The sequence below is a fragment of the Sphaerisporangium sp. NPDC051011 genome, from assembly GCF_040653595.1.
Classification (GTDB): domain Bacteria; phylum Actinomycetota; class Actinomycetes; order Streptosporangiales; family Streptosporangiaceae; genus Sphaerisporangium.
In genome coordinates, this window is record NZ_JBFAGG010000006.1 from 314,157 (window position 1) to 369,874 (window position 55,718).

Here is a 55,718-nt window from a genome sequence, read left to right on the forward strand (position 1 = left end):
GACGTCGGGCTGCTCGGCTCGCCGTGCTTCGAAATCCCGCGCTCGGTGCAGCGCGACACCCGCTTCGACCGCCTGAAGACCGGCGAGGAGTTCCGCCGCCGCCTGGCGGCCAAGAACCGGCACAACGCCGTCACCGTCGGCCTGTTCCTGCTCGTGCGGTGGGGGTACGTCTTCGGCGCCACGCTGATCGCCATGGCGGCCACGAGCCTGTACGGCCGCTTCGGCCCGGCCGTGATCGCCGCGGACGTGCTGTGCACGCTGGCGTTCACCGGCATCTTCCTCGTGCTGGTGGAGCGCGCCTCGACCGGGTTCCGGGCGCTGCGGCCGGAGTTCTGCTCGATCTACCAGCCGTACTACTGGTGGCACGAGCGGTTCTGGAAGCTCAGCGGCACGACCCTGCTGGACGTGTACAACGGCACGCCGTTCAAGAACCTGCTCTGGCGGCTGCTCGGGGTGCGCCTCGGGCCTCGTGTGTTCGACGACGGGTGCCACATGCCGGAACGGACCCTGGTGACGGTGGGCGGCGACTGCACGTTGTCGGAGGGGGCGCTGATCCAGGCGCACTCGCTGGAGGACGGCACCTTCAAGTCCGGATATATCGTGATCGGCGGTGGATGCACGATCGGCATCAAGGCCCTCGTCCACTACGGCGTGACCATGGGCGAGGGCGCGACCCTCGACGCCGACTCGTTCCTCATGAAAGGCGAGGAACTGGCCGCCGGCGCCCGCTGGCGGGGCAACCCGGCCGTGCAGATCACGCCCTGATCAGCCGAGCAGCCGTCCGATCGGCGTCCTCACCGGGAAGCCGGACGCGGCTCGTGGGACGCGAACGTCGCCAAGCTCGCCGCGACTCAGACCGCGCGCCTCACCCGGCCGCGCGCCGGTCCCGGGCTCTGGAGGAGCGGACCCGGCGGACGAGCGTCGGCGTCAGGCCGACGAAGACGGAGGCGGCCAGGGCGGCGGCCAGCAGGATGGTGGAACGCCAGGGCCAGACCGGCCCCTCCAGGCGCAGGCCGTCGATCGGGTATTCGGAGAACTTCGCCGTGATCCTGGCCGTCGCGCGGTCGGCGTGCCGGGCGAGGTCGCGGAGCACCGGGTCGAACCCGAACTCGGCCGCCCGCCGCCCGCCCCCGGGCGTCTCGGGCACGAGCCCCCGCCCCGACGCCCAGCGCGCCAGCACCGGATCCACCGGACCTCCGGTGCCCGTTCCGGGCCCGGCCGCGCCACCTGCTTCCCCCGCCCTCGGGGTGCCCCCCGCCACGCCGGCCGCGTCGGTGCCCGGGATGAGCAGGCGGTCCAGCGCCGGAACCGCCTCGCCGGCGGGCTCGGTGACCAGGACGACGCCGTGCCGAGTGGTGACCGTCTCCTTGGCGCCGACCGGGATCGCGCGGGCGCTGAAGGAGACCCCCGAGTAGACCTCGAACGCGGCGGCGACGTCGATCTCGCCCACGCCGTCGGACAGGCCGACGCCGACCGTCGGTCGCAGCCAGGGGAAGGCCGCGTTCAGGGCGTAGGGCAGGTCGGACGGGACGAGGCGGTTCGCGGTGATCGCGGTCGGGCCGTCCAGCCTCCAGCCGGGATAGCGCAGCTCCGCGCCGATCCGCCCGGCCTCGGCCGCGCCGGCGAGCCGCTCGACCAGGCGCAGAGCCCCGACCGTGCCCGAGGTGATGCCGGCGGTCGTCGTGATCTCGCCGTCCTCGACATAGCGTTCACCACGCAGCCAGTGGACGCGTGGATAGTCGGCCCGCAGCCCGTCGATATTGGCCCAGAAGGACGTCGCCCGGTGGCCGTCGAGCACGCCGGTGGCGGCGAGAAGGGCCGAGCCCGCGCAGACGCCGAGCACGCGGGCGCCGTGCCGCGCCCGCGCGGTGATCCACGCACGCAGCGGCGCCTCGGCCGCGCCCGCCGGGTCGACGACTGCGGGGACCACGACCACGTCCGGCTCGGGGATCGCGCCGGAGTCGACCTCGTCCAGGGTGTGATCGGGCAGCAGGCGCAGCCCCCCGGACAGCGGAGCCGGAACCCGCCGGGCGGCGACGGTGTACACGACGAACCGCTCGGAACGGGAGAAGACCTCGTACGGGGCGAGGACGTCGGCCGTCACCGACCCGGCGTTGCTCACGACGACCGCGACGGTGATCTTCCCCTTGGGTATCGCCTTCGGCGCGGGCGGCGCGGCGGGCATGTCCTCACCGGCCCCGGCGTAGCTCTGCGCCATGGCGGTGGCGACGCCCGCGGCGCCGATCCCGCCCAGGGTGGCGGCCGTCAGGAGCACGGCCAGCAGCACGCGCCCGGCACGCCGCAGGACGCCTGGCGGCTTGCGGGCAGAGGGGGGCATCGTGGGGGATCGGCCCGGCAACGTGCGGGCATGGCGAGAACTGGTCATGGCGGGCTCTCTTCCGGCTTCCGATTCAGTACAGGGCTCTCCCCAGGAGGCCGGGCAGGCGGGCGCGGCCTCCTGGGGGATGGTCAGGAACGGTTCACTCGGGCGGCGGACGGCGGCATGCCGTACCGGGCCGCGAATAGTCGGCGCAGGTGGCGGGCGTCGCGGAACCCGCAGCGGACCGCCACGGCCTCCACGCCGAGGTCCGTCTCGGCGAGCAGCGCCGCGGCCCGTTCCAGGCGCAGCCGCTGCTGGTACTCCAGCGGGCTGATGCCGATCGCGGCGCTGAACGCCTTGCTCAGGCCGCGCGGGGACAGATGCGCGACGGCGGCCAGTTCGGCGAGCGTGTGCGCGGAGTCCAGATGCTGCGCGAGGTGGTCCTGGACCCGGTGGACGGCCGGATGCAGGTGGGACCGGTACCGCAGGAACGGGCTGATCTGCGCGGCGGACCCGTCCCTGCGCATGTAGATGACGAGCTCCCGGGCGACGGCGGCGGTGAGCGCGGGACCGTGGTCGCGTTCGACCAGCGAGAGCGCGAGGTCGATCCCCGCCGAGATCCCGGCGCTGGTGCTCACCGGACCGTCGTGGACGTACAGGACCTTCTGCTGGACGCGGGCCGCCGGGTAGCGCAGCCGCATCGCCTCGACCAGGGACCAGTGAGTGGTGCACCGGCGCCCGTCCAGCAGCCCGGCCTCGCCGAGCGCCGCCGCGCCGCTGCACACCGACGCGATCCTGGCCCCGTTCTCGTATGCCTCTCGCAGCCACCGCGTGACCGTGCCGGACACCAGCGGCGCTTCCGGGCGCGCCGACGTGAGCCGAGGGCCCGGCACCAGGACGAGGTCGCCAGGCGCGATCTCCGGCAGGCCGTCGAGCCCCGCGAGCCTCAGCCCCTGCGCGGACGTCGCGTCCGGCTCGGCGCCGACGAACCGCAGCCGGTACCCGGCGCCCAGGCTCGCCGCCGCGTCGAACACCTGCACCGGGCCGCCGAGGTCCAGCAGGTTCACCTGCGGCAGCACCAGCACCAGCACCAGCCCGGTGGCCTTCTGTCGCCCGTTCACGTGACCAGGCTAGGTCGCGTCGCCCGCCGCCCGGGAGGGCTGCAGGTACTGGACACCGGACGGATCAGGCACTCCCCCGCCACGAGACGCCGACGCGGGACGCGTACGCGCGCGCCTTCGCCGTGCGGACGGCCGCCGACAGCGTCTCGATGTCGTACGCGCCGTGGTGCCGCCGCCCGTTGACGAAGAACGTCGGCGTCCCGGACACCCCGCTGAGGTCGGCCGACTCGAGGTCCTCCTCGATCCGCCTGGTGCCCGCGTGCTCCTCGATGTGGGCGAGGAACCGCTCGACGTCGAGCCCGAGGTTCTCGGCGTAGCCGGCCAGGTCGGTGATCAGCAGGTCGCCCTGGTGTTCCAGCAGCACGTCGTGCATCTCCCAGAATGCCCCCTGCGCGGCCGCCGCCTCCGCGGCCTCGGCGGCGAGCCGCGCGGAAGGGTGCACGTCGTGCAGCGGGAGGTGCCGCCAGACGTAGCGCAGGTCGCCGAAGTCGGCGAGCAGCTCCCGGACGATCGGCTCGGCCTGGCCGCAGTAGGGGCACTCGAAGTCGCCGTACTCGACCAGGGTGACCGGCGCGTCCTCCGGCCCGCGCAGGTGGTCGCGGCGGGGGTCGACGGGGGCGCTGAGGTCGACGATGCTCTCGGCGGTGCCGAGCAGCGCCCGGACCTTGACCGGCTTCGGAAGCATGGCGGTCACGCGGCCGACCACCCAGGTCAGCACGCACGCCAGCAGCGCCGCGGCGAGCACGCCGAACTTGGCCTCCTCGAGTCGCTCTCCCTGGAAGGCCAGGGTGGCGATCAGCAGGGACACGGTGAAGCCGATCCCGGCGATCGTGCCGCCTCCCGCGACGGCCGCCCAGCCGACCGGCGGCCGCACGCGTCCGCGGGTCAGCCGGCTGACGAGCCACGTCGCGCCGACGATGCCGACCGGCTTGCCGAGGACGTACGCGGCGAGGATGCCGAGGGTGATCGGCGAGGTGAAGGCCCGTTCGAGGAAGCCGCCGCTGATCGGGATCCCGGCGTTCGCCAGCGCGAACAGCGGCACGATGACGTAGCTGGACCACGGGTGGTAGAGCTGGAGCAGCCGGTGGTTCGGCGAGATCGCCTGGGCCACCCCGGCGCTGGCCGAGCGGGCGAGCTCGGCGGTCGGCTGCTCGCGGAACAGCCGGAACAGGTCCGAGGCCCGTTCCAGGTCCCCGCGCGTCGCGGGCGAGGCGTAGGTCAGCAGGCCCATGGCGAGGCCGATCACGACCGGTTCGACGCCGGACATGAACAGCGCGACCCAGGCACCGACGCCGAGGATCACGTAGACGGAGCCGTTGCGCAGGCGGGTGAACTTGACCAGCAGCGTCAGCGCGAAGATCACCAGTGCGGCGAAGAGCGCGGGCCCCGAGACGTGCTCGCTGTAGAAGATCGTGATGACGGCCAGCGCGACCAGGTCGTCCACGACCGTGACGGTCAGCATGTACGTGTGCGCGCGGGCGGGCAGGCGGGACGCGACCAGGGCCAGCATGCCGAGGGCGAACGCCGTGTCGGTCGACATCGCCGCGCCCCAGCCGTGCGCCGACGGCCGTCCCGCGTTGAACAGCAGGTAGATCACGACCGGCACGACCATGCCGCCGATGCCCGCGACCACCGGCAGCAGGAGCCGGCGGCGGTCGCGCAGCTCCCCCATGTCGAACTCGCGCCGCGCCTCCAGCCCGACGACGAAGAAGAAGAACGTCATCAGGCCGGAGTTCACCCAGTGCCGCAGGTCCATCGCGACGCCGGACCCGCCGAACCGGATGGACAGGTCCGTGCTCCACAGGGCCTCGTACGAGCGCGCGTCCACGTTGGCCCAGGCCAGCGCGGCGACCGTGGCGGCGAGCAGGATCGCGGCGCTGCCCGTCTCGGTACGGAGGAACTCGCGCAGGGGCGTGTCGAATCGTCGCGCCCATGCGGTCCGTCCGGAGAGGGGGGCTGCGGCTTGCCGAAATTCCGTCACGTCTCAATCTGACGTCGAGCGGCGGCGGCGCATTCCCGCGGCCCGGCACGCCCCGGCCTGGCGGCGACGCCGAGCGCCTCCGTACGAAAGGCCCCGCATCGGCGAGATCGGGGCGGGAGCCGCGGCGGGGACGGGGATTTCGGTTGAGGTCCCCTACCTGCCGTTACGGGCGGAGGCCAGTCCCGGGGGCGCCAGGGCGAGGGCCTTCTGGATGGCCTCGATCAGGGCCAGGGCCGACTCCTCGGTCAGTTCGACCGCGACCCGCGCCGAGGGGCCTTCGTCCGGGTTGGTGAAGTCGATGTTCACCGTGTGCTCGTGGCACGCGTGGTAGGGGTGGTCGACGTAGACGAGGCCCTCGCGGACCGTGAACCAGCCCGACCCGCCCTTGCCGGCGCCGTCCAGCGCGATCTTCTCGGTGACGTAGGTGCACATACCGGTCTCCTTCTCAGGTGGCGGCGGCTCAGGCGGCGAGGTGGCGGCCGTAGAACGCGAAGATTTTCTTCCAGCCCTCCACCGCGGCGGCCGGGCGGTACGCGGGGCGGTCGACGGAGAAGAACGCGTGGCCCGCGCCCGGGAACGTGTGGAACTCGTGCTCCTTGCCCAGCTTGTCCAGCTCGGCGGACAGCACCGCCACCTCGTCCGGAGCCGGGTGGGAGTCGTCGGCGCCGAACAGGCCGAGCAGCGGGCAGGACAGGCCGGGGGCCTTCGAGAGCAGCGGCTTCACCTTGAGCGGGAACTCCGCGGGCGGGTCGTTCACGACGAACGCCCCGTAGCAGTCCACCGCCGCGTCGAGGTCGAGCGAACAGGCCACCAGGAAGGTCTGCCGTCCCCCGGAGCAGTACCCGATCACGCCGATCTTCCCGTTGGCGTGGTCGAGCGAGTTGAGGTACTCGGCGGCCCCGGCGACGTCGCCGACGACCTGCTCGTCCGGCACACCGCCCTTCGCCCGGGCAGCGGCGGCCTGGTCGTCCGGACTGACGCCGGCCCCCTCCCGCGAGTAAAGATTCGGGCATATCGCCGCGTATCCATTCGCCGCGAACCGGCGGACGATCTCCTTGTGAGCCTCGTCGTACCCCGGCATGTGGTGGATCACCACGACACCCCCGCGCGGCCGATCGTCCAGCGGCCTGGCGAGATACGCCTCCAGCCCGGCCTGCTCGTATCCCGGGATCGTGACCGTCCCGGCCCACATCGCGTCGCCCATATCTCTCCCTCTCACAGCGCAGGAGGCAATTCTGTCCCCAGTACACACCTCCGCACGCACCGCCCGTCACCTCACAGGTAACGCGAAGCGCCCGTTCATCAGGACGACAGCGGCCTCCGGGAATGCCCATCAGCCCACGGCCGCGGCGCACCTGCGCAGGGCGTCGAATCAGTTGATGGACGGGGAGGCGTACCGCACGTTGAGCTGTGATTCTCGAACGACGTCACCAAGCGCAAAAAGCGGCCATGCTAGCGTGATCACCTCCGTATTCGCTCGTTACGGATATTCGATGACCATCCCCCTGGCAGTCAGGCTCGCGCACGTGAAGATCACTCGTTGGATGGCGGGCGGCATGACCGTGGCCGCCGCGGCAGTCCTCACCTTGGTGTCCGCCGGTCCCGCGCAGGCCTTTCCCCAGGGCGCCTGCGGGAATTCGTACCGCAAAGTGGCCACCTATCCCATCGCGACGGGCGCCAAGGACGGGAATTCGTACGGCACCGTCACGCTGTACCAGAGCCCCACGGCGCACAGGAAGTGCGTGATAGCCCGGCTGGCGGACCGCTACGTCGGGAAGTCGAGCTATTTGTACGTCGCCCTCTACGTGGACAAGAACAGGAACAGAAAGTACGACGGCCCTGACATCGGAATCGCCGACGGCAGCCCGAAGTACAAGTGGTTCGCGGGCCCGGTGTACGCCCCCGCCGAAGGCCTCTGCGTCCAGTTCACCGGAGCGATCAGAATCGGTTCCCAGCCCGTCGTCCACGGAGGCACACCAGAAGGCACGTGGAAATACTGCGGCTAGCGCGGTGACCGCTTACCTTCGCCGTGCCTTTCTCACGTGCTCACCGCGTGGCTCTTCCACGGCGCCGCGTCGGAGGGAAGGCGGACGGCGAATCCGGCGCCGCCGTACGGCGGACAACCCGGTGAACGTTCGTGATCACAGCACTAGACGAACCGGCGCCTGCGAGCCGACGCGAGCACCGAATGTGGAGCGACGGCGAGGCCGGGGGAAGACGTGCCCCTCATCCGGCATAGGGGCTTTCACCTCGCCATCGCTCCAGTCCAAGGGGGCGGTCAGCTGGTAAAGGGCTGATCGCCTAGTAGAGGAAACGCTCGCCGCCCCGTGAATCGGCCGTCACGTCGGGCCGTTCCCACGCACGACCCCAGCGCGCCTCGAAACGGCGGGCGCGGGCCCGCTCGACCGCGAGGCTTTCGGCGACGGTCCAGGCGGCGCGCCTGGCCGTCCGCTTCAGGGCCGTCTCCCCAGGATCCGTGGATTCCTGTTGCCGAGGCAAGGCGCGGGAGGCGTCGTTCGCACCTTCGTACTTCACTTGGAACCAAACGGTTCGGCTCGTAGCGTCCTCGTGGACGTCCCAGCGGTACGCGAGCGCCTGCACGATCTGAAGGCCGCGCCCACCCTCGCCTAATTCGTCATCACGCACGCGCGGAACCTCCTTGCCGCCCGCGTCCACGACGTCGACGTGAATGAAGTCGTGGCAGTCTGCGATGGCAAGAGTGATCTTCCCGCCGTTCTTGGAGTCCGAATGGACTATGGAGTTCGTCACCGCTTCGGATACCAGTAACGTCACGATTTCCAGAGCGGGGTGCGCACGGCCGAGCCTCTCACCCACGAACGTGCGCGCGAGTCCGGCCGACTCGGGAATGCCCTTGAGCTCTGTGACGCCTAGCAGTCTTCCTGTTCGCATGCGCTCGCCTTTTCATTCGCCGTAGGACCGCGCGTCGTGGAGACTTCGCCCTACCAGAGTGACACCAAGCGGCTACGATCAGTAGCGATTCATCCTCACGCACTATCACATTTCCACGTGAGGATGTCAGTGAGCATTGGAGAACGTCCGACGAAAAGGTGAAATATGCCCCCCAAGCGATACATTGACCCCAGCGAGTCTCCCCGCGCCCTCTTCGCCTTTGAGCTGCGGCGATATCGCCAGGCGGCCAAACTCTCACAACAGGCCCTGGCCTCCCGCATAGGCTTCTCAAATTCCCTCGTCGCCATGGTCGAGACCCTCAGCCGTGCCCCCACCGAGGACTTCGCCCGAGCCTGCGACCGAGCCCTCGCACTCGACGGCACCATGCTCAGCCTCTACATCGCCACAACCTGGGATAAGGCACCGGAATACATCAGACCCTGGCTGGACGAAGAGGCAGAGGCCACGACACTCAAAAGCTGGGAGCCGATGCTCGTACCCGGTCTGCTGCAGACGGAGGCGTACATCCGCGCGGTGATGGCGACCTCGCCCGGCATCACCCACGGGGAACTGGAGGAACGAGTAGCGGGCCGCATGCAGCGACAGTCGATCCTCCACAAAGAGAATCCTCCGCTCGTCACCTTTATCATGGATGAGGCGGTCATCCAGCGCCCTATAAGCAGCATCGGAGTGATGCGGGAACAGCTAGAGTTCCTGCTGATCATCGCCCGGAATTCCCACGTCACCATACAGATCGTGCCGATTAACGCTGGTGAGCACTGTGGGCTGGCGGGCGGGTTCATGATCGCCGAACGTAACGGTTCTTCCTACGCTGCCTACGCGGACTCCCAGCCTGTCGGGAGGCCCATCGACGATCGCCAGATCATCGCCGAGCTCGCGGCCCGATACGACACGATCCGGGCCGAGGCTCTACCGTTCAAGCAGTCACTCCTACTCATTCAGGAAGCGGTGAACCAAGGTGGGTAACCTTCGGGACGCACAGTGGCGCAAGAGCTCCCACAGCACTGACCAGGGCAACTGCGTCGAGGTTGCGTCGAATCTGCCCGGACTCATCGCGGTCAGAGACAGCAAGATCCCAACTGGCCCCGCCCTGGGCTTCACCCCAAGCGCGTGGTCCACGTTCGTGACCGGCCTCAAGTTCGGCGCACTGAACGCTTGATCCCTCCAACCTGAACGTAGCCGACCACAATGACGGGAGAGCCCTCGCTCCATCCGCAGGGCTCTTCCCCACAACGCGGTGCTGTGGCAGGCGGCCGAGCAGGACAACGATCTCCCCGCCCGACGCCGAGCTCCGCACTGGTGGCGCCGGTGGACGACCCCCGTCCATCCCTGTAACGCCCTCCGGTCCCCGGGCCCGCAGCCCCTTGGAAAAGCTCCTCACCGGGAACCGGTCCGTCCCGCGATCACCCGAACTCGCCGGGGGATCCCGGGACGGGACGTGGCTGGTTCGGGATGTGCGACCAGAACGGCTGGTGTGGCCTGCGGGGATACGACAGATTTGTTCCATGGAACGCCAGTTCATCAGCCACCTTGCCCATCGAGACCATCCCATCGCCGCTCCGGTGTCCGGCGCGCATGTGACCCGGCTGTTGCGCCGGGCCCGGCTGCCCGAGGGGGCGAGGATCCTGGACCTCGGCTGCGGTGAGGCGGCCTGGACGCTGCGCGCGCTGGCACTCTACGAGGACGCGACCGCCGACGGCGTCGACATCTCCGCCGACGGGCTCAAGGCGGCCGAGGGATATGCCGAAGCCCAGGGCGTCTGGGAGCGCATCCGGCTACACGAAATGCCGGCCGCCGACTTCCCGGTGGCCGAGCGGTACGACCTGGTGCTCTGCGTCGGGGCGACGCACGCGTTCGGTGGACTCGGCCCCACCGTCGACCGCGTACGGCGCTACCTGAGGCCGAACGGTCTGGCGCTCATCGGCGAGGGGTTCTGGGAGCGTGAGCCGACGCCGGAGGCGCTCACCCGACTCGGCGCCGAACCGTCGGAGTTCCTTGACCTGCCGGGTACCGTCGCCGCCGCCGAATCCGCCGGTTTCGACACGGTCTATGCGTACACCAGCGACCAGTCCGAATGGGACGACTACGAATGGTCCTGGACGGGAACGCTCCTGCGCTGGGCCAACGAGAACCCCGGCCCGGACGCCGCCGCAGCGCGCGCGGCCGCCCTGGAGCACCGCGCGATGTGGCTGCACGGCTACCGAGGAATCCTCGGCTTCGTCACCCTCCTACTCCAACGAACCGGCTGACCCTCGGCCACACGCCCTTCGTATAGCGGTCGCGCGTAAGGACGAACCGACCGACGCGGAGGCCCGGCCGGTTCCGATCACTCAGGCTCCAGGGTCGGAGGTGCTGAGGCGGAGCCTCTGTCTTGGGGTTTGGGCGGGAGCCGGAGAAGAACGCGTCAGCGCTTCCCGCGAAAGCAGTATTTTTAGCGTATTCGCGAGCCCCTCCTTGTGTGACCATCAGCGGCACGACAAGGAGGGGTTGCTCTATGAAGGGCAAAGCACGGAAATTCGTATTAGCCGCGGTCACGTCGGTGACCGCCGTACTCGGGTTGACGCTCCCGGCCGGTCCGGCGGCCGGCGCGCAATCCGCTCTGCAGGTCTACCGCGGCACCGCCACCGTGGTGGTCGACTCCTATGACTACTGTGGGGGTTCCTTCGGAGGGGAGCACCGGTTCATCGGCACCAGCCGGTACAAGGCGGCCGCCAGGTTCGTCACCGGTCCGCGTAAGACCGCCGCCGGCCGTGTCGAGCGCAACCCCTTCTACTGGGAATTGTACGTGGGGAACATCGGGCAGGTCGGGTCGTTCCAGTTCGGCTCGGCCACCATCGTCACGACGTCGGGCCGCGACATCGGCGGCAACCCGCGCGACCCAAGGCTGCTGCTCGGCTACTGGGTCACCGGCCGATCGGGAACCTCCTGGTCCGGCAAGCTGGTCGACAGCCACCGCGCGGAGGGGGCCACGTTCAACCACTTCTACGGGGAGAAGGCCATCGTCCCCTGCCGCAACCTCGGCTCGACCCGGTTCGTCTACGCCGTCAACGCCGGGGCGACGGTCTCGGGCCGAGTGAGCTCGGGCGGCGCGGCGTTCACCATCCGCGGCTCCACCTACGGCGACAACTACCAGTTCCGCATCACGTTCAACTGACCGCGACCGGGCTGCGCCAGGGCCGCCTTCCCACGATCTCCCCCCACCGCACCATCCTCGAACCGATCGAAGCCTCGGACCAGCACCGCCACGGCGGCGCTGGTCCGTATCTGAACCGGCTGCTGCCACGGGCGGGCCATTCGAACCACTCAGCGCTCGGCCTCTCCGACCGGTGCCGTGTGACTCCAGCCCGTGGCGTTCGCGGGGAGGGCACCGGACCACAGCGCGGCGCCTCGACCATTTACGGAAAGGTCCTGGCCGAAGCTACCGACGCTTACCAGTTCGGCGGTAGATCGTTCGGCCTGCGAGTCCACCACCATCGGGTCTCGGTCCCCTCAGAGAGAGGCCGCCAGTACTGTCCGAGCTCCGCACCGCCATCCTCGTACGTGACCGCCCGATAACGCTCATCGAGTCGACCCAAGGCACGGCGGAACTTCGCCCGTGGCTTTCCGTGCAGGGCCTCGCAGTACTCTTCCAGCCCATCCCGAACGGTCAGGTCGAGGAGGTACTCGTAGACCAGGTAAAAATCCTGCCCAGGCCACTCCTGCTCCATGTCGTAGATCAGGTTTTCCCACAGCCTCAATGACGACAGGACGCCATAGGCGGGTTCCTCGACCCGTGCAGCGTATTCGGGTGCCATCCCCTCCTTCTCCAGGACAAGGCGCTGGAGATCCAGGACGGCGAACTCCTGACGTTCCTCGGGAGTGAGGCTTGCGGCCAGCGCCTCCGTCTCACTCCCACGCCGGGTACGTCGAGCCACTAGTCCCCTTCGCCAGAGGTCAGACCACCAGAACAGGACATCCCTATCCCCCAACCCGCAGCGCCGTTGGGGGACCTTGTACAGGTACTGCTCGAGGTAGCGGTCCACCTCGGGCGATAACTGTCGTCACTGCAGCATCCAGATTCCTCTGCCCCGGGCAGGTCAGCGCCCACACTTAGGACCATGGACTTCGATGACGATGCCTGGGCCGGCACTGAGGAACCCCTCGATGAGCCGCAGCTTCCTCGGCACCTCGCCGCTCTGGTCGGCGCCCTACAAGGGCCGGCAGATCTCGGCGTCCACCATGACTGGTATCTCACACCTATCCTCACCACGAGGAGCCCGACGGAACGATCACCGCGTGATCCTCTGCGACACAGGCCCCCTCGTCGCGGCGTTCAACAGGGCAGATAAGGATCACGCCCGCGATGACCGTGTCGATCTGTTCGCCGGTCTTCAGCCGCGCAGTTTGCGGAGTCGCTGCGCAAGGTCGGGGATGTCCTGCAACTCCCCCGTCGTCACGGCGATGACCACCCTTTCGGCCTCGTCCACATCCCGGTACTCCAGGATCTCCCCGTGGTCCTCCAGGAAGGCGACGGCCGCCGACCAGCCGAGCCGCTTGTTGCCGTCCACCAGCGGGTGCCCGATCAGGATGCTCTGCATCAGGGCAGCCGCCTTTCCCCACAGATCCGGATAGGCGTCGTCTCCGAATACTGTGGTCTGCGGGCGGAGCACCGCGGCATGCAGTTGACCACCGTCGCGGAGACGAACCTCCGGCAGCACCGCCTCGGCCAGCGCGAGCAGGTCCTCAGTGGTCGGATAGACATTCATCGGGCGAGCCGCTCGAGCAGCTCCCGGTCTCGCTCCGCGATCTTCCGCCCCATGGCCTGGTAGCGCTCGCGCCTCCGCCGGGCGATGTACTCCTCGATGGCGACCACCATCGCCGAGTTGACGCTCTGAGCGTCACCACTGGCGATCTTCTTGATCTGCTCGTACGTCTCATCCGGCAGCCGAAGCCGTGTCTCAGCCATACCACCGACGGTACCCCTTTTTGGTACCACCTCCCGGCGGCTCGGAGGCAGGGGGCGTCCCGGCCGACGAGGGGAGACAACGCCGGGTTCGCCCATTTGCGATCCTTGCGAAACAACTGCAGTAGCTCACCGTAGATCTGATGGCCTAGCGTCGGTTTGACCGGTACTCAGCCCAGAGATCAACAGCCTGCTGTAGATCAAGAGTGGCGACGTCCTCGCGAGACATCCCCACCGTGTATATGAGGCGGTCCGCGAGCCAGTCCGGCACCGGTTCCCGGGGAGGCGGTTGATCGACGCGGATGTGATCGGCCATAGCGCCCAGACGTTCGATGAGCTCCGCGAGTCGCACTACTTCGGGACGCCCCTTTCCAGCGGCCCGGACCCTGGCCGTGGCCTCCGCGTACACCTCGGCGTCGGCTCTTTCGTCAACAGCCCATACTTCGCAAATCTCGATCGACTTGTCGTCAGCGATGCGGTAGACGACCCGCCAGGTGTTGCGCCCCACCACGAGCTTGCGGAACCCCGTCAGCTCTCCGCCCAAGGGGTAGCCGGCCTCGGGATTGTCGAGCAGAAGGAGGATCTTCTTGAGAACCTTCGGCGCGGCATCGGGACCGATTCGCCGTAGGTCATCAACCGCCGGGGCGGTGAAGACGACATCGGACATGCCTACTCGTCATCCGGCATCGCGGCCAGCGACTCCCGCGTCTGCCCGAAGGCGTCAAGCACGTCATCGAGCGTGATCCGCTCACCCGTGTCCGTGACCGAGCGCGCGAGCACCAGGGCCAGATCCCGAAGGTCAGCCGCGGCTTCCTCCAGCTCTTCCAGGCGACGAATGCTGACCACTGCCGCCACCGGTTGGTGTCGGCGGGTCACCACCAGGTCGGTTCCCTTCTCCGCGTCGGCGACCAGGCGCGCTACTCCGCGCTGGGCGGCTTCAGTGACGCTCAGTTCGGTGGCATCATGCAGAACCGTCATGCACCTAACTATACATGTCACTATACAGATACCGAACGTGATGACAGAAGTTCCCGACCTTGACATCCCGGGGCGGAGCCGCCCTCCAGGTGAGGGCGGGCTCACGGATCACGCTTCGCTGGCGGTGAGGCCGACCGCGCAGGCTACGCCGGTGCCGCCGACGCCGCAGTAGCCGTTGGGTACGACCTTGTGCAGGTACTGGTGGCAGTCCTGCGACTCAGGCCACATTTCATCCACGGCAGGCATCATGATCTGCGATGCCTGGACTTGAGATACTCGTCCACCCACTTCTTACTACTGCGCCACATACCGTCGTCCCCTTTGACCGCACGAAGTCGTCCCCGCGCGGCAGCGACCCGGAGCGCGTTTTCGCTGAGGACGTGCGTCGCGAGGGCGGGTAGAGGGACAAGCTTGACCGGACCGGCCACCGCCGGCATGACAAAGCGGTACAGATTTGTCGTCACACTGCGTGCGATGAATGGACGGCCTGCCTGGTCCTGACACTGACGCCGCCCCAAGATTTTGTTCGGCTGAGCCGAACTAACTGTACCGAACAAAATCGGCTGGGGTTGTTCGCTTCGACCGAGAGAAGCGAACCGAACAACTCGCTTTGCGACCTGGTGCCACACCCCAGCAGGCGACAGAACCCGGAACGGCATCGTGTACATCGCCTGTCCAGGCAATCCGAGCGAACCCGAGGCTTTCTGCCCTCATGACCAGACGCTTGGCCCGTAAAGGCGCCACCCCGGCTGGCCAAGGAAGTCGGCCTGAAGGAGACGCTGATTCCCCTGCCGAGGTGTTCTCAATGAGAGATTATGAAGCGGCGTGTTCAGCGCGCTCCTGGTTTGTCTGGCAATCGCACGACGGCTGTACCGGCCTGGGACTCGCCGAACCCCCAGCCTGCAACAAGGGAGCAGCCGACCGCTTCCAGGACATCGGTCCACGGCCAGTGGTCGGTGCCGCAGTAGAAGCCGCCCTCGCTGCGCGCGTCGTCCTCGGTGAGGCAGAGCATGCGGAGATGGTCGCGGAGCGCGGGATGCGTGACCGCGCTCAGCCTTTCTTCCCAGTGCTCGTCGGCGGAGCAGGCGCCATCCATGTCGTGAATCGACACCAGGTGTTCGGGGCCACGCTCGGTGAACGTGGCGGCCCGCATCGCATCGGTGAGAGTGCCATCGGTGGCGACGCGCAGCAGCACGGTCAGCCAGCCGTTCAGTTTCTTGGATTCCTCGTTGGTCAGGTCGACGCCATGGCGGCCCAGGAGCGGTCCCAACTCCGCGCCGTGCACCAGCACTCCACCGGCTTCATCGACCGAGGAGACGGTCCGCAGGTCGGCGACGAAGGTGTCGTCGAACGGCCGGGGGCCCTTGTGCCCGCCGTCGCCCCACGGCCCCGTTCCTGCCAGGAGTTCGGCATCGAAGCGGAACAGCGACTCGCTCAGGTTGAACTGCCATGTCCAAGGGGAGAAGGGGTACTCACCGTCCGAATCCGGAAGGTGCCTCGGCTCCCGACCTGACAGCGCGTCAGGGGTGGCCCAGGGATTCGGGAACAGGAACTCGTCGAGGGGGTCCGAGGCGTAATACACCCCGTATCTGGCGGCGGGGTCGACGGTCGGCTTTCCACCGAGCAGTATCTCGAAGGCACTGGCCAGCGCGGCACCCCACCCGCTGAGGTCAGTCGCCGGGTCCGTCTCGGGTGTCACCATGAGCACTCCTTCATGCCGTGTCGCGTGGGTTGACGCAAGATATCGGCCGCTATTGGCACTTCCCGGGGCCAATGGCGAAGTCCGCCGCAAAGGCGGACGTGATACTTCCAGACCCGTTACTTATCGGCATCGGCAAAACTACGCAACACGGATCCTGGGTTCGAAAACACGCACTAAACCCGACATCGGTCTGTTCGAGATCGCTGCTCGACGATGTGGCATGGACCTTGCTGGTGGGGGATGGATGGTCGGGGACCATCTGCACCGACATTGGTGGGGGACGGGCCGCCGGTCTCCGTACGATCTGGATTGACCGGGGAAGGTACTCCCCGTCGACTCCTGGCGCAGCTTCCCGCAGGTCACCAGACAGCCCTTGGCTGATCTTCTTCCCTGGACACGAAGACGATCAGCCAAGGGCTGTCTCATAGGTCACTCGGGGTCGCCCCAGGGGACCCACAGGTTAAGGATCAAGTCAGCGGACGATGCCCTGGCTGTCCTTGCCGTCGCCGTCCCAGTCGCCGATCACAGGCAGGTCGCCGGCGTCGCCATAGCTGACGAGGTGGGTGGTCTCGGTCGCCGAGGTAACCGGGCTGGTACGCATGTAGAACCCGCTACCCATGCGAACGCCGACGTTGTCCTTACCGTCACCGTCCCAATCACCCACGAACGGCACCGCACCGGAGTCGCCGTACAAGAACGTGTACTCGGCCTGACCGGTGGCGGGATGGTTACTGATGAAGAAACGACCCGACGCCGGGTCGTAGGCACTGACGGTGTCCTTGCCATCACCGTCCCAGTCACCCGCCAGCGGGATCATGGGAGCGTCGCCGTAGGCCACCGACTGCGTGGTCTCGGTAGCCGAGGTGACCGGGCTGGTACGCATGTAGAACCCGTTGCCCATCCGGACACCGACGTTGTCCTTGCCGTCACCGTCCCAGTCACCCACGAACGGCACCGCACCGGGGTCGCCGTACACGAACGTGTACTCGGCCTGACCCCCGGCCGGGTTGTTACTGATGAAGAAACGACCCGAAGTAGGGTCGTAGGCACTGACGGTGTCCTTGCCATCACCATCCCAGTCACCCGAGATGGGCACCATCGGGCTATTGCCGAAATGGATCACCGGCCGAGTGGCAACGGTGGAGTTCTGATCGTCGGTCAGATAGAAGTCCAGCACGCCCAGATCCGAACCACCCACCCCGCCCACAGGGGCGGAGTAGCCGACGATGTCGATATTGGTGCGGGAGTAACTGTTCTCCTTGATGCGATTGCTGCTGTTGCCTTCGATGGTGTAGACCGTGCTGCTGGTCGCCGACTTGACGATCCCGACGTGGTCGATGGTGCCGTTATGGTCCCAGTCGAAGACGAGGGAGTCGCCCGGCTGGGGCGTGTAGCCGCTGGCGCGGGTGTGCCAGGTGCCGTGCTTCGTGCCGTAGTCCTTGAAGGAACTGGCCCAGCCGGTGAGCACGCCTCCGCTGGTCTCGGCCACATCGGCGTACGGCACGCCGGCGTTCTTCCACACGTACTTGGCGAAATCGGCGCACCAGTCGCTCTGGCGCCACTGAACTCCGTCTGTGGAGGGGCAACCGGATGCGGGCTTCCAGTTTCGGAAGTAGCCGGTGTAGTAGTTGCAACCGCTTCCCGCCGGCTGCTCGTGGTTGCGCGATGAGTTGTTGAGCTGGCTTTGCGCGATCGAGACGATGGTGTTGCGGGACACGGCAGCGGCCGGCGTCGCGGTGGCGGCGATCAATCCCGATCCCAGGACGGTCGCGGTGGTCAGCCCGGCGCCGAGGCGTCGGACGAATCGCGGGCCGCTGTGTGCTCCTATCCGGGCAACCTTCTTGCTCATGGGCGTGCCTTTCTCCGGGGGTCCTGGTCGACCTCTGCGAGAAAGGCTGCTTTCCGGCGCTCCAAATTTCCTGTAATAGTGCTCCAGCGTCATCTATAGAAGCCGGGACGGCGCCGGCAGGCGGAAGCCGTCGCCCGTGCCCATTAGGCCTGGTGAGTTGGAGAGGCTCCCTGCTCGTGCGCTGCGCCATCGAGCCATCACGTCGCGCGACAACGGCTGGAGACCGATCCTGGGCCCGACCTGGAGATATGGAGACGGAAGTCCGCCAATGGGTTCCGCTTGAGAAGCCCGGCTCTTATCATTGTCCTACTTCGTCACGTCGGCCCCCACAGGGGGATTGTTGGAGTTTCGTCTGCTCGGGCCGGTCGAAGCATGGCACGGTGCGCGCCGCCTACCGCTGGGGGGCCCGAAACCCCGTGCTCTCCTGGCCGCTCTGCTGCTGAGTCCCGGCAGGGTGGTCTCCAGCGATCGCCTGGTGGACATCCTTTGGGGGCAGGAACCGCCGGGAAGTGCCCCTGCGCTCATCCAGACCTACGTTTACGGGCTGCGCCGCGGACTTGCCGCGATCGGCGAGGAGCCCTTGATCGAGACCCGGCCGCCCGGTTACGTGGCCCGCCCCCGACCCGGGCAAGTGGACTTGGAGACTTTCGAGCAACTGGTCGCGGACGGCCGACGACATGCCGCCGACAGCCGTCACGATTCCGCCGCCAGGGATCTGCGAGCGGCATTGACGTTGTGGAGAGGAGCCGCCCTCGGAGGGCTGGGCCTCGCACTGCGCGCCGAAGCGGAGCGGCTCGAGGAGACGCGGTTGTCCGTCCTTGAGGAGCGAGTCGACGCCGAACTCGCGCTGGGCAAGGAAGCGGAGATGATCGGCGAGCTCACCGAGCTGGTGAGGAGCCACCCCACTCGCGAGCGCCTCCGCGCACAGCTCATGAAGGCCATGTACAGGCTGGGTCGCCAAGTGGACGCGATAAGCGTCTATCACGAGGGCCGTCAGACGTTGGCAGACGAGTTGGGCGTCGATCCCGGCCCGGAGCTACGGCAGTTGTACGAGGCGATGCTGCGAGCGGATTCGTCGCTGCTTCCGTCTGCGGCGCAACGGGTGGCCGAGTGTGTCGACGTCGCCCAGCCCGTGCCTGCGGAGGAACCCGTACGCCAGGCCGGACCGGAGGTCCAGGAACCCGTACGCCGGGCCGGACCGGATGTCGTTCCGAGCCATCTCCCGCGAGGTATAGCCGATTTCACAGGGCGGGACAAGCAGCTCAGCGAGCTCACCGCCATCCTCACCACGCCCAGCGACACTGTGACGGTGTGTGTCATCTCTGGCAAGGGCGGAGTGGGCAAGTCCGCGCTCGCGGTGAAGGCGGCGCACCACGTAGCCGAGGCGTTCCCCGACGGCCAGCTGTACGCCGACCTGCGTGGCGTCACCGAGTCGCCCGCGCCGCCTCTGGAGGTGCTGGGACGGTTTCTCCGAGCCCTCGGCGTCCAGCCGGCTGCGATCCCGGACACGCTTCAGGAAAGGGTCGACACCTATCGGAGCCTCCTGGCGGGCCGCCGACTGCTCGTCGTCCTCGACGACGCGGGCACCGAACAGCAGGTTCGCCCTGTGTTGCCGGGCAGCCATACCTGCGCGGTGTTGATCACAGCCCGTCGAAGGCTGGTGGGCCTTGACGGGATGAGCCTGAGCGATCTCGGTGTGCTCGACACTCATGGGGCCGTCGACCTGCTGGGCCGCATCGCGGGACGCGAGCGCGTCTATGCCGAGCACGATGCCGCCGAGCGCATCGTCCGTCTATGCGGCCACCTGCCGCTGGCGCTTCGTACAGCGGGCGCGCGACTTGCCGCCCGCCCGCACTGGTCGCTCGCGACGCTGGCCACGCGTCTCGGCGACGAACGCCGCCGGCTCGACGAACTCACCGCCGGCGACCTGGAGGTGCGGGCGAGCGTAGGGCTGAGCTATCGAGGGCTCGACGACATGGCGAAAAAGGCGTTCCGCCGGCTCGGGCTGCTGGGAGTGCCCGACTTCACGTCATGGGTCGTGGGGGCGCTCCTGGACGTGGCAGAGGTGACAGGTGAGGAGATCATCGAGCGGTTGATGGACGCCCAGCTCCTCGACCACGTCGCTGTCGACGCCGCCGGCCAGAGCCGTTACCGGCTGCACGACCTGCTGCGCGTGTACGCGGCCGAGCGAGCGGAGGCGGAGGAACCGGCCGAGGAACGCGCCGCGGCGATGACTCGAGCGCTGGGTGGATGGCTGTGGCTGATCACGCATGCCGCCGCCGCGAGCCCTTCGGGCGCGCTTCCGTTACGCCGCGACTACGCCACGGCTCGGCCCGTCGGCTTGGAAGTGTCGGAGCGGGTGGCCGACGACATGACGGCGTGGTTCGACGCCGAGGCTTCGGCACTCGTCGTAGCCGTGGAACGGGCCGCCACGATGGATCTCCACGAGGTGACGTGCGAGGTGGCCGCCGCACTGTGTCCTTCGTCGTTCTCCGTGGACACGCGATTCGAGGAGTGGCAACGCACCCACGAATCGGCATTGGACGCCGCCAGGCGGGCTGGAAACCTATTGGGTGAAGCGACCTTGCTGGTGGGGCTCGGCCAGCTGCGCCAGCGACAGGACCGCTATCAGGAGGCGCGGGCGTTCTTCCGCCAAGCGCTTCCGCTCCTGCGGGAGGGCGGGGACACCCATGGGGAAACTGTGGCCATCGCCGGAATCGGCGCCGCCTGCCGAGAACAGGGAGATTTCGCGGAGGCATTGGTCCACCTCCGGCACGCGGGTGCCGCCTTCGAATCGCTCGGCGACGACGCCGGTATCGGCTACGTTAACCGGCTGGCCGGGTCGGTGATGCTCGAAAAGGGTGACTTCGAGGCCGCGTCGTCACTTCTGAACGCGGCGTTGGCCGCTTTCCGGCGGTTGGGCAGCAAGCGGGGTGAAGGCCTCACGTTGCGGTCGATCGCACTGGTCCACCGAGGCTTGGGCGACCTCGAGCAGGCGGAGGCGCTGTGCGTACAGGCGGCCGCTCTGCTGCGTGAGGCGGGTGATCCGCTCATGGAGGCATACGCGGTTCAGGCCCTTGCCAAGATTCGGATCCGGCTCGGGGGCGATGTCCCGGTTCTGCCCGACCTCATCGAAGCCTTGAGCGTGTGCGAGCAGCACGGCGACCGGTTCGGGGTGGGACTCATCCAGCGCACCATCGGAGAACTGCACTTGGCCCGCGGGCGGCACGACCTTGCCGAGGCCCATCTCAACCGGTCCATCGTGATGTGGGACGGGCTGGAACTGCCGCTGTTCCGCGCGCGTACGATGCGTGACCTGGCGTCCGTTCGCGAAGCGGTCGGAGACGAGAAGACCGCCGAGTCCCTCCGGGTGACCGCCCTTGGCATTTTCGCCGAATTCGGCACACGCGAGTACGGCGAGCTCGGCGGGCAACGGGACGGCTCGGTCGGCTGAATCGCCAACGACCCGCTTGGTGCGTTCTTGTAGGGAACTTATAGAGCATAGGCCGAACCTGGGAGGAGATCTATCCGCCGTTACGAGCGCGCCCAACCGACGGGCTCGTGGCGGCGACCTCCTTTTCAGTCCCAGGAGAACAACGTGCCGGAAATCGTGCTCATGTCCGACCCTCGTGTGTCCGCGATCCCTGTCGAGGACCGGGGAGAGCCGCTTGTGGACCTGCGTTCGATCCCGGACCTGCTCCTGGATCAGCGCCTCGCCGATTCCGACGGCGCGTACGCCCATATTCGCCAAGGACATGTCGGCCGGCTCTTGCGAGCTCAGGAACGGCTGCCGGAAGGCCTGCGTCTGCTGATCACCGAGGGTTACCGGCCGCTGGCATTGCAGAAACAGTATTTCTCGGCATACGCGGCAAAGCTGAGCGACGCCAATCCGGACTGGTCCGAGGAACACGTCTACGTGCAGGCAAGTCGCTCCCTTTCCCCACCCCACATCGGCCCTCATGTCTGCGGCGCCGCCGTAGATCTCACCCTGTGCACACGGAACGGCCAGGAACTGGACATGGGGACGGAAGTCAACGCCAGCCCCGAAGAAAGCGAAAACGCCTGCTACACGGCTGCGGAAAACATCTCCGCTCAGGCCAGGGACAACCGGATGATCCTTAACGAGGCTCTTGAGGAAGCAGGATTCATCAACTACCCCACCGAATGGTGGCACTGGTCATACGGCGACCGCTACTGGGCCCTGCTCACCGGAGCCCCGGCGGCCCTCCACGGCCAGATCGACTGGCCTCCAAAGGCGAGCGGCACCACGATGCTTCCAGGCGCCTAAGCGGACACGGACGGCTCCAATCGGCCACGCGACGCCCGTGCACCGAGGCCGCAGTAGCCGTTGGGGACCTTGTGCAGGTACTGCTTGGTGGTAGCACTGCGCTTCATGCGGCAATCGGGACCAAGGGCCCAACGGCACCGCCCCCATGGCGGGGCGTCACCACGACCAGCGTAGTGCTCGGGAAATACCCACTCTCCGCGCGCAACGGAGGTAGGGTTTTTTCCGAACGCCAAGCGGGCTGGAGACCTGATGGAGGAGAGGCCACAGCCTCGGACCGGGACCGAAGTTTTGGCGGCCGGGATGGCCGTCCGGCGCGATCACCCTCCAGAGCGCGTCGAAGCCGGCATCGTGAACTCCGTGGCTGAGAGATCGGACGCTCCACCCAGTTGGCAACCGATCGTCGAGCGCAGATCCGTGCGTAACACCTCGAAGCAGCGGCGCGTGTTGGCCAAGGCGTGACGGCACAGTTCCTCCCAGCCCTTGACCGCGTCGCTGGTACCGAACCGGACATCCCACTCACCGTCCGGAGGTGGGGCCGTCACCCGGTCTCCACGCTTCGGACTCACGCCGAAACCTCGACCGGTCCGAAGTCGCCACTCGTAGCCGTACGGGCCTGGGCATAGCCGGCGGGGTCGGCCTTGATGCGAGCGGTTACCCGCCAACCGGTGATGACCTCCTGGAGGGTGACATCAACATCAAGTTCCGCCGCATCGGACAGCGCCTCGACCAGTTCAAGGGTGAAGGCACGTAGCTCGGCAGAGGTGAGGTGGCGGACCCAGGGAAAGACCTCGGGCATGGCGATGACCAAGGAGCGAGCAGTCGGATCATGCTTGATGAGGGCCAGGAACAGGCGAGATGCCGTAGCCAGCGTCTGCTCGCGCCGTTCCTCTCTATCTGCTGCGGTCAGGTAGAAATCCGGGGCATCGCGGTGAGTAACCCGCACTCGACCGAGCCGTGTGGCGCGTTCGGCCACGGCTCGAGGGTTCCTCGACAGATCCGAGAACGTCACGGCGTCGACATTGCTAGCGCTCACCTCACCATCGTAAATCAGAACACATTCTGAGACGCGGTGAACCGGCGTGGGCGGAGGGTCCAGGCTACGTGTCGGCTGAACCACTCAGACGCTTACGACCCAGACCCTTTACCGCACAGCGTGCGCACAGGCTCACACGAGTGCCACAGTCACTGTCGTGACCTTGATGGACGTACTCTAGACGCCGTTGCCGCCGTAGACGTCCGTAGTGGCTGGGGCATGCAGCGGCGGGCTGTCCGTCGCTGTGGCGAAGTAGCCGACGTCGAAAGCGTAGTGGCCGGCGGGGGGCGAAGTAGGACGCCACATATGTGGTTCCTGAAGTGACCTGGACCGGTGCTGAGAAGGTGAGTGTCTGCCACCCGGATTCGGTCTCTCCCGTGAAGACCGCTGCCCGGCAAAAGCTGGTCCACAAGATCGGACGCCCTCGCTCGTTCACGTGATGGGAAGCCGACCCGTCGAGCACTGCGTGACCGTGCTGATCCATGGCCACGTGTGGACCTACGCACTCCGCGGGATCGCTCATAACGCGCGCCTTGGAGGCTGCGTTGGCTGCCGCTCGTGAAGACGGGTGCAGTGGAAGACGACGCGCCGCGCGGTGCGCTCCGTCTGGCCGACCTGCTGTGTGCCGTAGATCGGCCGACGTCGCTGGGCATCCCAGCCCGCGCACCACCAGAAGCGCTGCCCGTCGCACCACACGATCGCGGGACCGACCACCAGGAGTGCGAGCCCGTATCCCCCGTAGACCCTGGCGCCGATCCCGTGATGAGCGAGAGCCAGCCGCAGTTGTTCGACAGCGCGTACCGCCGGAGTGTCCGGGAGCCGCAGCATGGCAGTGATCACGGGTGGCCGGTGCTGCTGTCTGATCATGGCGACGCCGGCGACGTAGCTCGCGTGATCAAAGCCGCGACCCTTTCCGCTTCGTGTACCCTCACCGGCTCGGAGTCGTGGCTACCGTGCAGGACCAGCAGGTACCGGCCCGAACGTCGCTCGATGGTGACCGTGGCCGTGTGCTGGCCCTTGGCATCGGTCACGACCAATTCGGGCGGGTATCGCCTCGTCCACGACCAAGGGATCGTACGGTCCGGCCAAGCCGCGTCGTCGATCCGATGGGCGAACAACCCGAGACTGATCCTGTGATCGCGGCGGGAACCGATACCCCGCTCCTTGAGAAGCCGCTGCACCACGGCCAGGGCCCTGTCCTGCTTCTCCACCGCGGCCTCGGTGACCGCCCTATCGTCGGTCGCGGGTCGGGCGGTGGGAGTGCTCATCTGAGGCTTGTCGGGTTCGTGTCGCTCGTCGTGGCCGGCTTTAAGGTTGTCCACGGATCGCACCTCCAGCGTGCGGTTGAGGACCCGTCGAACGAGTCGCGTCGTTTCGGCGGGTCCGCCTACTGTGCGGGTGCGGCCAGTGGAACGCCTGACGGCGTGGTGGCATAAGGGCGTGAGCAGCCCAGGCTGTGGGACTCGGTTCACACCCCGTGTGAAAGCGATCCAGTCGTGATGGACCACGCGGACGCGACGACCTGCCTCGTGCGTGACATTCTGATTACACTCCGTGGAGAGGTGGACGCCGACGTGGAGGCAGGCCGATGGGCGAGCCGAACATCCTGCTTGACGCGCTGCTCGCCGAAGCGGGGATATCGCACGCTGGGCTCGCCACTCGCATCAACGCGGCTACGGCCACCGCCCGGCGCCCGACACGCTACGACCACACCGCCATCGCCCGATGGATCAGGGACAGGGCCATCCCCCGCGGCAACGTGCCGGAGATCATTTGCCAGATCATCGGGAGTAAGGTCGGGAGGACTCTGACGCTCTCGGACATTGGCATGACTCGTAATCGGATCGAGCCGGACGAGCCAGGGTTGCCTCAGGCCATTGACCAGGCGGTCGCGTTGTGGCGCGGAGACCTCGTCGACAAGGCCTTCCTGGCGGGTACCACGATGATCGAAGGACCGGCGGCCATCGCGCCCGTCTTCGAATGGGAGAACCCGCCTCATGAGCCGGACATCTCGCGCCGAGGACCGTACCTGGTAGGCAGGGAGGACGTGCAGGTGCTCAAGGACGCGCGCGCTCGCTACGAGCAGATGTACCGCCGAGTCGGCGGTGTGCCCGTACGTCCGCGCATCGTGGCATTTCTCAACGCAAACGTGACACCGCTACTCAAGGGCAGCCATGACGATCAAACAGGGCGAGAGCTGTTCCGGGCAGCCGGTGGCTTGGTCGCGCTCGCGGGCGTCTGCGCCTACGACTCCGACCGTCAGGCGCTCTCCCAGCGTTACCTGTTCCATGCTCTGCGGATGGCCAAGGCATCCGGCAGCCTGGCGTTCGGCGGCTACGTGGTCGCTCTGCTGGCCAACCAGGCCATGTCCCAGGCGAAGTACCGGTATGTGATCCAGTACGCCGAGACCGCGTTGCGGGGAACTCGCGATCATCTAAGTCCCGCTCTGGTGGCCGACCTTCACATACTCCAGGCCAAGGCATACGCCCGGGTTGGAGACCGGGCGAGCTGTCATGCGCACATGCGGCGATCGGAGACCACAGCGGCTCAGATCCGGGAAGCGGAGGAACCGCCGGAGACCGGTTACGTTCAGCCAGGTCTGCTGGAATGCCAGCACGCCGAAGCGCTGCGGCGACTCGGTGATCTCATGGCAGCTCAGACCTACGCCGAGGAAGAGCTCAGGCACGCTGACACCTGCCACCTACGCGGCCAGACACACCGGCTCGCCACCCTCGCCCTCGTCTTGGCCGAGCGTCGCGAACTGGACCAGGCCGTCGCCACCGCCGAGACCATGTTAGAGCGCGCGCAGGGCATGGAGTCCGAGCGCATCGCCGAACGGGTCGCCACAGTGGCCGACGCACTACGCCCCTTCCACGCCCGTGTGGTCCAAGGGTTTCTGACACGGGTACGCCAACAGGCACGCGTGCCCTTGTAGCGTGGGACCCAGATCAGGCAACCACGCTGGGAGTACGCCGCATGCGCTGGCAGGTCAACTCCGAAGAGCCTCTCTACACCGACCCGTGGCTCGACATCCGGGTTGCGGATGTCGAACTGCCCGACGGCAGGCATCTGGACCACCGGTTGATCCGCACTGCGCCCGGAGCCGGAGCCGTGGTCACCGACGAACGGCGCCGGGTGCTACTGATCTGGCGGCACCGCTTCATCACCGACTCCTGGGGATGGGAGATTCCCATCGGAAAGATCGAAGACGGGGAGGAGCCGGCAGGCGCCGCAGCGCGCGAAGTCGAGGAGGAGACCGGCTGGCGGCCCGGGCCGATGCGCCCACTGGTGAAAGTCCAGCCGACCAACGGCATCTCCGACTCCGTTCACCACATCTACCATGCCGACAGCGCCACCTACATCGGCCCGCCGACCGAGGGTTGGGAGGCCGAACGCGTCGAATGGGCACCGCTGAGCGACGTCCCCCGGCTGATCGGCAAGGGCGACCTCGTGAGCGGCACCAGCATGGCCGCGCTGCTCTACGCCCTCACCGAGATATAAAGGCCGACCGAAGTCCTAAACAGGGCCGACACGGCAGGCGATCAGCGGATCATGGCCAGGCAGCAGGACGGCTCACGCCCAGGAGTCGAGCGCGAGCCGTACAGCGAGATCTGCGGAAGCTACTCCTCGGTCGGGACCAGGCCCATCTGGCAGGCAGCCCACTCGGATGGGTCACCTAGCTTGACGTTGGTGCCGCCGAGGCCGCAGTAGCCGCTCGGCACCTTGAAAAGAAACTGCTGGTGGTGGTGGTAACGCTTCTCTTCGAGCCGCAGTTCAGCGTAGCCCGACGGCGGCTCTGGTTGACTACAGCCCCGAACACTTGAAGGCTTGGTTCAGGTCGGACGCACTCAACCGAATCGCAACGCGGCAGCGCTCTCTACCAACCCGCCACGCTCAAGTTGCCTCAACACTTCATCCAGAGTCTCGGGTGGGTTGATCCGCTGGTCAACTATTTGCTGCACACAGGAGAAGACAACCCTGTCGGCGATGTCGATAAGGTCGAGAAGAAACTCGTCTGGAGACTTGGCGACGATACCCCATGAACTGAGCACCTCAGCGGGAAAGTCCTGGAGGTTAGACGTGACGATGATCTCCGCTTGATCGCCGCGGCCAGCACGTGCCTGTCACCGGATCCGGCAGCTTAAGACCGTCGATCAAGGGTTCGAAGTCGGTGACGAGACAGTCGGCCACCGCCTGGAGCATCAGCGTCCGCAGTCGTTGACGCTTAGCGTCCGTCGCGGCCGGCCGCTTCGCCAATGCACGGTCGCTCATCAAGGATCCGACACGTCCATCTGGGCTGCACGAGACGTGCCCGGCCAAATGAGCAAGTCCCGCACGGTGTTGCCGTACAGCGCACATGCATCGTAGACAACCACCGGAACCATGATCAGTCGTCACCAAGTTCCTGACCGAGCCGCGACAGCTCGTCCACGACACTTTTGCGCTTGAGATCGTCGTGCCGCATGTACTCCATCACAGCATCGAACCGGATCCGCCTGTGGCGACCGACGCGTCGATAGTCGATCTCACCACGTTCGAGCAAACCAATGAGATAAGGACGGGAGACGTTGAGGAGATCTGCGGCTTGCTGCGTCGTGAGTTCAGCGTTGAGCGGGAGGATCTGGACGCCTTGCCCCCGAGCCATCGCACCGAGGATGTAGGCGAACATCTCCACCGCCTGGCGAGGCAACACCAAAGCCTGGTCACCGCCGCCTTCCACAAGGATCTCGAACTCATCGGTGTCACTTGCGCTATGGACCAGATAGTCATTGATACGGCGCAGTGCTCTCGCTGCTTTCTCCGGGTCCACAGCTCCAGGTGATACCGAGCCGACCTGCGTGATGGGAGTCACAGTCATCCACCTCCTATTCGCAGTATCCGCAATATTCGACGAGGACGCAACCGTTGATCCCCAACAGCGAGCAAGCGCATGGGAAGAGTCAAGCACCGGCTTTGATCACCTGACCAGCTCCCGCGCCACCATGCCTGCTACCCGCCGCCGCGGCGTGCGCGTTGCGAAAGCCGGTCACCTCCCCACCCAACGGGTAGCCGGCCTCGGGGTCCTCCAACAGCAGGGAAATCTTCTTCGCCCAACCGGCCGGAGAGGTCACCTGGCTCGCGGTCTGTGCCTCGCTCGGAGCCGCCCAGGCAGAAGGGCGTACAGGTTCACGGGCGCCAGTCACCGATTACGCAGGTACCGCAAGCCCAGCGCCCCGTACCAAATCATGATCGGCAGGTGGAGGGCGTACCCGAGCTGTTCCAGCGCCACCGTCGGCCCATCGGTCCCGGTCGTCCACGGAAGCGCGACCGCGGCCAAACCTGAGATCGCGGCGACCGCACCGGCGATGCGGAGCCCGGTCGGCATCGGGACGCCGACCGCTGCGGCGGCGGTGGCGGCGACCCACAGCAGCCCGGCCAGGTTGACCGCCCACTTGGCGGTGAGCAGTACCACCCAGGCCACGGTGACGACCGCCGGGGCGGTGGGGTCGGCGGCCAACTGGGTCAGCGCCAGGTTCCCGGCGTCATGAAGCAGGCCTGCCAGCCCGGCGGCGGCCAGCAGTCCGCCGGCCAGCGTCACCAGGTGCGGTCCGGGTGCCTGGGCGGAGCGAGCGGGCATCACGAGCCCGGCCGCGGTCAGTGCCAGCCAGCCCAGCACGTCGAAGGCCAACTCGGTCAGATGCAGCCCGAACTGCTCACCCACCGCGGCCAGCACAGCATCGGGATCGGCTGAATTCAGGGTCAACCCCGATGGCACCACGATGGCCGCACCGGCGATCATGGCCACCAACGAGGTCAACAGCAGGACACCGGTAAGCCGGGTCCGAGGGTTCGAATCGGTCATGGACGGTGACGGTAGGACCTTGCCGCAGGGACAAAGTCAACATGCCGGGGAGAGGAGCCAGGGTGTGGCGGATCGGGCAACTGGCGCGCATGGTCGGCGTATCCGAACGGACCCTGCGCCATTACGACAAGATCGGACTGCTGCCTCCTGCCACGGTAGACCGATCCACCGGCTATCGCCGGTACGGTGTGGCCGAGCTGTCACGATTGGAACGCATCCGCGGCTTGCAACGCCTCGGCCTGCCGTTACGCCAGATCGCCGATCTGCTGGACGCTCCTGAGGCACAGCTGCGGCAGGCCCTGGCCGAGATCGTGACAGGCATCAAGCATGACATCGCCGCCCTTGCCGCCACCGCGGCTCACGCCGAGGACCGCCTTGCCACACCGATGTCGATCCTGCCCCAGGAAACTACATTGGGCTCTCGCCGCCTACGCGTACGCCGTTTGCGCCTCGATCATCCATCCGAGCTCGCCGCCCTATGCCCGGCACCGCCGGCGACCCTGCTGACCTGGCTGCGCGGGCAGCCCACCGGCGGGTTCACGGCGGCGGTGACCACCGATCACGACGGCGAGCGACTCACCCTGCCCGCTCGCGCCGTCGTGCGAGCCGTCGTTCCGCCTTCCACAGCCGTGGTCCGCGCCGGGCAGGACCTGTTCGGCTGGTTGCACCGCCACCACTTGGCCATCACCGGCCCCACCGTGGAAGAACACCTCGTCGACGCCGACGGCGCCCACGCCGTCGTCCTTGAAGTATCCGTACGCCCTCAACGACACACCCCCTCGGCCTGACCGCTCCGCACACGCCTCCCGCTCGCCGAACCGGGGCCGGATAGCCGGACGGCTCACGCCCAGGAGTTGAGCGCGAGCCGTACAGCGAGATCTGTAAAGCTGCTCCTCGGTCGGGACCAGGCCCGTCTGGCAGGCACCCATTCCGATGGGTCACTTAGCTTGACGTTGTACCGCCCAGGCCGCAGTAGCCGTTGGGGATCTTGTGCAGGTACTGCTGGTGGTAGCGGTCACTCTGAGGCAGCAGGTGCTGAATCCCCTACGCACGAAAGCTGGTCAGACGCTCACGATCCTCACTGCCTTGCCGCACAGCTTCAGCATGTCGTCTTCATCTGAGGTCAGGACTATGACCGGTTTGACCGATCGCAGCGCGGTGGCCGCCACGACCGCGTCGATCGCGTACTTGTGCCCATGGAGACCGCTGGCGCGGAGCAGTTCAAGGGCGTGCAGAGAGATCTCCTCCGTGACGGCCTCGACCCGAAGCCTGGACAGGTGCCACCGGAGCCGATCGTTCTTCACCCGGATGTCGAAAGCCTCGATTGGTGTCATCGCGCTGACAACGACGCGAAAGTCGTTGCTCTGCGCCTCTCGCACGATCGCCGTGACCCGCTGGTCCGCGGCACACCACTTTGACAGCCCCTCGGAGTCCAGGAGTACCGTGCCCGCACTCAGATTGCTTCGCGCCCGCGCCATTCCTCCCCCTGCTGGAGTTCAGTAGCGGACTTCACGCTACGGAACAGCTCGGCCGCCTCGTCCCGGAAGGCCTGCGGGATAGGACCCGCCTCACTCTCGTTGACTTGCAGCGCCTCCTCCAGCAGGTCTCGCTCGATCTGACGCTCGACAGCCGCATCCACGTAGGCAGAGAAACCACGCGCACCGACGCGCTCTCGTACAGCTCGCACGTTACCGGCACGCAAGGAGACGCTGACCTTCGTAGCAGGTCCCTCCCCGAGAGGGAATTCCAACTCGGACTCACTCACCCCTTCATCTTACTACTTCAAGTAGCAAATGAGCTCGTCATGCCCCAGAGAGCGAGATGGGCGCGTCACCGACACGGCCTGAGGACGAAGCACCTCATCTGGCCCCCCAGGACCGAGAGCCGCACATGTCAACCCACCTTCTTATCTTGGCACCATGAAGATCCGCTCCGACTGGGCACTCGAACGCCTGTTGGAGCAGGCCCGTGACAGAGCAGGCACAGATGACTTGCGTCATGCGGTGGCAGCAGTCCTGGAGTTCATCACCAGCGCACCTAAGACCCGATTTCGGAGAGCCGCAGCCCGGCCCGCTGGCTGCCTGAGCGCGCGGCGGGCCGCGAAGCGGGCTGCCCTAGACCATGTAGAGAAGGTTCTCGACCATGTAGAGAAGGTTCTCGCCGTCGTTACTCACCGTAACTGGCACTCTTCGGGGGGATCGCTCATGATCAGTTCGGCGATGCGTAGCCAACGTGCGGCATAGATGCGGCCTTCACGTCGGCGAAGTCGTGGGACCAACGCACGTAGGTCACGCGCGCACTCCCGGACGATGCGAAGTTGATCAGCGTCCAACACGCCTCGCCTGTGACCTACGTAGCTGGTCACACACCCCGCCATGTCGTTGTCGATCAACAGCATGGGGTACCCGTAGATCTCCACGCTGATCAGATCATCGGGGTAGCTCAGTCCGCACTGCTCGGCGAACAGCACGGAGACCTCGTTGAAGACCTCCCGGTTCACTCACCCGCAGGCGCGATGCCCACCGGGCAGGAGACCCCGGTACCTCCCACCCCGCAGTAGCCGTTCGGTACCTTGAACAAATACTGCTGGTGGTAGCACTTCATCCTGGGCAATAGATCTCGCCTAACGCAGGCTTGACCGGAACTCAGCGCAGAGATCAACCGCCCGCCGCAGATCAAGAGTGGCAACGTCTTTCGCCCGCCGCCCACACTTCGCAGATCTCGATCGGCTTGTCGTCAGAGACGCGATAGACCACCAGCGGTCAGTGCTTCACGAGAAGGCTCATCTGCGAGCCGAACTCCCGGAAACCGAGGGCTCGGGCGACTCGTCGCGACGGCTCCGGACGCGCTCTCCATTGCGGCAGCAACCCGTCGGCCAGGGCGTCAGCTACCGCCGCCGAGGCCACCAAGCGAGCCAGGCCACGGCCGCGATACTTCGCGGGGGTCAAGACAGACAGATGCGCCGCTGTATTCAACCATGGGCGATACCCGGCGGCGGCGATCACATTCTTGCCTTCACGGATCACCCAGACCGCCGAAGTGACCTCCTCCATCCCGCTTTCATCGGCATCCTGCTTGTCCACCGCGGCCACCAGGCCGTCGATGTCGCGATGCCCCGCTGACAGACGTTCAACTTCGGCATCGACGTGGATGGGAGCGAAGTCATCGGCATCCAGGTACGCAAGCGTTGCCGGGCCCAAGAGGTCGTGGACTGGCAGTTGGGCGGGGACTCGCGAAAGATCAATGCCGGTTTCGTCGAGATTGCCAAGCAAGACGTGACGCAACGGCTCGATCAAACTGGCGTCGGGCACCGTGACCAAAGCGGCCCCATTCAACATGACGATGCCTGTCCATCCCGACGGACACAACCACGACTCGGGAGAGACGACCACGGTCACACCTCCACGCACGGGGAACGTGACAGGGACACGAGCCAAGCTCGCCCACAGCCGACACGCGTGATCCAAGGAGCTCCGTGGCACTCCTCCATGATCCCGACGACCAGGCCCCTGTCCAACCTGTTTACCTCGAGTGGCAACCCCGAACGTTCGGCAAGCCTATGTCACGCGTCAGCTCCTGACGCCGCCAGTCGCAGGTTCCGTCGCAGGCAATCGACGGTTGCGTGAGCCACGCTCTACGAGGGCCCACCACGACTGTCCGCCGGCAGCCGCCTGTCCGCCCAGTGATCCGCGACGGAGCCCCCGCGTAAGCCGATACGGCGATGAAGACTCAAGAGTTGATTCCAATGGTCTCGCTGGGCTTCATCGAGACTGGCGGCGCTCCGACGGCGTAGGGGCATGTTCCTCGCGCCGCTGGTGCGCATCCAGAGGAGTGACGTTCCCTGGCAGTTGGTCATCGCCCTCTCGTTTGGCCATCTGCTCAAAGAGCGCCCGGGCATCTCTGCCGATGGAGTCACTCTCCGGCGACTCCAAGGAGAGGATCTTCTTCGCCAGGAGGACGGCACCTCGGAGGTTCTCCTCCACTGCATCCGGTCGCCGCTCGTAAATCTTGCTGATCCAGACGTTGTTCCAGCTTCCCTTCTTGTGGCCCTGTTCTACGTAGGCGAGGAGCAGCCGCCCCACCTCTTCCTCCGGGGTCGCTTCTCGCGCTGGGGCATGATGCTCACGGAGGGTCTCCTCGACTCTCCTCACCGCCGCCTCTATCCGCGCGATCGCCTCCTGCGCCTCGATGACCTGACGCTTGGTCTCCTCGACGGCCGTCCGCGTTCCGGTAGAGGCAGCTCGGGCCGCCTCGGCAGCGCGTCTAGTCCGACCCAGCAGGCCCTTCGCACGCCCTTGCTCCGCCATACATCCCCTCGCCTGGGTTGATGTGAGACATCACCCGGAAGGTACGAAAAGAGAGGACCACCAGCCAGCCACGCTTGCCTGCCCAGTTGGGAAGCGAGCGGTGGCCAAGAAGTTCATATCAACATCCGCAAGTAGCCGACGAGGCTCGCTGGTCACGTCCCGCTGGACCCTGTAGTGAAGGTTCCCGTCGAAAACGGCTCTGACCCTTGATCGTCACCGGGCAAGCCGGGCGACCATGGGCCAGGATCGGCCAGTTACCGCAGGTCTACGCCTCACCGGAGGTGAGGCCGACGGGACAGGTGACGCCCGTGCCTCCGATGCCGCAGTAGCCGTTCGGGTTAAGGAACAAGTACTGCTGGTGGTACTCCTCGGCGAAGTGGTAGTCGGGGGCGGGCTTGATCTCTGTGGTGATCTCGCCGTAGCCGGCCTGGGTGAGGACGGTCTGGTAGGCGTCGCGGGAGGTTTCCGCGGACTTCTGCTGCTGCGGGCCGTGGGTGTAGATGGCTGAGCGGTACTGGGTGCCGACGTCGTTGCCCTGGCGCATGCCCTGGGTCGGGTCGTGCGCCTCCCAGAAGACCTTCAGCAGTTCCTCGTACGAAACCCGGTTCGGGTCGAACACGACGCGGACGACCTCGGTGTGACCGGTGCGGCCGGTGCAGACCTCCTCGTACGTCGGGTTCGGGGTGTAACCGCCCTGGTAGCCCACCGAGGTGGAGACGACGCCAGGGGTCTGCCAGAACTTGCGCTCGGCCCCCCAGAAGCAGCCCAGGCCGAAGTCGGCGATCTCGGTGCCCTCGGGGTAGGGCGGGGCGAGGGGGGCGTCCAGGACGGCGTGGCGTGCGGGGACGGGCATCGTCACGCTGCGTCCGGGGAGCGCTTCCTCGGGGGAGACCATCGAGGTCTTGTTGCTGCCGAAGAGCCAGCCCATCGTGCACCTCCGTCGAGTGTTCGTGCAGACACGGCAACCATGGCGGCCGCCGCCTTGTTCCCTCTGGTTAGCATCTCTTAAGAGACAGTAAAGACCTACTTATTTGTGATAAAGGCTGTCAGTAGTGAAAATGGGCTACATGCCTGATTCGCGCCGTGGGGTCCTGTACGGCATCGCCGCCTACACCATGTGGGGTCTGTTTCCCCTCTACTGGCCGTTGCTCAAGCCCTCCGGGGCGGTCGAGATCCTCGCCCACCGGATGGTCTGGTCGCTGGTCGCGGTGCTCGCCGTCCTGGCCGTACGACGCCACTGGTCCTGGTTCCGCGGACTCATCAGGCAGCCCAGGAAGCTCGCGCTGCTGACGCTCGCCGCCGCGGTCGTGTCCGTCAACTGGGGCGTCTACATCTACGCGGTGAACGCCGGGCACGTGGTCGAGAGCGCGCTCGGCTACTTCATCAATCCCCTGGTCAGCGTCCTGTTCGGCGTGGTGGTCTTCCGGGAGCGGCTGCGCCCCTGGCAGTGGGTGGCCGTGGGGCTCGGCGCGCTGGCCGTGATCGTGCTGACCGTCGACTACGGCCGCCCGCCGTGGATCGCGCTCGTGCTCGCGGTGAGCTTCGGCACGTACGGCCTGGTCAAGAAGTCGGCGAACGTGGGCGCGGCCGAGAGTCTGACGATCGAGACGCTGGTCCTGCTGCTCCCGGCGCTCGCGTACCTGATCTTCCTTCAGGCGCAGGGGACGTCGACGTTCGGGCACGAGGGCCTCAGGCACGCCGCGCTGCTCGCGGGCGCGGGCCTGGTGACGGCGGTGCCGCTCATGGCGTTCACCGCCGCCGCGATCAGGGTGCCGCTCACCGTGATCGGGCTGCTGCAGTACATCGCCCCCATCCTGCAGTTCCTCTGCGGTGTGCTGGTCGCCCACGAGACGATGCCGCCCAGCCGGTGGGTCGGATTCGTCATCATCTGGCTGGCGCTGGCCGTGTTCAGCTGGGAGGGTCTGCGCAACGCCCACGTGGCCCGGCGACGGGCCGCGAGCGGGAGCCCGGCCCTGGAGACCGTGTGAGTACCGTTTGAGCACCGTTTGAGCACCGCCTGAGCGCCCTACATCGCCCCCGTGGTCGAACTCCTCACCGGGACCTGAGCGGGACGAAGAAACACAAGCCGGGCCCGCCGAACAGCGCGAGCCCGGCTCCAGAACGGACGCGAAAGCCGTAGAACCCCGTAACCGATCAGCCCGAGCGGTCCGCCACGTACGTGCACAGGGCCAGCAAGGCCTCGCGCGCCGGGATGTCCGGCAGGGCGGAGAGGTCGGCGCGGGCGCGTTCGACCCACGACATGAGCTCGGCCCGCGCCCGGACCATCGCCAGGTTGGCGCGCAGCAGAGTCACCGCCTCGTCGATGTCCTCCTCGGCCACCGGACCGGCGAGCAGCTCGCGCAGCCGCGCGTCCTCGGGCGCCGTGGACTCCAGCGCGTAGAGAACGGGCAGCGTGCGGATGCCCTCCTTGAGGTCGGTGCCGGGCGTCTTGCCGCTCTCTCCGGCGGAGGAGGCGACGTCCAGCAGGTCGTCGCCGAGCTGCCAGGCCACGCCGATGGCCTCGCACGCGCTGGTGAGACGCGCCACGACGTCCTCGGGCGCGCCCGACAGCATCGCGCCGAACCGCCCGGAGGTGGCGATCAGGGAGCCCGTCTTGTCGGCGAGGACCTCGATGTAGTGGGTGACGGCGTCGACGCCGGGACGCGGCCCGATGGTCTCGCGGATCTGCCCGCGCACGAGCCGCGAGAACGTCTGGGCCTGGATGCGGACCGGCTCGGGCCCGAGGTCGGCGAGGATCTCCGACGCCTGGGCGAAGAGGTAGTCGCCGGTGAGGATGGCCACCGTGTTGTCCCACCGGGCGTTGGCGGACGGCGAACCGCGCCGCACCCGGGCCTCGTCCATGACGTCGTCGTGGTAGAGGGTGGCCAGGTGGGTGAGCTCGATGACGACGGCCCCCGGCACGACGCCGGGGGCGCTCGCGTCACCGAAATGGGACGCCAGGAGCACGATCATCGCACGGAAACGCTTGCCCCCGGCCAAGATGAGATGCCGGGACGCCTCCGCGACGAAGGCGTCCTCGCTGTCGGCGGCCGAGCGGAGCAGTTTCTCGACGGCATCGAGACCGCTCGCGATATCCGCGGCCAGCCCTTCGTCGATGAAAGGCAGGTCGACTACGGGCGGCGCGGCCATGAAGCATGTACTCCTAACGAACGAACAGCGACTGCGCGGCCGAGTGCGCGAGGTCGAGCACCGGCTGCGGGAACACCCCGAGGACTACGGTAGCCGCAGCCGCCAGCGTGACCACAGCCGCGGTACCCATGCTGGGCAGGGCGATGGTCGGGCCCTCGGGCGCCGGGTCGCTGAAGAACATCAGGACGATGACGCGGACGTAGAAGAACGCCGCCATGGCGGAGGTCACGACACCGACGATGACCAGGCCGACGCCGCCGGCGGCGACCGCCGGGGCGAACACGGCGTACTTGCCGAAGAAGCCGGAGGTCAGCGGGATGCCGGCGAAGGCGAGCAGGAACAGCGCGAAGATGCCCGCGAGGGCGGGCGACCGCTTGCCGAGCCCGGCCCAGCGGGACAGGTGGCCCGCCTCGCCTCCGGCGTCGCGGATCATCGTGACGACCGCGAACGCGCCCACCGTGGCGAACCCGTAGGTGACCAGGTAGAACAGGATGCCGGACAGGGCGTTGACGTTCTGCGCCTCCTTGCCGGTGGCGACGACGGCGGTGAGCAGGAAGCCGGTGTGCGCGATCGACGAGTAGGCGAGCATGCGCTTGATGTCGGTCTGCGTGATCGCCAGCACCGCGCCGATGATCATGGTGAGGATCGCCACCGCCCACAGCACCGGCGTCCACTGCGTGTCCAGGTTGCCGAGGGCCACCCAGAAGACGCGCAGCAGCGCGCCGAAGGCGGCGATCAGCGTGCCGGACGCCATGAGCGCGGTGATGGGCGTCGGCGAGCCCTGGTACACGTCGGGCTTCCACGCCTGGAACGGAGCCGCGCCGATCTTGAAGAGCAGGCCCACGCCGAGCGTCGCGGCGCCCATGTACAGCAGCGCGTCCTGGCCGCCGACCGTGGCCAGGGCCTTGTCGATGGCCGACAGGTCCACCGACCCGGCGAAGCCGTACAGCAGGGCCGTGCCGTACAGGAAGAACGCCGACGAGAAGGCGCCGAGCAGGAAGTACTTCATCGCCGCCTCCTGCGAGAGCAGGCGACGACGGCGGGCCAGGCCGCACAGCAGGTACAGCGGCAGCGACATGACCTCGAGGGCCACGAACATGATCAGCAGGTCGTTCGAGGCGGGGAAGAGCATCATGCCGCCGACGGCGAACAGCACCAGCGGGTAGATCTCGGTGTGCGCGCCGCCCTCGGAGATCGCCTGGCCCTCCTCGGCACTGCCGGGGACGGCGGCGGCCTGCGCGACGAACTGGTCGTCGTCGTTGATGAGCAGGACGCAGACGATCGCCAGCAGCAGGATGGCGCCCCAGATGAACAGGGAGGGCCCGTCCACGGCGACGGCGCCCATGGCGGCGGCGCTGCGCACGCCCTGGGTGCCCTGCCAGATGGTCAGTGCCAGCGCGCCGACCATCGACAGGATCGTGATCGGCATCTGGATGGACTTGCGCAGGTAGCGCGGCGTGAACGCCTCGACGAGCACGCCGATGATCGCCGCCCCGAAGACGAGGAGCATCGGCGCGAGCTCCCCGTACTCGATCTTCGGCGCCTCGATGGTGGCGGCGGCGAGCGTGCTCACTGGCCTGCCCCCTTCTTTTCAGCGGTGACTGGTATTGCGGGGGTGAACTGCGGCGCGTGCACGGTGGTCAGGGTCTGGTGCACGGCCGGGTTGACGACGTCCAGCAACGGCTTGGGGAAGAACCCGAACAGGACGAGCAGGGCGATCAGCGGGGCCACGACGACCTTCTCGCGGAGGTTCAGGTCGGGCAGCGCCTTGACGCTCTCCTGGGTCGGGCCGCCCATCATGCGCTGGTACATCCACAGGATGTACACGGCGGCGAGCACCATGCCGGACAGGGCGATGATCCCCGGCACGACATAGTTCTCGAAGGTGCCGATCAGGACGAGGAACTCGCTGACGAAGGTCGACAGGCCCGGCAGGGACAGCGAGGACAGTCCGGCGATCAGGAAGGTGCCCGCCAGCACGGGGGCGACCTTCTGCACGCCTCCGTAGTCCGCGATGTACTGCGAGCCTCTGCGGTGGATCAGGAACCCGGCGAGCAGGAACAGCGCGCCGGTCGAGAAGCCGTGGTTGACCATGTACAGCGTCGCGCCCGCGCCGGCGTCGGCGCTCATGGCGAACACGCCCATCGTGATGAAGCCGAAGTGCGAGATGGAGGTGTACGCGATGAGCCGCTTCATGTCGGTCTGGCCGATGGCGACGATCGCGCCGTACACGATGCCGATGACGCTGAGCGTGAGGATCAGCGGCGTGAAGAACTTGGCGGCGTCCGGGAACAGCTCCAGGCAGAAGCGGAGCATTCCGTACGTGCCGACCTTGTCCAGGACGCCGACGAGCAGGACTGCGGCCCCGGCGGGCGCCTGGGCGGCGGCGTCGGGCAGCCAGGTGTGGAACGGCCACACCGGCGCCTTGACCGCGAAGGCGATGAAGAAGCCGAGGAACAGCCACTTCTGCGTGGTCGGATCCTTGATCGCGCCGAGCAGCTCGGGCTGCAGGAACGTGCCCTTGGCGGCGATGGCGTAGAGCGCGATCACGGCCACCAGCATGAGCAGGCCGCCGAACAGCGAGTACAGCAGGAACTTGACGGCCGCGTACGACCGCTGGGCTCCGCCGTAGGACCCGATCATGAAGTACATCGGGATCAGCATCGCTTCGAAGAAGACGTAGAAGAGGAAGACGTCGGTCGCCGCGAAGACGCCGATCATCATCGCTTCCAGCACCAGGATCAGCGCGAAGTACGTCTTCACCGACCGCTTGGCCTCGGGCCGGTCGGCGTCGTGCCAGGAGGCCAGGACCACGATCGGTACCAGCACCACCGCGAGCGCGATCAGCACCAGCGCGATGCCGTCGACGGCCACCGCGTAGTGGACGCCGAACGACGGGATCCAGTCGTGGACCTCGCTGAACTGGTAGCGCGCCCCGGACCGGTCGAACTGGGCGGCCATGGCCAGCGTGAGCACCAGCACGACGAGCGAGACACCGAGCGTGAGCTGCTTGGCGAGCTTGTCGTTGCCCTTGGGCACCGCCGCGACCGCCAGCGCGCCCACCACGGGCACGCCCATCAATATCGAGAGCCAGGGCATCACAGGTTCCCTACGACGAACCATGCGCCGACCAGGAGGGCGGCACCGAAGAATATCGACAAGGCGTACGACCGGACGAAGCCGGTCTGGACGCGGCGCAGCCGGCCGGACGTGCCGCCGATCAGCGCCGCCAGCCCGTTGACCAGGCCGTCCACGCCGCGGTTGTCGAAGAACACGGCGAGGCGGGTCAGCCACTGGCCGGGACGCATGAACAGCGCCTCGTTCAGCGCGTCGCCGTACAGGTCACGGCGGGCGAAGGTGGTGAGGAACGAGCCGCGCGGGGCGACGACCGGGACCTCGGACCTGCCGTAGCGCATCCACGCGTAGGCGACGCCGACGGCGACCAGTGCCAGCGTGGCCAGGCCGGTGGGGGCGAACGGGTCGAAGCTCGGCAGTTCCTCGGGCCGCCCGACGGCGGGGGCGAGGAACTCCATGAACCGGTTGCCCACGACGAGGAACGCGCCGGCGAAGACCGAGCCGATCGACAGCAGGATCAGCGGCCAGGTCATCACGGCCGGGGACTCGTGCGGGTGGGCGTCCTTCTCCCAGCGGGGCGTGCCGTGGAAGGTCATGAAGAACAGGCGCGACATGTAGAAGCCGGTGATGCCCGCGCCGATCACGGCCAGCCAGCCGAGGATCGGGTTGTGGTGCATCGCGGTCTCGATGATGCCGTCCTTGGTCCAGTAGCCGGACAGCAGCGGGAAGCCGATGATCGCCAGGTAGCCGAGCCCGAACGTCGCCCAGGTGATCCGCATCTTCGACGCGAGGCCGCCGAACCTGCGCATGTCGACCTCGTCGTTCATGGCGTGCATGACCGACCCGGCGCCGAGGAACATCGAGGCCTTGAAGAAGCCGTGCGCGATGAGGTGGGCGATGGCGAACGCGTACCCGACCGGGCCGAGGCCCGCGGCGAGCATCATGTAGCCGATCTGCGACATCGTCGAACCGGCGAGGGCCTTCTTGATGTCGTCCTTGGCGGTACCGATGATCGCACCGGCGAGCAGCGTGGCGACGCCGACGATGGTGACGACGAGCTGCGCGGTCGAGGCGGCCTCGAAGATCGGGCCGGAGCGGACGACCAGGTAGACGCCGGCGGTGACCATCGTGGCCGCGTGGATGAGGGCGGAGACCGGGGTCGGGCCCTCCATCGCGTCCAGGAGCCAGGACTGCAGCGGGAGCTGGGCCGACTTGCCGCACGCGCCGAGCAGCAGCGCGAGGCCGATGAGCGTCAGCGTGCCCTGGGAGGCGCCGCCTTGGGCGGCGGGCAGGACCTGGTTGAAGGCGATCGTGCCGAACGTCGTGAAGATGACGAAGATGCCGAGCGCGAGGCCCATGTCGCCGACGCGGTTGACGATGAACGCCTTCTTGGCCGCGGCGGCCGCCGTGGGCTTGTGCTGCCAGAAGCCGATGAGCAGGTAGGACGCCAGACCGACGCCCTCCCAGCCGATGTACAGGCCGAGGTAGTTGTCGGCCAGCACCAGCAGGAGCATCGCGGCGACGAAGAGGTTCAGGTAGGCGAAGAACCGCCGCCGGCCCGGGTCGTGCGCCATGTAGCCGATCGAGTAGATGTGGATCAGCGACCCGACACCGGTGATCAGCAGGACGAACGAGATCGACAGCGGGTCCAGCAGCAGGCCCATCTTGACGTGCAGCGAGCCGGACGGCAGGAAGTCGTACAGCTCCACCACGCGGCGGCGCTGGTCGGCCCCGAACCCGAGCAGCTCGAAGAAGACGAGCACGGCCACCACGAACGACGCCAGGGACATGGCGACGCCGAGGAAGTGGCCCCAGCGGTCGGTGCGCCGGCCGCCCAGCAGGAGGATCGCCGCGCCGAGCAGGGGCAAGGCGATCGTCAGCCAGGAGACACCGATCACTCCACCGGAGTGCTGGACGAAGTCAGCAGCGGTTTCCACGGCGCCCTCTTAGTACTTCAGCAGGTTGGCGTCGTCCACCGACGCGGACCTGCGGGTTCGGAAGATCGTCACGATGATCGCGAGACCCACGACGACCTCGGCGGCGGCCACGATCATCACGAAGAAGGCGATGATCTGGCCCTGGAGGTTGCCGTGCTGCCGGGCGAAGGTGACGAAAGCCAGGTTGCAGGCGTTGAGCATGAGCTCCACGCACATGAACACCACGATGGCGTTGCGGCGCACCAGCACGCCGACCGCTCCGATGGCGAACAGCAGCGCGGAGAGCACGAGGTAGTGGGTGGTCACTTGCCTTCCTCCTCGACGGGGCCCTCGGTGCGGCCCTCGGCGGGCAGACCGGCGGCCTGCGAGACCGGCGGCCGGTCGTCGGCCGGGACGCCCGCCTCGGGCTCCTCGGCCACGGCCTGGACGACCTTCGGCTGCTCGGCGGCCGGGCCCTTGGCGACGTTCTTGAGGGCCTGGGCGAGCCGCGGGTTCTCCGGGAGCCGCCCGCGCTCGACGTCGTAGCGGGCGATGTACCGGTTGACCGACAGCTCCGAGACCGAACCGTCCGGCAGCAGCGCGGGCATGTCGATCGCGTTGTGCCGCGCGTAGGTGCCGGGGCCGGGCAGCGGGGTCGGGTGGTCGCCGAGGAAGCGGGCGCGCGCCAGATCCTTCTGCGTGGGCTTGGGCGCGGTGCGCTCGCGGTGCGCCAGCACCATCGCGCCGAGCGCGGCGGTGATGAGCAGCGCCGAGGTGACCTCGAACGCGAAGACGTACCGCGTGAAGATCAGCCTCGCCAGCGCGGGGACGTTGCCGCCGTCCGCCTTCACGGCCTCCGCGAGACCGGCGGGCTCGCCGACGACCGCGTTGCCGATGCCCACCGCGATCAGGACGGCGAAGCCGAGGCCCGCGATGATCGCCCAGAAGCGCTGGCCCTTGATCGTCTCGACCAGGGAGTCGGACGAGTCGACGCCGACCAGCATCAGGACGAACAGGAAGAGCATCATGACCGCGCCGGTGTAGACGATGATCTGCACCACGGCGAGGAACGGGGCGTCCTGCACGGCGTAGAGCACCGCCAGCGAGAGCATCACCACGCCCAGCATGAGCGCGGAGTACACCGCCTTGCGGCTGAAGACGAGCCCGAACGCCGCGGCCACGGAGACGACCGCGAGCACCCAGAACGTGATCGTTTCACCCATTGCTACGGCCCAACCGGTAGTAGTCCTCTTCGGTGTCGCCGAGGCGCATCGGGTGCGGGGGCGTCTCCATGCCGGGACCCAGCGGCGCGAGCAGCATCTCCTTGGTGTAGATGAGGCTCTCACGGCTCGCGTCGGCGAGCTCGTACTCGTTGGTCATCGTGAGCGCGCGTGTCGGGCACGCCTCGATGCACAGGCCGCACAGGATGCACCGCAGGTAGTTGATCTGGTACGTCCTGCCGTACCGCTCACCCGGGGAGTAGCGCTCCTCGTCGGTGTTGTCGGCGCCTTCCACGTAGATCGCGTCCGCGGGGCAGGCCCAGGCGCACAGCTCGCACCCGATGCACTTCTCCAGCCCGTCCGGCCAGCGGTTCAACTGGTGACGCCCGTGGAAGCGCGGCGCGGTCGGCCGCTTCTCCTCGGGGTAGTTCGTCGTCACCGGCTTCTTGAACATGTGGTGGAAGGTGACGCCGAACCCCTTCACGGGGTTCAGGAAATCAGTTAGTCCCACTGGGGACCTCCTTGCGTCCGTTGACGCCGTGGTAGTGCGGCAGGTCCAGCGCCGGAACCGGGAACCCGCCCGCGGTGGGCTCGGCACGGAGCTGCTCGAACTCCGCCTGGACCTCGGCGGCCCGCGCCTCCCTGCGGCGCTGGTTGACCGTATCGAAGCGGAAGTAGATCGCGAGGCATCCGACGACGACCACCGCCGCGATCACCATCACGAGCGTCTTGTCGGCGCCCTCGACGCGGGTCGCGCGCACGGTGGCGACCACGAGGATCCACGCCAGGTTGAGCGGGATGAGGATCTTCCAGCCGAAGGCCATGAGCTGGTCGTACCGGATGCGCGGCAGCGAGGCGCGCACCCAGATGAAGAACGCGAAGACCAGCACGAGCTTGAGGAAGAACCAGAGCATCGGCCACCAGCCGACGTTGGCGCCGTCCCACAGGGAGATCGGCCACGGGGCGCGCCAGCCGCCGAGGAACAGCGTGATGCACAGGCCCGACACCGTGAACACGTTGGCGTACTCGGCCAGCATGAACATCGCGAACTTCAGCGACGAGGAGTACTCGGTGTGGAACCCGCCGACCAGCTCGCCCTCACCCTCGGGGAGGTCGAACGGCACGCGGTTGGTCTCGCCGAGCATCGTGACCACGTAGATCAGGAACGACGGGATCAGCAGGATCGCGTACCAGGACGGGAGCGGGATGCTGATCGAGCCGATGTCCCACGTGCCGCCGGACGCCTGCTTGGCCACGATCTCGGACGTGGACAGCGTGCCGGCGAACAGGAACACCGCCACGAACGACAGGCCCATCGCGATCTCGTAGGAGATCACCTGCGCGGTGGAGCGCAGGCCGCCCAGCACGGCGTACGGCGAGCGCGAGCCCCAGCCCGCGAGCACGATGCCGTAGACGCCGATCGAGGCCATGGCCAGCACCACCAGCACCGCGACCGGCAGGTCGGTGAGCTGCAGCGGCGTCCTCACTCCGAACATCGAGACCATCGGCCCGAACGGGATGATCGAGTACGACAGGAAGGCCGGCACCGCGATGATGATCGGGGCGAGGATGTAGATGACCTTGTCGACGGTCCTCGGGAGGATGTCCTCCTTCAGGCCCATCTTCAGGCCGTCGGCCACCGACTGCAGCAGGCCGAACTTGCCCGCGCGGTTGGGGCCGTAGCGGTGCTGCATGCGCGAGATGAGCTTGCGCTCGGTCCACACGCCGAAGAGCACGCCGAGCATCAGGAAGACGAAGATGAACAACGCCTTGATGATGGAGATCCACAAGGGATCCTTGCCGAAGTCGGCGAGGGTTGGCGCCCCTGCCGGGTCGGCGAGAAGAGCTCTCATGACTCGCTCCCGATCTTGACGACGTCGCCGGCCACGGCCCGCAGGTCGCGGGTGACCGAGCAGCCCGCCGAGTGCGCCGGCACCCACACCACGCGGTCGGGAAGGTCGGCCACCCGGACGGGCAGCGTGACCGAGCCGCCCTCCGTGGTGATGGTGACCTTACCGCCGTCGAGGGCGCCGATCTCGGCCGCCGTGGCCTCCGACACCAGCGCTTCCACCGCTCGTCCCGTACCGGCCAGGAACGGTTCGCCGTCCTGGAGGCGGCCGGAGTCGAGCAGCAGGTGCCAGGTCGCGAGCAGGGCCTCGCCGGCGCGCGGGGCGCGGTGGGCGCCGCCCGTCACGCCGGGGCCGTTGGGACGGGCGCCGCGCCAGGCGCCGAGCGCGGCGAGCTCGCGCCGCGCGGCGGCCGGGTCGGGCAGCCCGATGTGGACGTCCATGTGGTCGGCGAGGGCGGCGAGGGCGCGCAGGTCGCTCATCACGCCCGGCACCTCGATGGCCCGCTCGAAGGAGCGGCCGCGGCCCTCCCAGTTCACGAAGGTGCCGCTCTTCTCGGACACCGCCGCGATCGGCAGGACGACATCGGCGCGGTCGGTGACGGCGCTGGCGCGCATCTCCAGCGAGACGATGAACGGGGTGTTCTCCAGGGCCGCGAGGGCGGCCTCGGGGTCGGGCAGGTCGTACGGGTCGACGCCGCCGACCACCAGGGCCTCCAGCTCGCCGTCGAGCGCGGCGGCCAGGATGGCGGAGGTGTCTCGTCCCTCGGCCTCGGGCAGCGCCGTGACGTCCCAGGCGTGGGCGACCTCGGCGCGGGCGGCCGCGTCGGTGACCGGGCGGCCGATCGGCAGCAGGTTCGGCAGCGCGCCCGCCTCGACCGCGCCGCGCTCGCCGGCCCGGCGGGGCACCCAGGCGAGCCGGGCGCCGGAGCTGACGGCCAGCCGGATGACCGCCGACAGGGCGCCGCGCGAGGTGGCGAGCCGCTCGCCGACCAGGATGATCGCGCCGGGCTGCCGCAGCGCCTCGGCCGGGGCCGTGGAGCCGGAGACCAGGTCACCGAGCGCCTCGGCCTCCTCGCCGGGGAGCGTGCGGATCAGCGTGCCGCCCATCTTGGCGAGGCTCGGCGTCGCGAACGGCGCGAGCGTGAAGACCTTCAGGCCGCGCTTGCGCCACGCCTTGCGCAGGCGCAGGAAGACGATCGGCGACTCCTCCTCGGGCTCGAACCCGGCCAGGAGGACGGCGGGCGCCTTCTCCAGGTCGGTGTAGGAGACCTCGATGCCCTTGCCGGCGACGGCGTGGGCCAGGAAGACGGCCTCCTCGCCCGACAGCGGGCGGGAGCGGAAGTCGATGTCGTTGGTGCCGAGGGCGATGCGGGCGAACTTGGAGTAGGCGTAGGCGTCCTCGACCGTGACCCGGCCGCCGACCAGCACGCCGGCCTTGCCGCGGGCCCGGGCCAGCCCTTCGGCGGCGGCCGTCAGGGCCTCCGGCCAGGAGGCGGGGCGCAGGTAGCCGTCCTCGTCGCGGACGAGCGGGGTCTGCAGGCGGTCCGGCTGGGTGGCGTAGGTGAAGGCCCAGCGGCCCTTGTCGCAGTTCCACTCCTCGTTGACCTGCGGGTCGTCCCCGGCGAGGCGGCGGGTGACCTTGCCGCGCCGGTGGTCGGTGCGCAACTCGCAGCCGCTCGCGCAGTGCTCGCAGGCGCTCGGCGTGGACACCAGGTCGAACGGGCGGGCGCGGAAGCGGTAGGCGGCGCCGGTGAGCGCGCCCACCGGGCAGATCTGCACGGTGTTGCCCGAGTAGTACGACTGGAGCGGCTCGCCGTCGGCGACGCCGACCTGCTCGGAGGCGCCGCGCTCGAAGAAGTCGATCAGCGGGTCGCCGGCGATCTCATCGGAGAAGCGGATGCAGCGGGCGCACTGGACGCAGCGCTCGCGGTCGAGCAGCACCTCGCTGGACAGCGCGATGGGCTTCTCGAAGGTGCGCTTGGTCTCCTCGAACCGGGACTCGCCCTGCCCGTTGGACATCGCCTGGTTCTGCAGGGGGCACTCGCCGCCCTTGTCGCAGACCGGGCAGTCGAGCGGGTGGTTCAGCAGCAGCATCTCCATGACGCCGCGCTGGGCCTTCTCGGCGACCGGCGAGGTGAGCTGCGTCTGCACGACCATGCCCTCGGCGACCTCGATGGCGCAGGACGGCTGCGGCTTCGGGAAGCCCCGGCCGTTGCCGGCGTCGGTGATGTCCACCAGGCACTGGCGGCAGTTGGCGGCCGGCGCGAGCAGCGGGTGGTCGCAGAACCTCGGGATCTGGACGCCCAGCATCTCGGCCGCCCGGATGATCAGGGTCCCCTTGGGCACGCTGATCTGGAAGCCGTCGATGGTGAGGGTCACCAGATCGACCGGCCGGTCGACCGATCCCGCCGAGGGTGTCTGTACTGTCATGCCTTACCCCACACAGTTGACGCGGCGTGATCGAACGGGCAGCCGCCGATCTCGAAGTGCTTGAGGTATTCGTCCCGGAAGTGCTTCACCGACGAGTGGATCGGGCTGGTGGCGCCGTCGCCGAGGGCGCAGAACGACCGGCCGAGGATGTTGTCCGCGATGTCGGTGATCGTGGCGAGATCGTCCTCGGTGCCCTGGCCCTTCTCCAGCCGCCGGAGCACCTGCTTGAGCCAGTAGGTGCCCTCCCGGCAGGGGGTGCACTTGCCGCAGGACTCGTGGGCGTAGAACTCGGTCCAGCGCAGCACCGCCCGGACGACGCACGTCGTCTCGTCGAAGATCTGCAGCGCGCGGGTGCCGAGCATCGAGCCCTTGGCGCCGACCGACTCGAAGTCGAGCGGGACGTCCAGGTGCTCCTCGGTGAAGATCGGCGTGGACGAGCCGCCGGGCGTCCAGAACTTCAACCGGTGGCCGGCGCGGATGCCGCCCGCCATGTCGAGCAGTTCGCGCAGCGTGATGCCGAGCGGCGCCTCGTACTGGCCGGGACGGGTGACGTGGCCGCTCAGCGAGAAGATGCCGAAGCCCTTGGACTTCTCGGTGCCCATCGAGGCGAACCAGTCGGCGCCGTTGGCGATGATGCTGGGAACGCTGGCGATCGACTCGACGTTGTTCACCACAGTGGGGCAGGCGTACAGGCCGGCCACGGCCGGGAAGGGAGGCTTGAGGCGGGGTTGACCTCTGAAACCTTCCAGCGAGTCCAGCAGCGCGGTCTCCTCGCCGCAGATGTACGCGCCGGCGCCGCTGTGCACGACGACCTCGAGGTCGAAGCCGGAGCCGAAGATGTCGGTGCCGAGGTAGCCCTTCTCGTAGGCCTCGCGCACGGCCGCCTGAACCCGGCGGATGACGTGCAGCACCTCGCCGCGCACGTAGATGAAGGCGTGGTTGGCGCGGATCGCGTACGACGTGATGATGACGCCCTCGACCAGCGCGTGGGGGTTGGCCATCATGAGCGGGATGTCCTTGCAGGTCCCCGGCTCGGACTCGTCGGCGTTGACGACCAGGTAGTGCGCCTTGCCGTCGCCCTGGGGGATGAAGCCCCACTTCATGCCGGTCGGGAAGCCCGCGCCGCCGCGGCCCCGCAGGCCGGAGTCCTTGACGGCCTTGATGATGGCGTCAGGGTCCATGCCGAGGGCCTTCTTGGCGGAGTCGTACTCGCCGTAGCCGTCGAGGGTGAAGGCGTCCGCGCGGTCCCAGTTCGCGGTGAGGACCGGCGTCAGCGTGGTGGTCATTCCGAGGCCCCCTTCGAAGGCGCCGGGGCGGTCCAGCCGTTGGACTTGGCGAGCTTGAGACCTTCCAGCGAGGCGCCGGCCGCCGTCGGGCCGTCACCCGCCTGCCCGTCCGGCAGGCCCGCGAGCACGCGCGAGGCCTCCTTGAACGTGCACAGCCGGCCGGGGCCGCGGGTGGGCTTGACGTCCTTGCCGGCGCGCAGGTCGTCGACGAGGCGCTTGGCCGAGTCGGGGGTCTGGTTGTCGAAGAACTCCCAGTTGACCATCATGACCGGCGCGAAGTCGCAGGCGGCGTTGCATTCGATCCGCTCCAGCGAGATCTTGCCGTCGCCGGTGGTCTCGCCGTTGCCGGCGCCGACGTGCTCGCTGAGCTCGTCCCAGATCTGGTCGCCGCCCATGATCGCGCACAGGCTGTTGATGCAGACGCCGACGTGGTAGTCGCCCGCGGGCTGACGCTTGTACATCGTGTAGAACGTCGACACGCCCACGACCTCGGCCTTGCTCAGGCCCAGTATCTCAGCGCAGAACTCGTGCCCGGCGTCGGAGACGTAGCCCTCCTCGGACTGCACGAGGTGCAGCAGCGGCAGCAGCGCCGAGCGGCTCTTCGGGTAACGGCCGATGATCTCTTTCGCGTCGCGTTCGAGACGCTCGCGGACTTCCGGCGAGTAGCTCGTCACCGGTCCACACCTCCCATGACCGGGTCGATCGATGCGACCGCGGAGATCACGTCGGCAACCATGCCGCCTTCGCAGGTGGCCGGCACCGCCTGCAGGTTCGTGAAGGACGGGTCGCGGAAGTGCACGCGGTAGGGGCGCGTGCCTCCGTCGCTCACGACGTGCGCGCCGAGCTCGCCGCGCGGCGACTCGACGGCGGCGTACGCCTGCCCGGCAGGCACCCGGAAGCCCTCGGTCACCAGCTTGAAGTGGTGGATGAGCGCTTCCATCGAGGTGCTCATGATGTGGGCGATGTGGTCGGGCGAGTTGCCGAGCCCGTCCGGGCCGAGGGCGAGCTGCGACGGCCAGCCGATCTTCTTGTCCTCGATCATGACCGGCTTGCCCTTGAGCTCGGATCCGGAGAGCCGGTCCAGGCACTGGCCGATGATCTTGAGGGATTCCTCCATCTCGGCCACGCGCACGAGGTAGCGGCCGTAGACGTCACAGGTGGTCTGGATCGGCACGCCGAAGTCGTAGGTCTCGTAGCCGCAGTAGGGCTGCGACTTGCGCAGGTCCCAGGGCAGGCCCGCGGCGCGCAGCATGGGCCCTGTCACGCCGAGGGCCATGCAGCCCGTGAGGTCGAGGTAGGCGACGTCCTTGGTGCGCCGGGTGTAGGCGGGGTTCTCGTCGAGCAGCTTGCGCATCTCCTGGATGCGGCCCGGCATGACCTTGAGGAACTCGCCGATCTTGTCGACCGCGCCGGCGGGCAGGTCCACCGAGACGCCGCCCGGGCGGACGTACGCCATGTTCATGCGCAGGCCGGTGATGTACTCGAACAGGTCGAGCACCATCTCGCGCTCGCGGAAGCCGAACAGCATCGGCGTGGTGGCGCCGAGCTCCAGGCCGAAGGTCGCGATCGCCACCAGGTGGGAGGAGATGCGGTTGAGCTCCATCATCATGACCCGGATGGCCTGCGCGCGGGCCGGCACCCGGTCGGTGATGCCGAGCAGCTTCTCGACCGCCATGCAGTACGCCGTCTCGTTGAAGATCGGCGACAGGTAGTCCATGCGGGTGACGAACGTGACCCCCTGGGTCCACGTCCGGAACTCCATGTTCTTCTCGATGCCGGTGTGGAGGTAGCCGATCCCCACCCGGGCGTCGGTGACGGTCTCGCCGTCGAGCGTCAGCACCAGCCGCAGCACGCCGTGCGTGGAGGGGTGCTGCGGGCCCATGTTGACGACCAGGCGCTCCTCGGCGGACTCGCTGATCGCGCCGACGATGTCGTCCCAGTCCTCGCCGCCGACGTTGTAGACCCGGCCCTCGGCGGCCTGCTCGGTGCCGGCGGTCTCGCCGTCGTGGATGGCGGTCATGCGTACGACCTCCTCTGGTCCGGCGCGGGGATGGTGGCGCCGCGGTACTCGACCGGGATGCCGCCGAGCGGGTAGTCCTTGCGCTGCGGGTGGCCTTCCCAGTCGTCCGGCATCTGGATGCGGGTCAGCGCCGGGTGGCCGTCGAAGACGATGCCGAAGAAGTCGTAGGTCTCGCGTTCGTGCCAGTCATGGGTCGGGTAGACCGAGACCGTGGACGGAATGTGCGGATCCGCGTCGGGACAGGAGACCTCGACCCGTACACGCCGGTTGTGGGTGATCGAGCAGAGGTGGTAGACCGCGTGCAGCTCCGCGCCCGCGTCCTCGGGGTAGTGCACGCCCGAGACGCCGAGCGACAGCTCGAAGCGCAGTGCGGGGTCGTCGCGCAGGTGGCTCATCACCGCGGAGAGGTGCTCGCGGGCCACGTGCAGCGTCAGCTCGCCGCGGTCGACGACGACGCGCTCGACCATGCCGGCGTAGGACTCGCCGGCGACGGCCTCCAGGGCGTCTGCGACCTCGTCGAAGTAGCCGCCGTACGGCCGGGCGCTGGACAACTTCGGCGCGCGGCGCACGACCAGGCGGCCGTAGCCGGAGGTGTCGCCGGAGTCGGAGGCGCCGAACATGCCGTGACGCGCGACGGGCTCCTGCGGGACCCCCGGAAGGTTGTCGGGGCGGTTCTCAGTGCTCATTTCGGGGTCCCCTGATCGATGAGCGGCAGCGACCGCAGAGCCTGAAGCTCCAGCTCGTCGATCTGCTTGGCCCGGTGGGCGCCGAACTTCATGTTCTGGATCTTGTCGTGGAGCTTGACGATCGCGTCGATGAGCATCTCGGGGCGCGGCGGGCAGCCGGGCAGGTAGATGTCCACGGGCACGACGTGGTCGACGCCCTGCACGATCGCGTAGTTGTTGAACATGCCACCGCTGGAGGCGCAGACGCCCATGGCGATGACCCACTTGGGCTCCGCCATCTGGTCGTAGATCTGGCGCAGCACGGGCGCCATCTTCTGCGAGAGCCGACCGGCCACGATCATCAGGTCGGCCTGGCGGGGAGACGCCGACGCGCGCTCCATGCCGAACCTGGCCAGGTCGTGGTTGGGGCCGCCGGTCGCCATCAGCTCGATGGCGCAGCAGGCCAGGCCGAACGTCGCCGGCCAGACGGAGTTCTTGCGCGCCCACCCCGCCGCCTGCTCCACGGTCGACAGGATGAACCCGCTGGGCAATTTCTCTTCGAGACCCATCTCAGTGCTTCCTCTCGCGCGCCTCCGGCACGCTGCCTCTCAGTCCCAGTCCAGGCCGCGGCGACGCCAGACGTAGGCGTACGCGACCAGCACGGTGACGATGAACAGCACCATCTCGACCAGTCCGAAGACCCCGAGCTGATCGAAAGCGACCGCCCACGGATAAAGGAAGATGATCTCGATGTCGAACACGATGAAGAGCATCGCGGTGATCATGTACTTCAGCGGGAACCGGCCGCCGCCGACGGGCTGCGGAGTCGGCTCGATGCCGCACTCGTAGGCGTCGAGCTTCGCGCGGTTCCAACGCTTCGGGCCGGTGAACGGGGCGATGCCCACGGAGAAGACGGCGAAACCCGCCGCGAGGACCGCGAGCACCAGAATCGGTACATACAGTTCCATCGCTATGCGTCCCCTCTGAGCGCTGGCGCGTCGGTCAATCGGTTGCTGAGTCTAAGCAGGGCGATCATCGATCTTCGTTCCGGGTGCTGTTGTCATGCCGGCGGCGTGACCTTGGACAGGGCGTTGATGATCCGGTCGGACGCGTCGCCCCGCCGGTCGTCCGTGAGATTAGCAAGGAGTTTCAGAGCGAACCGCATCAGAGTGGGATGTGGCAGACCGTGCCGTGTGAGGAAGCCCATCACACCCGGCTTGCCGATGGCCTCGACGAACAGCCGCCCCAGAGTGAAGTAGCCGCCATAGGCGTCCTTGAGCGTCTTCGGATACGCGCGCAGCACGCGCTCGCGCTGCGCGGGGGTGTCGGCGGACAGGGCCGTGGTGATGGCGTCGGCCGCGACCCGGCCGGTCTCCATCGCGTAGGCGATGCCCTCGCCGTTGAAGGGGTTGATCATGCCGCCGGCGTCGCCGGCGAGCACCAGGCCGCGGGTGTAGTGGGGCTGCCGGTTGAACGCCATCGGCAGCGCCGCGCCGCGCACGGGCCCGGTCATGTTCTCTTCGGTGAAGCCCCATTCGGCGGGCATGTTCCTCACCCAGCGACGCAGCAGGTCGCGGTAGTCGAGGTTCTGGAACGCCTCGCTGGTGTTGAGCAGGCCGAGGCCGACGTTGCTCGTGCCGTCGCCGACGCCGAACACCCAGCCGTACCCGGGGAGCAGGCGCGCGGAGCCGTCCGGCTCGGTGTCCCACAGCTCCAGCCAGGACTCCAGCCAGTCGTCGTCGTGCCGGGGGCTGGTGAAGTACGTGCGCACGGCCACGCCCATGGGGCGGTCGTCGCGTTTGTGCAGGCCCATCGACAGCGACAGGCGGGTGGAGTTGCCATCGGCGGCGACGACCAGGCGGGAGCGGTAGGTGACCGGCTCGCCATCGCTCTTGGCGGTGACGCCGACGATGTGGCCGCTGCGCTCGTCCAGCACGGGGCCGGTGACGTTGACGCCTTGGAGGAGCCGGACGCCGGCGCGCTCGGCGTTGGCGGCGAGGATCTGGTCGAAGTCCAGGCGGGTGCGCACCAGGCCGAAGTCGGGGAAGCTGGACAGCTCGGGCCAGGCCAGCTCCAGGCGCAGCCCGCCGCCGACGACGCGCAGGCCCTTGTTGCGGATCCAGCCGGGGGCGTCGATGTCGACGCCCATGGCGATCAGTTCCTTGACGGCGCGCGGCGTCAACCCGTCCCCGCACACTTTCTCGCGCGGGAATCGGGTCTTCTCCAGCAGCAGGACGTCATAGCCGGCCTGCGCGAGGTAGAAGGCCGTGGTCGAACCCGCGGGTCCGGCGCCGACGACGATGATGTCGGCGTCCGCCGCGGGGGCTGACTCGCTCACGGGACCTGTCCTGTCCTAGGTGTCGAGGGCCTTGGGGCTGGGGCCTTCGTTCCTTTGTGAACCACTTCACAAACTTGTCGGCGGAAGTCTAACCCTTTTTCCCTGCCCGCTGTCAGATGGAGCTTACCTAGTGCCCCACGGTCGGTTTAACAGCCCGGTGCAGGGCCACGATGCCCAGGGAAAGATTGCGCCAAGCGATGCCTTCCCAGCCCGCCTCCCGCAGAAGCCGGGAGAGTCCGGCCTGATCAGGCCATGCGCGGATCGACTCCGCGAGATATTCGTAGGAGTCGGGATTGGAGCTCACCGCCCCCGCCACGAGAGGCAGCAGCCGCATCAGGTATTGGGTGTAAACGACATCGAACGACCTCAGCGTGGGCCGGGAGAACTCGCAGACCACCAGCCGCCCGCCGGGCCTGGTGACGCGCAGCATCTCGCGCAGCGCCTTTACCGTGTCGTTGACGTTTCGCAATCCGAACGAGATGGTCGTCACGTCGAACGTGTCGTCGGCGAAGGGCAGCCGCAACGCGTCGCCCCCGATGAACGTGACCCCGGACGGCCCGGCGCCGTCCAGCCCGGACCCTCCCCGCCTGGCGGCGCCCGTGCGCAGCATGCCGAGCGAGAAGTCGCAGGCGATGGCCCGCGCCCCGAGGCCGGTGAACGTTTCACTGGAGGTGCCGGTTCCGGCGGCCAGGTCGAGGACGAGCTCACCCGGACCCGCGTCGACGGCGGCGGCCGTGGCCTTGCGCCACAAGCGGTCCTGGCCGAGGGAGAGGACATCGTTGACCAGGTCGTAGCGCCGGGCCGTGCGGTCGAACATCGCCGCCACCTCATGCGGCTGCTTGTCCAGGGATGCACGCGTCATGCGGACAAGCTTAGTGGGCATGCGTTCTTCCACCCAAAGTAGCCGCTTCATTACCGAGCGTCTGCTAGGACTTGGTGAGTGCCAGTCCGAACGCCGGCCCTGAAGCCGGCCTCCACAGCCCTGTGCCTGATCTCGGTGCTCGCCGGAGGGCTCGTCCTGCTCCCCTGCGCCCCCGCCTCCGCCGGCACCGTCGCCCACCCGCGCGTGGTCTCCGCCCGCCCCGTCGCCACCACTCCCCACGTGCTGGACGGCATCGTCAACGCCTTCGCCCTCGTCGGCAGGACCGTCGTGGTCGGCGGCGAGTTCGGCGAGGTCCGCGAGGCCCGGGGCACCACGACCCTGCGCAGGAGGAACCTGTTCGCCTTCGATCTGGTCACCGGCCGCGTCGACCCGCGGTTCGCGCCCGAGGTGGACGGGCCGGTGCGCGCGCTGGCGGCCGGCCCGGGCGGGACGGTCTACGTCGGAGGCGGCTTCGCCTCGGCCGGCGGGCCGGGTTCGGGCCCGGACTCCGGCTCGGATTCCGGCTCCGGCTCCGGCTCGGGTTCCGGTGGCACCCAGAGCCTGGCCCGGCTCTCGGTGGCCGACGGCTCGCCGGCGCCGGGCTTCGCGGGGCGGATCCGCGGCGGCGAGGTGTCGAGCCTCGCCCTCCAGGGCTCCAAACTGTACGTCGGCGGCGACTTCGACGGCGTCGGCCAGACCTCCCGCCCGGCGCTCGCCCGCCTGGACGCCGCCACCGGCGAGCTCGACCCGGCCTTCACCGTCACGCCGGGCGGCCCGCGCGGCGGAACGCTGAAGGTCTACGCGATGGCCGCCACCCGTGACCGCCTCGCCGTGGACGGCTCCTTCACCACCCTGGACGGGCGGCGCCGCCCCCAGGTCGGGCTCATCGACATCGGCGCCGCGCGCCCGGCGGTCGCCCCCTGGCACACCGAGGCGTACGCGGACGCGTGTAAGGACGCCTTTCCGTCTTACGTTCGGGGCCTTGATTTCTCACCTGACGGGGAGTATTTCGTCATTGTGACGACAGGGGGCGCCAAGGGGACGTCCAAGCTCTGCGATTCCGCGGCACGCTTCGAGACCTATTCACGCGGCGCGGCGATCCGCCCGACTTGGATCAACTTCACCGGCGGCGACTCGCTGTACTCCGTGGCCGTGACGGGTGCCGCGGTGTACGTCGGGGGCCATCAGCGCTGGCTCGACAACCCGCGGGGGTCGGACACGGCCGGGCCGGGCGCGGTGTCGCGGCCGGGCATTGGCGCGATTCACCCCGCCACCGGCAAAGCGCTCACATGGAACCCGACTCGCGACCGCGGCATCGGTGTCAAAGCGTTCCTGGCTCACAAAGGCGGTCTTCTCGTCGGAAGCGACACCACGCACCTCGGACACGAGTACCATGCCCGGGTCGGCATGTTCCCGCTGCCTTAACCCCTGCGGCCCTTGCTGATCTGTTCACTCACCGCGTCTCGCTGCCTGGACAGCAGCACGTAGCTGGCCATGCCGCTGATCACGAAGCTGATCACGATCAGCCAGAAGACGTCGTGGATGCCGATCAGATAGAGCACACCGAGGGTGACGGCGAACAGGCCGATCCGTGACGCGGTGTAGACGAGAAA

58 protein-coding genes and 1 pseudogene (2 of these 59 cut by a window edge) are annotated in these 55,718 nt (G+C 67.9%); 13 read left to right on the forward strand and 46 right to left on the reverse strand.

Features of this window, described 5'->3' with window-relative positions; translation table 11 throughout:
* Nucleotides 1–765 carry the 3' portion of a Pls/PosA family non-ribosomal peptide synthetase gene (locus tag AB0H21_RS16590; RefSeq protein WP_358517015.1) on the forward strand. 3,306 nt of this gene lie to the left of the window's left edge, so only the last 765 of its 4,071 coding nucleotides appear in the window; its start codon lies off the left edge, out of view; the stop codon is at nucleotides 763–765.
* Between the two features lie 100 nt (nucleotides 766–865).
* Here the strand turns inward: AB0H21_RS16590 and AB0H21_RS16595 are convergent, their stop codons facing one another.
* The 5 genes from AB0H21_RS16595 to AB0H21_RS16615 all read right to left on the reverse strand — a co-directional run bounded on the left by AB0H21_RS16595 (nucleotide 866) and on the right by AB0H21_RS16615 (nucleotide 6,626).
* Entirely contained in the window at nucleotides 866–2,386 is a 1,521-nt protein-coding gene (locus AB0H21_RS16595) for a DJ-1/PfpI family protein (RefSeq protein WP_358517017.1), read from the reverse strand.
* 83 nt (nucleotides 2,387–2,469) lie between these two features.
* The gene (locus AB0H21_RS16600) at nucleotides 2,470–3,441 is read right to left on the reverse strand and encodes a helix-turn-helix domain-containing protein (protein ID WP_358517019.1); all 972 of its coding nucleotides are present in this window, start codon (nucleotides 3,439–3,441) and stop codon (nucleotides 2,470–2,472) included.
* Between the two features lie 64 nt (nucleotides 3,442–3,505).
* Nucleotides 3,506–5,422 carry a Na+/H+ antiporter NhaA gene (nhaA, locus tag AB0H21_RS16605; protein ID WP_358517020.1) on the reverse strand — a complete coding sequence of 639 codons (1,917 nt, stop codon included), beginning with the start codon at nucleotides 5,420–5,422 and terminating at the stop codon, nucleotides 3,506–3,508.
* Nucleotides 5,423–5,575: 153 nt separating this feature from the next.
* Nucleotides 5,576–5,854: a DUF6295 family protein gene (locus AB0H21_RS16610; protein ID WP_358517022.1), complete on the reverse strand. Its 279-nt coding sequence runs from the start codon at nucleotides 5,852–5,854 to the stop codon at nucleotides 5,576–5,578.
* Nucleotides 5,855–5,882: 28 nt separating this feature from the next.
* A complete protein-coding gene (locus tag AB0H21_RS16615) occupies nucleotides 5,883–6,626 on the reverse strand; it encodes a dienelactone hydrolase family protein (protein ID WP_358517023.1) in 744 nt (247 codons plus the stop codon).
* A 289-nt stretch (nucleotides 6,627–6,915) separates the two neighbouring features.
* On the opposite strand from AB0H21_RS16615, the gene AB0H21_RS16620 reads away from it, so the two are divergent.
* On the forward strand, nucleotides 6,916–7,428 hold the full coding sequence (locus tag AB0H21_RS16620) for a hypothetical protein (protein WP_358517025.1): 513 nt from the start codon (nucleotides 6,916–6,918) through the stop codon (nucleotides 7,426–7,428).
* A 295-nt stretch (nucleotides 7,429–7,723) separates the two neighbouring features.
* Here the strand turns inward: AB0H21_RS16620 and AB0H21_RS16625 are convergent, their stop codons facing one another.
* Nucleotides 7,724–8,257: an ATP-binding protein gene (locus tag AB0H21_RS16625; RefSeq protein ID WP_358517026.1), complete on the reverse strand. Its 534-nt coding sequence runs from the start codon at nucleotides 8,255–8,257 to the stop codon at nucleotides 7,724–7,726.
* A gap of 240 nt (nucleotides 8,258–8,497) precedes the next feature.
* Here AB0H21_RS16625 and AB0H21_RS16630 point away from each other — a divergent pair, with 240 nt between their 5' ends.
* The 4 genes from AB0H21_RS16630 to AB0H21_RS16645 all read left to right on the forward strand — a co-directional run bounded on the left by AB0H21_RS16630 (nucleotide 8,498) and on the right by AB0H21_RS16645 (nucleotide 11,507).
* On the forward strand, nucleotides 8,498–9,319 hold the full coding sequence (locus AB0H21_RS16630; protein ID WP_358517028.1) for a helix-turn-helix transcriptional regulator: 822 nt from the start codon (nucleotides 8,498–8,500) through the stop codon (nucleotides 9,317–9,319).
* Entirely contained in the window at nucleotides 9,312–9,512 is a 201-nt protein-coding gene (locus AB0H21_RS16635; RefSeq protein ID WP_358517030.1) for a DUF397 domain-containing protein, read from the forward strand. Before AB0H21_RS16630 ends, AB0H21_RS16635 begins: the two co-directional genes overlap by 8 nt.
* A gap of 346 nt (nucleotides 9,513–9,858) precedes the next feature.
* Complete coding sequence (locus AB0H21_RS16640; protein ID WP_358517031.1) at nucleotides 9,859–10,602, forward strand: class I SAM-dependent methyltransferase; 744 nt, start codon at nucleotides 9,859–9,861, stop codon at nucleotides 10,600–10,602.
* A gap of 290 nt (nucleotides 10,603–10,892) precedes the next feature.
* Nucleotides 10,893–11,507: a hypothetical protein gene (locus AB0H21_RS16645; RefSeq protein ID WP_358517033.1), complete on the forward strand. Its 615-nt coding sequence runs from the start codon at nucleotides 10,893–10,895 to the stop codon at nucleotides 11,505–11,507.
* A 274-nt stretch (nucleotides 11,508–11,781) separates the two neighbouring features.
* Here the strand turns inward: AB0H21_RS16645 and AB0H21_RS16650 are convergent, their stop codons facing one another.
* From AB0H21_RS16650 to AB0H21_RS16685, 8 genes are all read right to left on the reverse strand, one after another.
* Nucleotides 11,782–12,375: a hypothetical protein gene (locus AB0H21_RS16650; protein WP_358517035.1), complete on the reverse strand. Its 594-nt coding sequence runs from the start codon at nucleotides 12,373–12,375 to the stop codon at nucleotides 11,782–11,784.
* Between the two features lie 348 nt (nucleotides 12,376–12,723).
* Nucleotides 12,724–13,098: a Fic family protein gene (locus AB0H21_RS16655; protein ID WP_358517037.1), complete on the reverse strand. Its 375-nt coding sequence runs from the start codon at nucleotides 13,096–13,098 to the stop codon at nucleotides 12,724–12,726.
* Complete coding sequence (locus AB0H21_RS16660) at nucleotides 13,095–13,298, reverse strand: Arc family DNA-binding protein (protein ID WP_358517039.1); 204 nt, start codon at nucleotides 13,296–13,298, stop codon at nucleotides 13,095–13,097. Before AB0H21_RS16660 ends, AB0H21_RS16655 begins: the two co-directional genes overlap by 4 nt.
* A gap of 145 nt (nucleotides 13,299–13,443) precedes the next feature.
* The gene (locus AB0H21_RS16665) at nucleotides 13,444–13,962 is read right to left on the reverse strand and encodes a type II toxin-antitoxin system RelE/ParE family toxin (RefSeq protein WP_358517041.1); all 519 of its coding nucleotides are present in this window, start codon (nucleotides 13,960–13,962) and stop codon (nucleotides 13,444–13,446) included.
* A 2-nt stretch (nucleotides 13,963–13,964) separates the two neighbouring features.
* On the reverse strand, nucleotides 13,965–14,273 hold the full coding sequence (locus AB0H21_RS16670; protein ID WP_358517042.1) for a type II toxin-antitoxin system prevent-host-death family antitoxin: 309 nt from the start codon (nucleotides 14,271–14,273) through the stop codon (nucleotides 13,965–13,967).
* Between the two features lie 108 nt (nucleotides 14,274–14,381).
* Nucleotides 14,382–14,510: a hypothetical protein gene (locus AB0H21_RS16675; RefSeq protein ID WP_358517044.1), complete on the reverse strand. Its 129-nt coding sequence runs from the start codon at nucleotides 14,508–14,510 to the stop codon at nucleotides 14,382–14,384.
* A 592-nt stretch (nucleotides 14,511–15,102) separates the two neighbouring features.
* The gene (locus tag AB0H21_RS16680) at nucleotides 15,103–15,975 is read right to left on the reverse strand and encodes a hypothetical protein (RefSeq protein ID WP_358517045.1); all 873 of its coding nucleotides are present in this window, start codon (nucleotides 15,973–15,975) and stop codon (nucleotides 15,103–15,105) included.
* Nucleotides 15,976–16,447: 472 nt separating this feature from the next.
* Nucleotides 16,448–17,824, reverse strand: a complete 1,377-nt coding sequence (locus AB0H21_RS16685; protein WP_358517047.1) for a CHAP domain-containing protein — start codon at nucleotides 17,822–17,824, stop codon at nucleotides 16,448–16,450.
* 340 nt (nucleotides 17,825–18,164) lie between these two features.
* On the opposite strand from AB0H21_RS16685, the gene AB0H21_RS16690 reads away from it, so the two are divergent.
* Together AB0H21_RS16690 and AB0H21_RS16695 are read left to right on the forward strand one after the other, a co-directional pair.
* Complete coding sequence (locus AB0H21_RS16690; RefSeq protein WP_358517049.1) at nucleotides 18,165–21,278, forward strand: BTAD domain-containing putative transcriptional regulator; 3,114 nt, start codon at nucleotides 18,165–18,167, stop codon at nucleotides 21,276–21,278.
* Nucleotides 21,279–21,422: 144 nt separating this feature from the next.
* Nucleotides 21,423–22,112 carry a M15 family metallopeptidase gene (locus AB0H21_RS16695; protein ID WP_358517051.1) on the forward strand — a complete coding sequence of 230 codons (690 nt, stop codon included), beginning with the start codon at nucleotides 21,423–21,425 and terminating at the stop codon, nucleotides 22,110–22,112.
* A 562-nt stretch (nucleotides 22,113–22,674) separates the two neighbouring features.
* On the opposite strand, the gene AB0H21_RS16700 is transcribed toward AB0H21_RS16695, so the two are convergent.
* The 4 genes from AB0H21_RS16700 to AB0H21_RS16715 all read right to left on the reverse strand — a co-directional run bounded on the left by AB0H21_RS16700 (nucleotide 22,675) and on the right by AB0H21_RS16715 (nucleotide 24,467).
* Nucleotides 22,675–23,145, reverse strand: coding sequence for a hypothetical protein (locus tag AB0H21_RS16700; protein ID WP_358517052.1), 471 nt, complete (start codon nucleotides 23,143–23,145; stop codon nucleotides 22,675–22,677).
* Nucleotides 23,146–23,209: 64 nt separating this feature from the next.
* Nucleotides 23,210–23,668 carry a DUF4082 domain-containing protein gene (locus tag AB0H21_RS16705; RefSeq protein WP_358517054.1) on the reverse strand — a complete coding sequence of 153 codons (459 nt, stop codon included), beginning with the start codon at nucleotides 23,666–23,668 and terminating at the stop codon, nucleotides 23,210–23,212.
* A complete protein-coding gene (locus tag AB0H21_RS16710; protein WP_358517055.1) occupies nucleotides 23,665–24,012 on the reverse strand; it encodes a hypothetical protein in 348 nt (115 codons plus the stop codon). The genes AB0H21_RS16705 and AB0H21_RS16710 overlap by 4 nt, the downstream gene beginning before the upstream one ends.
* Nucleotides 24,009–24,467 carry a hypothetical protein gene (locus AB0H21_RS16715; protein ID WP_358517057.1) on the reverse strand — a complete coding sequence of 153 codons (459 nt, stop codon included), beginning with the start codon at nucleotides 24,465–24,467 and terminating at the stop codon, nucleotides 24,009–24,011. The genes AB0H21_RS16710 and AB0H21_RS16715 overlap by 4 nt, the downstream gene beginning before the upstream one ends.
* Before the next feature lie 266 nt (nucleotides 24,468–24,733).
* Between AB0H21_RS16715 and AB0H21_RS16720 the strand changes: the two genes are divergently transcribed.
* Nucleotides 24,734–26,080: a transcriptional regulator gene (locus AB0H21_RS16720; RefSeq protein WP_358517059.1), complete on the forward strand. Its 1,347-nt coding sequence runs from the start codon at nucleotides 24,734–24,736 to the stop codon at nucleotides 26,078–26,080.
* A gap of 41 nt (nucleotides 26,081–26,121) precedes the next feature.
* On the forward strand, nucleotides 26,122–26,646 hold the full coding sequence (locus AB0H21_RS16725) for an NUDIX hydrolase (RefSeq protein ID WP_358517061.1): 525 nt from the start codon (nucleotides 26,122–26,124) through the stop codon (nucleotides 26,644–26,646).
* A gap of 347 nt (nucleotides 26,647–26,993) precedes the next feature.
* On the opposite strand, the gene AB0H21_RS16730 is transcribed toward AB0H21_RS16725, so the two are convergent.
* The 3 genes from AB0H21_RS16730 to AB0H21_RS16740 form a co-directional block, all read right to left on the reverse strand.
* Nucleotides 26,994–27,197, reverse strand: a complete 204-nt coding sequence (locus AB0H21_RS16730) for a hypothetical protein (protein WP_358517063.1) — start codon at nucleotides 27,195–27,197, stop codon at nucleotides 26,994–26,996.
* Nucleotides 27,198–27,532: 335 nt separating this feature from the next.
* Entirely contained in the window at nucleotides 27,533–28,003 is a 471-nt protein-coding gene (locus AB0H21_RS16735; protein WP_358517065.1) for an excisionase family DNA-binding protein, read from the reverse strand.
* 321 nt (nucleotides 28,004–28,324) lie between these two features.
* Nucleotides 28,325–28,987 (reverse strand): hypothetical protein, encoded by a 663-nt coding sequence (locus tag AB0H21_RS16740; RefSeq protein WP_358517066.1) that lies wholly within the window; start codon nucleotides 28,985–28,987, stop codon nucleotides 28,325–28,327.
* A 62-nt stretch (nucleotides 28,988–29,049) separates the two neighbouring features.
* Between AB0H21_RS16740 and AB0H21_RS16745 the strand changes: the two genes are divergently transcribed.
* Nucleotides 29,050–29,775: a MerR family transcriptional regulator gene (locus AB0H21_RS16745; protein WP_358517068.1), complete on the forward strand. Its 726-nt coding sequence runs from the start codon at nucleotides 29,050–29,052 to the stop codon at nucleotides 29,773–29,775.
* Nucleotides 29,776–30,048: 273 nt separating this feature from the next.
* Here AB0H21_RS16745 and AB0H21_RS16750 read toward each other — a convergent pair whose 3' ends face one another.
* The 7 genes and pseudogenes from AB0H21_RS16750 to msrA form a co-directional block, all read right to left on the reverse strand.
* Nucleotides 30,049–30,465, reverse strand: a complete 417-nt coding sequence (locus AB0H21_RS16750; RefSeq protein ID WP_358517070.1) for a PIN domain-containing protein — start codon at nucleotides 30,463–30,465, stop codon at nucleotides 30,049–30,051.
* On the reverse strand, nucleotides 30,441–30,752 hold the full coding sequence (locus AB0H21_RS16755) for a hypothetical protein (protein ID WP_358517072.1): 312 nt from the start codon (nucleotides 30,750–30,752) through the stop codon (nucleotides 30,441–30,443). Before AB0H21_RS16755 ends, AB0H21_RS16750 begins: the two co-directional genes overlap by 25 nt.
* A gap of 405 nt (nucleotides 30,753–31,157) precedes the next feature.
* Complete coding sequence (locus tag AB0H21_RS16760; protein WP_358517074.1) at nucleotides 31,158–31,457, reverse strand: hypothetical protein; 300 nt, start codon at nucleotides 31,455–31,457, stop codon at nucleotides 31,158–31,160.
* A 26-nt stretch (nucleotides 31,458–31,483) separates the two neighbouring features.
* Nucleotides 31,484–31,582: pseudogene (locus AB0H21_RS16765) on the reverse strand (peptide-methionine (S)-S-oxide reductase); the annotation flags it as partial.
* 167 nt (nucleotides 31,583–31,749) lie between these two features.
* Nucleotides 31,750–32,385 carry a GNAT family N-acetyltransferase gene (locus AB0H21_RS16770; protein ID WP_358517076.1) on the reverse strand — a complete coding sequence of 212 codons (636 nt, stop codon included), beginning with the start codon at nucleotides 32,383–32,385 and terminating at the stop codon, nucleotides 31,750–31,752.
* 363 nt (nucleotides 32,386–32,748) lie between these two features.
* On the reverse strand, nucleotides 32,749–33,294 hold the full coding sequence (locus AB0H21_RS16775) for a hypothetical protein (protein WP_358517077.1): 546 nt from the start codon (nucleotides 33,292–33,294) through the stop codon (nucleotides 32,749–32,751).
* 265 nt (nucleotides 33,295–33,559) lie between these two features.
* Nucleotides 33,560–34,222 (reverse strand): peptide-methionine (S)-S-oxide reductase MsrA, encoded by a 663-nt coding sequence (gene msrA / locus AB0H21_RS16780; protein ID WP_358517079.1) that lies wholly within the window; start codon nucleotides 34,220–34,222, stop codon nucleotides 33,560–33,562.
* Between the two features lie 139 nt (nucleotides 34,223–34,361).
* On the opposite strand from msrA, the gene rarD reads away from it, so the two are divergent.
* Complete coding sequence (gene rarD, locus AB0H21_RS16785) at nucleotides 34,362–35,282, forward strand: EamA family transporter RarD (protein ID WP_358517081.1); 921 nt, start codon at nucleotides 34,362–34,364, stop codon at nucleotides 35,280–35,282.
* 166 nt (nucleotides 35,283–35,448) lie between these two features.
* On the opposite strand, the gene AB0H21_RS16790 is transcribed toward rarD, so the two are convergent.
* From AB0H21_RS16790 to AB0H21_RS16870, 17 genes are all read right to left on the reverse strand, one after another.
* Nucleotides 35,449–36,444, reverse strand: a complete 996-nt coding sequence (locus tag AB0H21_RS16790; RefSeq protein ID WP_358517083.1) for a polyprenyl synthetase family protein — start codon at nucleotides 36,442–36,444, stop codon at nucleotides 35,449–35,451.
* Between the two features lie 13 nt (nucleotides 36,445–36,457).
* The gene (nuoN, locus tag AB0H21_RS16795) at nucleotides 36,458–38,017 is read right to left on the reverse strand and encodes an NADH-quinone oxidoreductase subunit NuoN (protein WP_358517085.1); all 1,560 of its coding nucleotides are present in this window, start codon (nucleotides 38,015–38,017) and stop codon (nucleotides 36,458–36,460) included.
* Complete coding sequence (locus tag AB0H21_RS16800; protein WP_358517087.1) at nucleotides 38,014–39,543, reverse strand: NADH-quinone oxidoreductase subunit M; 1,530 nt, start codon at nucleotides 39,541–39,543, stop codon at nucleotides 38,014–38,016. The genes nuoN and AB0H21_RS16800 overlap by 4 nt, the downstream gene beginning before the upstream one ends.
* Nucleotides 39,543–41,456 (reverse strand): NADH-quinone oxidoreductase subunit L, encoded by a 1,914-nt coding sequence (nuoL, locus tag AB0H21_RS16805; protein WP_358517089.1) that lies wholly within the window; start codon nucleotides 41,454–41,456, stop codon nucleotides 39,543–39,545. The genes AB0H21_RS16800 and nuoL overlap by 1 nt, the downstream gene beginning before the upstream one ends.
* 9 nt (nucleotides 41,457–41,465) lie before the next feature.
* A complete protein-coding gene (gene nuoK, locus AB0H21_RS16810) occupies nucleotides 41,466–41,762 on the reverse strand; it encodes an NADH-quinone oxidoreductase subunit NuoK (RefSeq protein ID WP_114029756.1) in 297 nt (98 codons plus the stop codon).
* A complete protein-coding gene (locus AB0H21_RS16815) occupies nucleotides 41,759–42,658 on the reverse strand; it encodes an NADH-quinone oxidoreductase subunit J (protein ID WP_358517091.1) in 900 nt (299 codons plus the stop codon). Before AB0H21_RS16815 ends, nuoK begins: the two co-directional genes overlap by 4 nt.
* Nucleotides 42,651–43,166 (reverse strand): NADH-quinone oxidoreductase subunit NuoI, encoded by a 516-nt coding sequence (nuoI, locus tag AB0H21_RS16820; RefSeq protein WP_358517093.1) that lies wholly within the window; start codon nucleotides 43,164–43,166, stop codon nucleotides 42,651–42,653. Before nuoI ends, AB0H21_RS16815 begins: the two co-directional genes overlap by 8 nt.
* On the reverse strand, nucleotides 43,153–44,508 hold the full coding sequence (gene nuoH / locus AB0H21_RS16825) for an NADH-quinone oxidoreductase subunit NuoH (protein ID WP_358517095.1): 1,356 nt from the start codon (nucleotides 44,506–44,508) through the stop codon (nucleotides 43,153–43,155). The genes nuoI and nuoH overlap by 14 nt, the downstream gene beginning before the upstream one ends.
* Entirely contained in the window at nucleotides 44,505–46,934 is a 2,430-nt protein-coding gene (locus tag AB0H21_RS16830) for an NADH-quinone oxidoreductase subunit G (protein ID WP_358517097.1), read from the reverse strand. Before AB0H21_RS16830 ends, nuoH begins: the two co-directional genes overlap by 4 nt.
* Nucleotides 46,931–48,220 (reverse strand): NADH-quinone oxidoreductase subunit NuoF, encoded by a 1,290-nt coding sequence (nuoF, locus tag AB0H21_RS16835; protein ID WP_358517099.1) that lies wholly within the window; start codon nucleotides 48,218–48,220, stop codon nucleotides 46,931–46,933. Before nuoF ends, AB0H21_RS16830 begins: the two co-directional genes overlap by 4 nt.
* Nucleotides 48,217–48,894, reverse strand: coding sequence for an NADH-quinone oxidoreductase subunit NuoE (gene nuoE / locus AB0H21_RS16840; protein ID WP_358517101.1), 678 nt, complete (start codon nucleotides 48,892–48,894; stop codon nucleotides 48,217–48,219). Before nuoE ends, nuoF begins: the two co-directional genes overlap by 4 nt.
* Nucleotides 48,891–50,240 (reverse strand): NADH-quinone oxidoreductase subunit D, encoded by a 1,350-nt coding sequence (locus tag AB0H21_RS16845; protein WP_358517103.1) that lies wholly within the window; start codon nucleotides 50,238–50,240, stop codon nucleotides 48,891–48,893. The genes nuoE and AB0H21_RS16845 overlap by 4 nt, the downstream gene beginning before the upstream one ends.
* Nucleotides 50,237–50,926 carry an NADH-quinone oxidoreductase subunit C gene (locus AB0H21_RS16850; RefSeq protein WP_358517105.1) on the reverse strand — a complete coding sequence of 230 codons (690 nt, stop codon included), beginning with the start codon at nucleotides 50,924–50,926 and terminating at the stop codon, nucleotides 50,237–50,239. Before AB0H21_RS16850 ends, AB0H21_RS16845 begins: the two co-directional genes overlap by 4 nt.
* A complete protein-coding gene (locus tag AB0H21_RS16855) occupies nucleotides 50,923–51,474 on the reverse strand; it encodes an NADH-quinone oxidoreductase subunit B (protein WP_114029748.1) in 552 nt (183 codons plus the stop codon). Before AB0H21_RS16855 ends, AB0H21_RS16850 begins: the two co-directional genes overlap by 4 nt.
* 39 nt (nucleotides 51,475–51,513) lie before the next feature.
* Nucleotides 51,514–51,873, reverse strand: a complete 360-nt coding sequence (locus AB0H21_RS16860) for an NADH-quinone oxidoreductase subunit A (protein ID WP_203993453.1) — start codon at nucleotides 51,871–51,873, stop codon at nucleotides 51,514–51,516.
* Between the two features lie 92 nt (nucleotides 51,874–51,965).
* Nucleotides 51,966–53,243, reverse strand: coding sequence for a geranylgeranyl reductase family protein (locus AB0H21_RS16865; RefSeq protein WP_358517107.1), 1,278 nt, complete (start codon nucleotides 53,241–53,243; stop codon nucleotides 51,966–51,968).
* Nucleotides 53,244–53,370: 127 nt separating this feature from the next.
* Nucleotides 53,371–54,105: a demethylmenaquinone methyltransferase gene (locus AB0H21_RS16870; RefSeq protein WP_358517109.1), complete on the reverse strand. Its 735-nt coding sequence runs from the start codon at nucleotides 54,103–54,105 to the stop codon at nucleotides 53,371–53,373.
* A gap of 78 nt (nucleotides 54,106–54,183) precedes the next feature.
* On the opposite strand from AB0H21_RS16870, the gene AB0H21_RS16875 reads away from it, so the two are divergent.
* Nucleotides 54,184–55,530 carry a delta-60 repeat domain-containing protein gene (locus AB0H21_RS16875; protein ID WP_358517111.1) on the forward strand — a complete coding sequence of 449 codons (1,347 nt, stop codon included), beginning with the start codon at nucleotides 54,184–54,186 and terminating at the stop codon, nucleotides 55,528–55,530.
* On the opposite strand, the gene AB0H21_RS16880 is transcribed toward AB0H21_RS16875, so the two are convergent.
* A protein-coding gene (locus AB0H21_RS16880) for a DUF4229 domain-containing protein (protein ID WP_358517113.1) crosses the window boundary here: on the reverse strand, nucleotides 55,527–55,718 show its 3' portion. 9 nt of this gene lie beyond the right edge of the window; 192 of the gene's 201 nt are visible here — the last part of the coding sequence; its start codon lies beyond the right edge, outside the window; the stop codon is at nucleotides 55,527–55,529. The genes AB0H21_RS16875 and AB0H21_RS16880 overlap by 4 nt on opposite strands.

Bases quoted from the DNA above. Each gene is read 5' to 3' on its own strand.
- AB0H21_RS16705 (WP_358517054.1), bottom strand. From the start codon at position 23,668: ATGAGCGATCCCGCGGAGTGCGTAGGTCCACACGTGGCCATGGATCAG.
- AB0H21_RS16595 (WP_358517017.1), bottom strand. From the start codon at position 2,386: ATGACCAGTTCTCGCCATGCCCGCACGTTGCCGGGCCGATCCCCCACG.
- AB0H21_RS16725 (WP_358517061.1), top strand. From the start codon at position 26,122: ATGCGCTGGCAGGTCAACTCCGAAGAGCCTCTCTACACCGACCCGTGG.
- AB0H21_RS16845 (WP_358517103.1), bottom strand. From the start codon at position 50,240: ATGACCGCCATCCACGACGGCGAGACCGCCGGCACCGAGCAGGCCGCC.
- rarD (WP_358517081.1), top strand. From the start codon at position 34,362: ATGCCTGATTCGCGCCGTGGGGTCCTGTACGGCATCGCCGCCTACACC.
- AB0H21_RS16620 (WP_358517025.1), top strand. From the start codon at position 6,916: ATGACCATCCCCCTGGCAGTCAGGCTCGCGCACGTGAAGATCACTCGT.
- AB0H21_RS16860 (WP_203993453.1), bottom strand. From the start codon at position 51,873: ATGGAACTGTATGTACCGATTCTGGTGCTCGCGGTCCTCGCGGCGGGT.
- AB0H21_RS16665 (WP_358517041.1), bottom strand. From the start codon at position 13,962: ATGTCCGATGTCGTCTTCACCGCCCCGGCGGTTGATGACCTACGGCGA.
- AB0H21_RS16735 (WP_358517065.1), bottom strand. From the start codon at position 28,003: ATGACTGTGACTCCCATCACGCAGGTCGGCTCGGTATCACCTGGAGCT.
- AB0H21_RS16685 (WP_358517047.1), bottom strand. From the start codon at position 17,824: ATGAGCAAGAAGGTTGCCCGGATAGGAGCACACAGCGGCCCGCGATTC.
- AB0H21_RS16790 (WP_358517083.1), bottom strand. From the start codon at position 36,444: ATGGCCGCGCCGCCCGTAGTCGACCTGCCTTTCATCGACGAAGGGCTG.
- nuoH (WP_358517095.1), bottom strand. From the start codon at position 44,508: ATGAGAGCTCTTCTCGCCGACCCGGCAGGGGCGCCAACCCTCGCCGAC.
- AB0H21_RS16680 (WP_358517045.1), bottom strand. From the start codon at position 15,975: ATGGTGACACCCGAGACGGACCCGGCGACTGACCTCAGCGGGTGGGGT.
- AB0H21_RS16815 (WP_358517091.1), bottom strand. From the start codon at position 42,658: ATGGGTGAAACGATCACGTTCTGGGTGCTCGCGGTCGTCTCCGTGGCC.
- AB0H21_RS16870 (WP_358517109.1), bottom strand. From the start codon at position 54,105: ATGACGCGTGCATCCCTGGACAAGCAGCCGCATGAGGTGGCGGCGATG.
- msrA (WP_358517079.1), bottom strand. From the start codon at position 34,222: ATGGGCTGGCTCTTCGGCAGCAACAAGACCTCGATGGTCTCCCCCGAG.
- AB0H21_RS16740 (WP_358517066.1), bottom strand. From the start codon at position 28,987: ATGACCGATTCGAACCCTCGGACCCGGCTTACCGGTGTCCTGCTGTTG.
- AB0H21_RS16655 (WP_358517037.1), bottom strand. From the start codon at position 13,098: ATGAATGTCTATCCGACCACTGAGGACCTGCTCGCGCTGGCCGAGGCG.
- AB0H21_RS16670 (WP_358517042.1), bottom strand. From the start codon at position 14,273: ATGACGGTTCTGCATGATGCCACCGAACTGAGCGTCACTGAAGCCGCC.
- AB0H21_RS16750 (WP_358517070.1), bottom strand. From the start codon at position 30,465: ATGGCGCGGGCGCGAAGCAATCTGAGTGCGGGCACGGTACTCCTGGAC.
- AB0H21_RS16710 (WP_358517055.1), bottom strand. From the start codon at position 24,012: ATGATCAGACAGCAGCACCGGCCACCCGTGATCACTGCCATGCTGCGG.
- AB0H21_RS16640 (WP_358517031.1), top strand. From the start codon at position 9,859: ATGGAACGCCAGTTCATCAGCCACCTTGCCCATCGAGACCATCCCATC.
- AB0H21_RS16610 (WP_358517022.1), bottom strand. From the start codon at position 5,854: ATGTGCACCTACGTCACCGAGAAGATCGCGCTGGACGGCGCCGGCAAG.
- AB0H21_RS16720 (WP_358517059.1), top strand. From the start codon at position 24,734: ATGGGCGAGCCGAACATCCTGCTTGACGCGCTGCTCGCCGAAGCGGGG.
- AB0H21_RS16855 (WP_114029748.1), bottom strand. From the start codon at position 51,474: ATGGGTCTCGAAGAGAAATTGCCCAGCGGGTTCATCCTGTCGACCGTG.
- AB0H21_RS16850 (WP_358517105.1), bottom strand. From the start codon at position 50,926: ATGAGCACTGAGAACCGCCCCGACAACCTTCCGGGGGTCCCGCAGGAG.
- AB0H21_RS16660 (WP_358517039.1), bottom strand. From the start codon at position 13,298: ATGGCTGAGACACGGCTTCGGCTGCCGGATGAGACGTACGAGCAGATC.
- nuoF (WP_358517099.1), bottom strand. From the start codon at position 48,220: ATGACCACCACGCTGACGCCGGTCCTCACCGCGAACTGGGACCGCGCG.
- AB0H21_RS16830 (WP_358517097.1), bottom strand. From the start codon at position 46,934: ATGACAGTACAGACACCCTCGGCGGGATCGGTCGACCGGCCGGTCGAT.
- AB0H21_RS16775 (WP_358517077.1), bottom strand. From the start codon at position 33,294: ATGGCGGAGCAAGGGCGTGCGAAGGGCCTGCTGGGTCGGACTAGACGC.
- AB0H21_RS16630 (WP_358517028.1), top strand. From the start codon at position 8,498: ATGCCCCCCAAGCGATACATTGACCCCAGCGAGTCTCCCCGCGCCCTC.
- AB0H21_RS16615 (WP_358517023.1), bottom strand. From the start codon at position 6,626: ATGGGCGACGCGATGTGGGCCGGGACGGTCACGATCCCGGGATACGAG.
- AB0H21_RS16800 (WP_358517087.1), bottom strand. From the start codon at position 39,543: ATGCCCTGGCTCTCGATATTGATGGGCGTGCCCGTGGTGGGCGCGCTG.